General features: G+C 37.6%; 36 protein-coding genes, 3 tRNA genes and 1 pseudogene (1 of these 40 running past the window's edge). 30 read left to right on the top strand and 10 right to left on the bottom strand.

Features of this window, described 5'->3' with window-relative positions; all coding sequences use genetic code 11:
- The first annotated feature begins 82 nt into the window (after positions 1-82).
- The 3 genes from AC1Q51_RS11660 (at position 83) to AC1Q51_RS11650 (ending at position 332) form a co-directional block, all read left to right on the top strand.
- Positions 83-157 (top strand) — tRNA-Asn (locus tag AC1Q51_RS11660).
- A gap of 7 nt (positions 158-164) precedes the next feature.
- Positions 165-255: transfer RNA gene (locus AC1Q51_RS11655), tRNA-Ser, on the top strand.
- 5 nt (positions 256-260) lie between these two features.
- Positions 261-332, top strand: a tRNA-Glu gene (locus tag AC1Q51_RS11650).
- A gap of 166 nt (positions 333-498) precedes the next feature.
- On the opposite strand, the gene AC1Q51_RS11645 is transcribed toward AC1Q51_RS11650, so the two are convergent.
- Positions 499-1,722 (bottom strand): MFS transporter, encoded by a 1,224-nt coding sequence (locus AC1Q51_RS11645; RefSeq protein ID WP_075720466.1) that lies wholly within the window; start codon positions 1,720-1,722, stop codon positions 499-501.
- 323 nt (positions 1,723-2,045) lie between these two features.
- Between AC1Q51_RS11645 and AC1Q51_RS11640 the strand changes: the two genes are divergently transcribed.
- Positions 2,046-2,645 (top strand): TetR/AcrR family transcriptional regulator, encoded by a 600-nt coding sequence (locus tag AC1Q51_RS11640; RefSeq protein WP_075717044.1) that lies wholly within the window; start codon positions 2,046-2,048, stop codon positions 2,643-2,645.
- 416 nt (positions 2,646-3,061) lie between these two features.
- Entirely contained in the window at positions 3,062-4,006 is a 945-nt protein-coding gene (locus AC1Q51_RS11635) for an L-lactate dehydrogenase (protein ID WP_000715346.1), read from the top strand.
- A 322-nt stretch (positions 4,007-4,328) separates the two neighbouring features.
- On the opposite strand, the gene AC1Q51_RS11630 is transcribed toward AC1Q51_RS11635, so the two are convergent.
- On the bottom strand, positions 4,329-8,552 hold the full coding sequence (locus tag AC1Q51_RS11630) for a S8 family serine peptidase (RefSeq protein WP_492331515.1): 4,224 nt from the start codon (positions 8,550-8,552) through the stop codon (positions 4,329-4,331).
- 33 nt (positions 8,553-8,585) lie between these two features.
- Positions 8,586-9,191: a CalY family protein gene (locus AC1Q51_RS11625; protein ID WP_090976753.1), complete on the bottom strand. Its 606-nt coding sequence runs from the start codon at positions 9,189-9,191 to the stop codon at positions 8,586-8,588.
- A 470-nt stretch (positions 9,192-9,661) separates the two neighbouring features.
- Between AC1Q51_RS11625 and glgB the strand changes: the two genes are divergently transcribed.
- The 5 genes from glgB to glgP all read left to right on the top strand — a co-directional run bounded on the left by glgB (position 9,662) and on the right by glgP (position 17,701).
- Positions 9,662-11,599 carry a 1,4-alpha-glucan branching protein GlgB gene (gene glgB, locus AC1Q51_RS11620; RefSeq protein WP_075717046.1) on the top strand — a complete coding sequence of 646 codons (1,938 nt, stop codon included), beginning with the start codon at positions 9,662-9,664 and terminating at the stop codon, positions 11,597-11,599.
- Positions 11,547-12,677, top strand: coding sequence for a glucose-1-phosphate adenylyltransferase (gene glgC / locus AC1Q51_RS11615; RefSeq protein WP_000057604.1), 1,131 nt, complete (start codon positions 11,547-11,549; stop codon positions 12,675-12,677). Before glgB ends, glgC begins: the two co-directional genes overlap by 53 nt.
- 18 nt (positions 12,678-12,695) lie before the next feature.
- Positions 12,696-13,730 (top strand): glucose-1-phosphate adenylyltransferase subunit GlgD, encoded by a 1,035-nt coding sequence (glgD, locus tag AC1Q51_RS11610; RefSeq protein WP_000504162.1) that lies wholly within the window; start codon positions 12,696-12,698, stop codon positions 13,728-13,730.
- A gap of 113 nt (positions 13,731-13,843) precedes the next feature.
- Complete coding sequence (glgA, locus tag AC1Q51_RS11605) at positions 13,844-15,274, top strand: glycogen synthase GlgA (protein ID WP_029948456.1); 1,431 nt, start codon at positions 13,844-13,846, stop codon at positions 15,272-15,274.
- 18 nt (positions 15,275-15,292) lie between these two features.
- On the top strand, positions 15,293-17,701 hold the full coding sequence (gene glgP, locus AC1Q51_RS11600) for a glycogen phosphorylase (protein ID WP_492331514.1): 2,409 nt from the start codon (positions 15,293-15,295) through the stop codon (positions 17,699-17,701).
- Between the two features lie 103 nt (positions 17,702-17,804).
- Here the strand turns inward: glgP and AC1Q51_RS11595 are convergent, their stop codons facing one another.
- Positions 17,805-17,939, bottom strand: a complete 135-nt coding sequence (locus AC1Q51_RS11595) for a hypothetical protein (protein ID WP_016079902.1) — start codon at positions 17,937-17,939, stop codon at positions 17,805-17,807.
- 76 nt (positions 17,940-18,015) lie between these two features.
- Entirely contained in the window at positions 18,016-18,738 is a 723-nt protein-coding gene (locus tag AC1Q51_RS11590) for a lipase family protein (protein WP_492331513.1), read from the bottom strand.
- A gap of 141 nt (positions 18,739-18,879) precedes the next feature.
- On the opposite strand from AC1Q51_RS11590, the gene AC1Q51_RS11585 reads away from it, so the two are divergent.
- The gene (locus tag AC1Q51_RS11585) at positions 18,880-19,650 is read left to right on the top strand and encodes a MerR family transcriptional regulator (RefSeq protein WP_000043962.1); all 771 of its coding nucleotides are present in this window, start codon (positions 18,880-18,882) and stop codon (positions 19,648-19,650) included.
- 247 nt (positions 19,651-19,897) lie between these two features.
- Here the strand turns inward: AC1Q51_RS11585 and AC1Q51_RS11580 are convergent, their stop codons facing one another.
- Positions 19,898-20,047, bottom strand: coding sequence for a hypothetical protein (locus AC1Q51_RS11580; RefSeq protein WP_000521642.1), 150 nt, complete (start codon positions 20,045-20,047; stop codon positions 19,898-19,900).
- Between the two features lie 213 nt (positions 20,048-20,260).
- Positions 20,261-21,043, bottom strand: a complete 783-nt coding sequence (locus tag AC1Q51_RS11575; protein WP_492331512.1) for a TIGR00266 family protein — start codon at positions 21,041-21,043, stop codon at positions 20,261-20,263.
- A gap of 322 nt (positions 21,044-21,365) precedes the next feature.
- On the opposite strand from AC1Q51_RS11575, the gene cspD reads away from it, so the two are divergent.
- A complete protein-coding gene (gene cspD, locus AC1Q51_RS11570) occupies positions 21,366-21,566 on the top strand; it encodes a cold-shock protein CspD (RefSeq protein WP_001193052.1) in 201 nt (66 codons plus the stop codon).
- Between the two features lie 44 nt (positions 21,567-21,610).
- On the opposite strand, the gene AC1Q51_RS11565 is transcribed toward cspD, so the two are convergent.
- Together AC1Q51_RS11565 and AC1Q51_RS11560 are read right to left on the bottom strand one after the other, a co-directional pair.
- On the bottom strand, positions 21,611-22,342 hold the full coding sequence (locus AC1Q51_RS11565; protein WP_000957398.1) for a yteA family sporulation protein: 732 nt from the start codon (positions 22,340-22,342) through the stop codon (positions 21,611-21,613).
- Between the two features lie 109 nt (positions 22,343-22,451).
- Entirely contained in the window at positions 22,452-23,405 is a 954-nt protein-coding gene (locus AC1Q51_RS11560; protein WP_075717049.1) for a 1,4-dihydroxy-2-naphthoate polyprenyltransferase, read from the bottom strand.
- Positions 23,406-23,599: 194 nt separating this feature from the next.
- Here AC1Q51_RS11560 and AC1Q51_RS11555 point away from each other — a divergent pair, with 194 nt between their 5' ends.
- The 18 genes and pseudogenes from AC1Q51_RS11555 (at position 23,600) to AC1Q51_RS11470 (ending at position 43,046) form a co-directional block, all read left to right on the top strand.
- Positions 23,600-24,994 (top strand): isochorismate synthase, encoded by a 1,395-nt coding sequence (locus AC1Q51_RS11555; RefSeq protein WP_075717050.1) that lies wholly within the window; start codon positions 23,600-23,602, stop codon positions 24,992-24,994.
- Complete coding sequence (gene menD / locus AC1Q51_RS11550; protein ID WP_075717051.1) at positions 24,991-26,745, top strand: 2-succinyl-5-enolpyruvyl-6-hydroxy-3-cyclohexene-1-carboxylic-acid synthase; 1,755 nt, start codon at positions 24,991-24,993, stop codon at positions 26,743-26,745. Before AC1Q51_RS11555 ends, menD begins: the two co-directional genes overlap by 4 nt.
- Positions 26,742-27,554: a 2-succinyl-6-hydroxy-2,4-cyclohexadiene-1-carboxylate synthase gene (gene menH / locus AC1Q51_RS11545; RefSeq protein WP_075717052.1), complete on the top strand. Its 813-nt coding sequence runs from the start codon at positions 26,742-26,744 to the stop codon at positions 27,552-27,554. The genes menD and menH overlap by 4 nt, the downstream gene beginning before the upstream one ends.
- 68 nt (positions 27,555-27,622) lie before the next feature.
- The gene (menB, locus tag AC1Q51_RS11540; RefSeq protein ID WP_000963892.1) at positions 27,623-28,441 is read left to right on the top strand and encodes a 1,4-dihydroxy-2-naphthoyl-CoA synthase; all 819 of its coding nucleotides are present in this window, start codon (positions 27,623-27,625) and stop codon (positions 28,439-28,441) included.
- A gap of 318 nt (positions 28,442-28,759) precedes the next feature.
- Entirely contained in the window at positions 28,760-30,244 is a 1,485-nt protein-coding gene (locus AC1Q51_RS11535) for an o-succinylbenzoate--CoA ligase (RefSeq protein WP_492331511.1), read from the top strand.
- 12 nt (positions 30,245-30,256) lie between these two features.
- Positions 30,257-30,856, top strand: a pseudogene (locus AC1Q51_RS11530) (IS607 family transposase).
- Positions 30,853-32,010 (top strand): RNA-guided endonuclease InsQ/TnpB family protein, encoded by a 1,158-nt coding sequence (locus AC1Q51_RS11525; RefSeq protein WP_492331510.1) that lies wholly within the window; start codon positions 30,853-30,855, stop codon positions 32,008-32,010. The pseudogene AC1Q51_RS11530 and the gene AC1Q51_RS11525 overlap by 4 nt, the downstream one beginning before the upstream one ends.
- Positions 32,011-32,165: 155 nt before the next feature.
- Positions 32,166-33,272, top strand: coding sequence for an o-succinylbenzoate synthase (gene menC / locus AC1Q51_RS11520; RefSeq protein WP_492331509.1), 1,107 nt, complete (start codon positions 32,166-32,168; stop codon positions 33,270-33,272).
- 199 nt (positions 33,273-33,471) lie between these two features.
- Positions 33,472-34,170 carry a response regulator transcription factor gene (locus tag AC1Q51_RS11515; RefSeq protein WP_000822508.1) on the top strand — a complete coding sequence of 233 codons (699 nt, stop codon included), beginning with the start codon at positions 33,472-33,474 and terminating at the stop codon, positions 34,168-34,170.
- Entirely contained in the window at positions 34,163-35,269 is a 1,107-nt protein-coding gene (locus AC1Q51_RS11510) for a sensor histidine kinase (RefSeq protein WP_000002599.1), read from the top strand. Before AC1Q51_RS11515 ends, AC1Q51_RS11510 begins: the two co-directional genes overlap by 8 nt.
- Positions 35,270-35,351: 82 nt before the next feature.
- A complete protein-coding gene (locus AC1Q51_RS11505; protein WP_000759402.1) occupies positions 35,352-36,212 on the top strand; it encodes a D-Ala-D-Ala carboxypeptidase VanY in 861 nt (286 codons plus the stop codon).
- 358 nt (positions 36,213-36,570) lie between these two features.
- Positions 36,571-37,671, top strand: coding sequence for an amidohydrolase/deacetylase family metallohydrolase (locus AC1Q51_RS11500; protein WP_090976778.1), 1,101 nt, complete (start codon positions 36,571-36,573; stop codon positions 37,669-37,671).
- Positions 37,649-38,752, top strand: coding sequence for a DgaE family pyridoxal phosphate-dependent ammonia lyase (locus AC1Q51_RS11495; RefSeq protein WP_060632690.1), 1,104 nt, complete (start codon positions 37,649-37,651; stop codon positions 38,750-38,752). Before AC1Q51_RS11500 ends, AC1Q51_RS11495 begins: the two co-directional genes overlap by 23 nt.
- Position 38,753: 1 nt before the next feature.
- A complete protein-coding gene (dagF, locus tag AC1Q51_RS11490) occupies positions 38,754-39,509 on the top strand; it encodes a 2-dehydro-3-deoxy-phosphogluconate aldolase (protein ID WP_090976780.1) in 756 nt (251 codons plus the stop codon).
- Entirely contained in the window at positions 39,502-40,518 is a 1,017-nt protein-coding gene (locus AC1Q51_RS11485; protein WP_090976782.1) for a sugar kinase, read from the top strand. The genes dagF and AC1Q51_RS11485 overlap by 8 nt, the downstream gene beginning before the upstream one ends.
- Positions 40,518-41,243: a GntR family transcriptional regulator gene (locus AC1Q51_RS11480; RefSeq protein ID WP_000539288.1), complete on the top strand. Its 726-nt coding sequence runs from the start codon at positions 40,518-40,520 to the stop codon at positions 41,241-41,243. The genes AC1Q51_RS11485 and AC1Q51_RS11480 overlap by 1 nt, the downstream gene beginning before the upstream one ends.
- Positions 41,244-41,358: 115 nt before the next feature.
- Positions 41,359-42,684 carry a gluconate permease GntP gene (gntP, locus tag AC1Q51_RS11475; protein ID WP_000356187.1) on the top strand — a complete coding sequence of 442 codons (1,326 nt, stop codon included), beginning with the start codon at positions 41,359-41,361 and terminating at the stop codon, positions 42,682-42,684.
- Positions 42,685-42,854: 170 nt separating this feature from the next.
- Entirely contained in the window at positions 42,855-43,046 is a 192-nt protein-coding gene (locus AC1Q51_RS11470) for a YjcZ family sporulation protein (RefSeq protein WP_001290392.1), read from the top strand.
- 53 nt (positions 43,047-43,099) lie between these two features.
- Here the strand turns inward: AC1Q51_RS11470 and AC1Q51_RS11465 are convergent, their stop codons facing one another.
- Positions 43,100-43,656: the end of an FtsX-like permease family protein gene (locus tag AC1Q51_RS11465; protein WP_492331508.1), read on the bottom strand. The gene runs 1,420 nt beyond the window's last position; the window shows 557 of its 1,977 coding nt (coding positions 1,421-1,977); the start codon falls outside the window, past its right edge; its stop codon occupies positions 43,100-43,102.

Below are 43,656 nucleotides of genomic sequence, written 5' to 3'. Positions count from 1 at the left end.
GCCTATAGCTCAGCTGGTTAGAGCGCACGCCTGATAAGCGTGAGGTCGATGGTTCGAGTCCATTTAGGCCCACCATAATTGTTCCGCAGTAGCTCAGTGGTAGAGCTATCGGCTGTTAACCGATCGGTCGTAGGTTCGAGTCCTACCTGCGGAGCCATATTTATAGAGAAGTACCCAAGTGGCTCAAGGGGCTCCCCTGCTAAGGGAGTAGATCGCGAACGCGGTGCGAGGGTTCGAATCCCTTCTTCTCTGCCAGAACTGGCCCGTTGGTCAAGTGGTTAAGACACCGCCCTTTCACGGCGGTAACACGGGTTCGAATCCCGTACGGGTCATACTAAAAGAGATAGCATAATCTGCTATCTCTTTTTTGTTGTGTATAAATATAAAAGAAGCTATAACAGATTATAAATAATCAATTTAAAAAAGTTATATTAATTTAAATAGGATTACCTCTTCTTATACATAAGAAAAGAGGTAATCCTATTTTTTGAATATGTTTTAACTCTCTGCTGAGCGGCCATCCGGTTTCATAACAGCATGACTATATGCGGAGTGAAGAGTTTTGTATCCTAAAAGTGCAATAGTTAAGGCAAGGCCTCCTGCTATAATAGCCACACTAAATCCTGCCCGAGCTCCAAAGTTATCAATAACTAAACCAGCTATCGCCGATCCTAGGGAGACTCCAATACCAAGTCCTGTAATTGCCCAAGTCATTCCTTCAGTTATTTTTGATTCAGGTACGATTTTTTCCACAAGTCCCATAGTAATAATCATTGTAGGAGCGACAGATAACCCTGCAAAGAAAACAATAACTACTAGCCAAGGAATAGTGTTTACGAAAACTAGTGGCAGCATTGTTATCATGGACAGTGTGACTGCTATTAAAAACTGATTATAGGGTGGAGTATTGAGTTTAAGAGTACCGAAAATTAGACCTGCAAGGCATGAACCGATTGCATAGACAGAAAGCACAAAGCTAGCAGCTACCGTGTTTTCTTGATGTTCAGCAAAAGCTACACTAACGACATCTATTGTGCCAAATATAGTCCCTATGGCGATGAGTGTGAATACTAGTACTCGTAAAGAACCAATTTTAAACACTGTTCCTTTGTTTGTAATGTCGTGAGGGTGTACAGGCGGTTCTGTGCTTTTTTGCATGGTGAATAGGCATACCCCAATTGTAAGAAAAACAGATGATAAAAGTGGGCCTGCTTCTGGGAAGAACATAACACTTAAACTGACAGATAATACAGGCCCAATTATGAAGCAAATTTCGTCGACAACCGACTCGAAGGAAAATGCTGTATGCAATTTATGGGATCCACGGTATAGTTTAGTCCAACGTGCACGCACCATGGCTGACATGTTGGGCATACAACCTGCACATAAGGCGGATAGAAATAGCGTCCAATAAGGAGCTTCATATTTCGTGCATAGAAGTAAGAGGATCGTAAAGAAAACACTGATACCTGTAGTCGGAAGAAGTATGCGAGATTGCCCTAATTGATCGGCCATCCGAGAAATATGAGGAGCTAGTAAAGCTGATGATAATGTAAAGGTGGCTGCAACAGCTCCAGCAAGCCAATAGTCACCACGTAACTGAGATAACATTGTAACAATACCAATGCCCATCATTGATATGGGCATCCGAGCTATAAATCCTGCTAATGAGAATCCTTTTGTACCAGGAGCACTGAAAATTTCACGGTAGGAATTAAACATAATAATCACCAAAGTATTTGACGTTTACATATACATTCTTCATTCTTTTAACTCCTCCTCTGTTTCATTAATACCTTCTATAAAAAGGGACAGTGAGTCAATGTAGGGGATGGGTAAGAAGTTATATTATCTTGTAAGCTAGAAATAATTGACATACGCACCGTATGCCAATATCATATTAACATACGGTGCGTATGTCAATTGAAATGTTTTATCTCTGGATAGAGAGCTGACGTTCAAAGGAGTTATTCTTTTACATAGAGAACGATACTATAATGCGATTTATTTTGAATAAAGAGAATGAATAGAAATAGGAGGAAAAGATGGTTAAAAAAACGAGAGCAGAAATGATTACTGAAACACGTGCTAAATTGCTGAGTGCAGCAAGAGAGGCTTTTGGTACAGTTGGATATGTAAACACGTCTATGGATGATTTTACAGCATCTGTCGGTTTAACACGTGGTGCAATTTATCATCATTTTGGTGATAAAAAAGGGTTGTTAGAAGCAGTTGTAAAAGAAATTGACATGGAAATGGATAATAAATTAGGGGAAGTATCAAATGAGGCGGAAGGAAAATGGGAAGGATTTGTTGGGCGTTGTCGTGCGTATTTAACAATGGCACTTAATCCAGAAATTCAGCGAATCGTACTTCGAGATGCACCAGCAGTATTAGGAAATAGTTATTATCAATCATCACAGTCGCAATGTTTAACGACGATGGCGGAGATACTTCAACAATTAATGAAGGACTCTATTATTGAAAAAACGGACTGTGAAGCCTTAGCAAGATTCATAAATGGCGGACTAGTGGACCTTGCTTGTTGGATTGCGAATTCTGAAGATGCAGAGATGCAGTTGTCTAAAGCTTTGCATGGCCTATCACTTATATTGGATGGTTTATTACTAGAAAAGAACGCTTAATTTTAACGGATATTTTTTAATATACAGTAATGGTTAAAAGGGAGGTGATAAAGTATAGGCTAATTCATTTATTTCACCGTAGTCTATATAGGCCAACTGACGTCCAGCTTATAAGGGGATAATGTGTTAGTTTGATTATAGAAATTGAATTTAGTTATAGGGAATAATCGAATCACATTCTTTTTGTTCACAATCTAAAGAAAACGCCTCCATTGAAATGGATTCCACACCTATTCTAATAACTTTACACTCTATGTGAAAAAGTTCACAAATAGGTCATAATTTGTGAAGTAATTCACAATAATACGTGCTACAATATGAGTGTAAAGAAGTTAAACAACATTAAATTAGTATTTTAATTAATTACTTAAACAATCATAAAAAATAGATGTGAACAATAGAGAGGGGAAATTACCATGAAAAAAGGTATCAATCGTGTAGTATTAGTAGGAACAGGAGCTGTAGGTTGTAGTTACGCTTACTCAATGATCAACCAAGGTGTAGCTGAAGAGTTCGTATTAGTAGATGTTAATGAAGCAAAAGCAGAAGGGGAAGCAATGGACTTAAGCCATGCGGTACCATTCTCTCCATCACCAACAAAAGTTTGGAGCGGTAGCTATGCAGATTGTAAAGATGCAGATTTAGTAGTTATCACTGCTGGATTACCACAAAAGCCAGGTGAAACTCGTTTAGACTTAGTTGAGAAAAATACAAAGATCTTTAAACAAATCGTTCGCGGTATTATGGATAGTGGATTCGATGGAATCTTCTTAATCGCAACTAACCCAGTTGACATTTTAACTTACGTAACTTGGAAAGAATCTGGTTTACCAAAAGAGCGCGTAATCGGTTCTGGTACTACTTTAGACTCTGCTCGTTTCCGTTACATGTTAGGTGACTACTTAGATGTAGATCCACGTAACGTTCATGCTTATATCGTTGGTGAACACGGTGACACTGAACTTCCAGTATGGAGCCACGCTACTATCGGTGTACAAAAACTAGAAACAATCTTAGCTAACAACGAACAGTACAATCAAGAAGACTTAGATAAAATCTTCGAAAACGTACGTGATGCAGCTTACCATATTATCGAGCGTAAAGGTGCAACTTACTACGGAATCGGTATGTCACTACTTCGTGTAACTAAAGCAATCTTAAACAACGAGAACAGCGTATTAACTGTATCTGCATACCTTGAAGGTCAATACGGAGAGAAAGATGCTTATGTAGGTGTTCCAGCTGTAATTAACCGCGAAGGTGTACGTGAAATCGTAGAACTTGAGCTAAATGAAGATGAAAAAGCGAAATTCGCTCATTCTGTAAAAGTATTAAAAGAAACAATGGCACCAGTACTATAATAATTGCTAAATAATTCAGAGGTGGGAAACTGCTTCTTACCTCTGAACTTATATAATTTAATATAAATTCCTTTTCCGGTTTCCCTTGTATATCCCCAATATACCCCTTTTGCTGGATAAGGGTCGTTTATAGAAAAGAGCACTCTACTTTACGTAGAGTGCTCTTTATTATCCCGCATTAACGGGCAGTAAGATCCCCACCTCAAAATGCAGCGAAAGCAAAGAAGTTAGTTTGGTGATCAACTGCCCGTAAAAGCCCGATTGGTGAGGGCTGATAATCAGTGGGGGATGAACACCCCCCACTGATTAAAGTTTCACTTTATCATTTTTTAGGCGTTAATCCCAATTTCTTTAAAATATCTGTCAGTGTACCGCTTTTTGATTTTTCTACAGGTGTTTGTGATTTAGATGCATCTGGCCCTTTTTTCAAGAAGTTCTTTTCAACGAAGCGAATATCTTTTTCGTCGACAATCCCATCTTTATTAAGGTCTCCGTCTTTTACAGTTAGTCCTTTTTTACCATAGTTGCTAGCGATAATTTCAGCATCTTTAATATCGATTACTTTATCAGCATTTACATCGCCGGCAAGGTTTTCGTCAGGTCTTGCATAATAATATTGGCCAAGCAGCTTACCGTCTTTTTCAGTACCAAGTTTCGTTGTTAGGCGGCTTGTTAAATGTCCTGGCACTTCTACATATAGGTTATAGTCGCGTTTATTAACTGGAAGTCCATTTAGTTTGAAGTACCCATATTTATCTAGTGAACCTTCAAACTTATGACGGTAAGAATCAGTTGCGTATACTTTTACGCCAAGCTTTGCATAATCAAACTTTTCATCTAAATATCCACGTTCATTTAAGAATGCACCAGGTTTAATATTTCCTTCTACTAGTGAATTTAAGGACATAACTGAGAATGTTTGATCTTGAAGTACACGCATTCTATTTGGTTCTGATTCACCTTGTTTCCAGTAAACAAAAATTGGTGACTCTAATTGAGCGTTTGCTTCATAAAATTCATCATTTTCTACTTTGAAAGTTACATCAATGAACGGGAAATCACCATCTAATCCAGCAAAGTTTTTGTCATCGATAGCGCCACCAACTGTAACCGAACCTGCCTCTAGTTTCGGTTCATTTACTTTTGCGGTTACTCCTTTTTCGGAAAGTAGCTTTTCAAAAGCAGGATTAAATTTCGCATTTGCAAATTTGAAGTTCTTCTCTAGGAAGTTTACATTAAATTGCCCAGCAACAAATTGTTTTACGTGTTTTGCATTTAGTGTTACTGTGAACTCGTCATTTTTATATAATTCTTTTTTATCGTAACTAGCTTTCGCATATTGAGCACCTTGCGGGATAAACCAGTAGTTATTTACACCGCTTGGATAGTCAGCTCCTGTAGTTGCATAATCGAAAATATATACGCCTGTGTTCATTGGACCTTCCGTTCTGAAGGAGTCAGGTGTAATGCCAACTTTAAAGTCGCCATTTGCATTAATCGGTAAAAACTTATGCAAGTATGGAGAATAGTCATAGTACATAATGCCATTCGCTTCTTGCGTAATGTTTAATCCTTTTCCTTTTAAGTAGTCAACGTTTGAATCGTATACATTTCCTTTAATCCATAGTGCTTTTTTGCCATCTTCTACTGTATAATTTTCTTCATTTAACTCGTAAATACCAGGTTTTAATCCAGTTAGTTTCACTTCTGGTGGTGTATTATCAATTACAACATAATCACCTTTTACACGTGCTTTCCCAGCCTTATCATAACCGACAAACTCAATTGTGTAGTCTCCTTCTGGTAAGTTGATTTTCTCATCACCAATTGGTTTTGCAGGATCATTTGTAAAAGGATACACTTTTCCATTAAAGAATGAGTCTAAGTAGTAATACACATCAGTTTTTAGTCCACTTGTGTTTAATGTTCCAATGAAGCCAAGAGCTTTATTTGTTTTGGAATCTTTTACGATAAGATCTAACGTTTCAAGTTCGCTGTTTAATTGGAATGCCCCGTGAACATACGATTCACCGTATGGATTAAATTTAGATGTATCAGTTGAAATCGCTTTTCTTGATAGTATTGCATTTTCAATACCAGGCTCTGATACACGAATAGAGAATGGGATTTGATATGTTTCTTCTTTATTTTTCGTGTTCGTAATATGAATATATCCTTCATATCGGCCTTGTTTTACACCGGCTGGAACATTAATTTTTGCTTCAATTTCATCTGCTTTGCCAGCATCAAGAGTAATTGTTTCTGGAGCTGAGATTTTTACACCGTTTGCGACAGCATCGTTAATAGTAGAAGAAGCCGGTGTATAAGAAATTTCTGTTTTAAATTCTTTTTTCTCTTGTTTATTATGATTAGTTACTTTTATATTTCGTTTTTGTTCAAGAGCTTCACCGTCTTTTTGATAAAACTTACCGAATGCAATAGATCCAGTTTCTTCGGGCACTTCAATTACTTCATCATTTACAACAGTTTGTGTCGTATCTAATACTTTAAAGCTTGTTTCTGTACGAACGGCGTTGTAAGCATCTACTCGCCCAGCTCCAACTTCATACACCGAATATTTTTCTTTTAAATCATCAGCTGTGTTCATAAGAGACGCTTTTACATCGAACGGAGAGTAGTCTGGGTGTTCTTGTAAAATTAGAGCAGCAACGCCAGCAATATGAGGGGAAGCCATAGATGTTCCTTGCATACGCTCATAGGAAACAGCGTAGTTTTCACCCTCTTGCGGGTCGTTAATATATTCAGGAACTGTTGAAAAGACAGCGACACCAGGCGCTGTAATATCAGGCTTAATATCATCATTTGCTGTAACAGGACCGCGTGAGCTAAAGTCTGCAAGATGATCGCCTTCTGTTTGAATGTAATTAATTTCATCGAAAGTTAAGGATGTGCTACCTTGTTCAATTTGAGCTTTTAGTTTTTCACCGTCTTCTTTCGTTAGGCGGAATGCTGGAATGTATTTTGTGCTTTCACCAACGTAGAAAGGAATTTCTCCATCCACGTTGTTATAAATAATAACGGCTTTTGCACCTGCTTGTTTTGCGTTAGCAATTTTTTCATCAAATGAGGTTGTACCACGTGCAACGAGAGCGATTTTTCCTTTCACATCTTTTTTACTAAACTCGTCAGGCGTACCGATTCCTACAGATTCAATAGGTAAAGTTTGTCCCTTAAAATCTTCTATTTTATCAGTGAAGTTTTTGCCGAACAAAATTAGGTTAGGGAATTGTAATTGTCCAGCATGACCTGATAGTTTCGGTAAGGAAATAGAGCTATCACTGGCTCCAACCGTAATAGCAAATGGCGAAGCACCTGGTGATCCGAGTGTTGATGGATTCGGTCCAGAGTTACCAGCAGCAACGACTGTAACAACGCCTGAAAGCATCGCGTTATTAACAGCGATAGATGTTGGATCAAGAGGATTGTTGCTATCATCACCTAACGATAAGTTAATAACGTTCATACCGTCAGAAATAGATTTATCAATTGCAGCGATAATACCTGAACTATCTCCACTTCCGTATGGACCGAGTACACGATAGTTATACAGTTCAATGTCAGGTGCAACACCTTTTACTGCTGAATCAGATTGGTTCTTCTTTTGAGCAGAAACGATACCTGCTACGTGAGTGCCGTGGGCTGTGTAGAAGGCAGAACCACGGTTATCAAATTCAGGAGCACCAGATTGTTGCCATTCTGAATAAGTAGTTTCCATTGGATCTGCATCATTATTAATAAAGTCCCAACCCTTTACTGAATTTGGATCTACTTTGCTAGAGTCCTCGCCAGGTTTTGCGCGATAGCCTTTATATACGTCTTTTAAGTCAGGATGATTGTAATCAATACCTGTATCTAATACGCCAACTTTAATTCCTTTTCCAGTAATGCCCTCACTATGTAACTTATCTACTCCAATTTGCGGGATGCTATCTGTTAGTTTTTGAGGTGCTTTTTGCTCAGCTTGTTTTGGTAAATTTAATTTCACTTCGTAATCTTTCCAAATGCGTTTTACAACACCAATTCGTAACAACTCTTCAACTGTATTTGCTGGTAATGTCATTGCAACACCATTTAGCGCATGCTTATAAGAACGTTTAATTTGTACAGATTGGAAGTTTCCTGATTTTACTGATGGGCTGAATTGATAAAGACGTTTTAGTCCTTTTTCGAATTCTTCATGTTCTTGATCAATACGTACTTTTATATTTTCAGGAGCAGATTGTAATCCTTTTTCTTTTTGTTTTAATTCATTAATCTTTACTGGAGCAGTTTGAAATTCTACAATGATATTTACAGGCTCAGAACTACTCGTATTAATATCTGGTGAAATTGTAAAACCAGGGTTGGCATCTACCGTTTGTAATGCCAGGCTTTGTTCTTTAGAAAGCTTCGATAATATAGAATGAGCATTTGAAGATTCAATTTGGTTAATAGGACTTTCAGCAAGTACATTGAACGGAATGGCAGTTGAAAACAGAACGCCAGCCGTTACAATTCCAGTAACAAAACGGTTTTTCTTTTTCATTTATAGGCCTCCGGTAATATATATTTTTAAAAATTATTTCTCCACACCTGCTGTTTGCTCAGCATGGAATGTCCAGTTTAGCTGCAGGGAATCACCTTGAAATTTATTTTGATCTTGGTCGTTATCTTCAAATGAGAAGAGGACATGTAAGTAATCTGTTTCACCAGATTTAATACCATCTATTAAGTTATGACGTTCTAGAGACGTAGCGACATCTTCAGGTTTCATAGTTTTTAATTTTGATAGTTTTGTTTCCCACAAAATCTCATGATCATCGTTTGAATTAGATGGCTGTCCATCATTCACTAGAAACTTGACGATAATGTGATCACCTAAATCTTCACCGTCATTATTTTGCTTTGCATCTGTAACTTCATATGATGTTTCAAGTGCTACTTTTGCAATATCCAATGTACCTTTATTTTCAAGCTTGAAGTTCCTTTCAATAAAATCACCTGGTTTTAAATCTTTCACATTAACGATTACACTTGGATTAATAGAAAGATCTAGTGTTCCAGCTTGAAATGAGTTACTCGATGTTTCTGAATCACTGAAATAGGCGAATACACCTCCGAATGTAAGGGATAAACCAAGTGAAGCGGTGACAACTCCCATTCCTACTTTTTGTTTTAATGACATAAGAAAGCCCCCTAGTTAAATTTTTATAGAAATCGTTCGCAACAAGGATAAATAAGTAAACATAGTAGTCCGCTATGAATTATAGTTACGAAAGATAACGGTTCTTTATTGAGAACAAGTATATGCTTATGAATTTCGCGTTTCAATAAAAATATGACGAAAAATGTTGAGAAACATTTTTTTATGACAGATTATTTTATGGTTATTTTAAGTGGAAAATAGCGTGAAAGATAGAATAAACCTAATAAAATAAAGGTTGAGAAAAAAATAATAGGAGGAAATATAGAAGTAGAATGAAGCGTTTACAATGAATATTCGTCAAAATTCGATATTTTACACGGAAATGTGAATAAAAACTAACATTTTTAAGAAAAAAACGAATGTTTTTTATAAATTAACAAGGATATTGCAGTTTTTCGCAGAAATAGTTAAAGTATAAAAAATTCTGTCATCTAAGTGAGGTGAGCATATTGAGTGTAATAAATTGTGAAGAAGTGAAACGAGATGAGTTTCATACAGAAAAGTACTATGAAAGTTATAACATCTTTGGCGCACATGTTGTGACGGAAGATGAGATTCAAGGGGTACGATTTACAGTGTGGGCTCCTCATGCGAAAGCAATGAGTGTTGTTGGGGATTTTAATGAGTGGGATTATGAGCAACATAAGATGCTACAAGTGACAGAAGAAGGCATTTGGTCCTTATTTATACCGCATATTGAAGAAGGAGAAATATATAAATATGCGATTGAAACGTTGGCTGGTGACGTCATTTTAAAGGCAGATCCGTATGCTGTATATGCAGAAGTAAGACCGAATACGGCATCTGTAGTTTTTGATATAAAAGGATATGAATGGAATGATAAAAACTGGAATCGTAAGAAAAAGAAAAAATCGATTTATAAAGAAGCGATGACAGTTTATGAATTACATTTTGGTTCTTGGAAAAAGAAAGAAGATGGAACGCTGTACTCTTACAGGGAAATGGTTGAAGAGCTCATCCCGTATGTGGTGGAACATCAATTTACACATATTGAAATTATGCCGCTTGTTGAGCATCCATATGATCGTTCTTGGGGATACCAAGGAACGGGATATTATGCAGCGACGAGTAGATTTGGTACGCCGCATGATTTAATGCATTTTGTCGACGAATGTCATAAATATGGAATCGGTGTCATTTTAGATTGGGTGCCGGGGCATTTTTGTAAAGATGCTCACGGTTTATATTTGTTTGATGGCACACCGACCTATGAATATAAAGATAAAGATGTACAAGAAAATCCAGTATGGGGAACTGTCAATTTTGATTTAGGGAAGAGAGAGGTACGTAATTTCTTAATTTCAAATGCGTTATTTTGGATGAGATATTTCCATATTGATGGTTTCAGAGTAGATGCAGTTGCGAATATGTTGTACTGGAATAAAGAAGGACAAGAGCAAAGTAATGAGCATGCTGTTTCATTTTTAAGAGAGTTAAATGAAGCAGTGTTTGCAGAGGATGAAGATTTTCTTATGACGGCAGAAGATTCAACAGCTTGGCCACTTGTAACAACTCCAACGTATGAAGGTGGGCTTGGATTCAATTACAAATGGAACATGGGCTGGATGAATGACGTGCTGAAATATATGGAGTGTGCGCCTGAATATAGGAAACACATTCATGAGAAAATGACGTTTTCTTTACTATATGCGTACTCTGAAAACTTCATATTACCGCTTTCTCATGATGAAGTCGTTCATGGGAAAAAGTCGTTATTAAATAAAATGCCAGGTGATTACTGGGATAAGTTTGCTCAACTTCGTTTATTATATGGATATTTCTTTACTCACCCAGGAAAGAAGTTACTTTTCATGGGAGGAGAATTCGGACAGTTTGATGAGTGGAAAGACCTTGAAGATTTAGATTGGAATTTACATGATTTTGAAATGCATCGTTATATGCATGATTACTTTAATGAGCTCATAGCATTGTATAAGCGCTCAAAACCACTTTGGCAGCTTGACCATTCACCTGAAGGTTTTCAGTGGATTGATGCTAATAATAATGAGCAAAGTATTTTCTCTTTTATCCGCCAAGGGGATAAACAAGAAGATGCGTTAGTTGTCGTATGTAATTTTACGAAAGCTACATATGAAAACTATAAAGTAGGTGTACCAGATTTCGAGTATTATAACGAGATTTTAAACAGTGATGCACAGCAATATGGCGGTTCGGGGCAAGTGAATAAGAAACGTCTTAAGACAATTCTAGAACCGTACCATAATCAAGCGGCACATGTAGAGATTACAATTCCACCATTCGGCGTATCCATATTACGACCAGTGAAGACGAGAAAGGGGAGCAAAAAACAAGATGGCTCAAAAACAAAAGTGCGTAGCAATGTTACTAGCAGGGGGAAAAGGTAGTCGTTTAAGTGCATTAACAAAAAATTTAGCCAAGCCAGCTGTTCCATTTGGTGGTAAATATCGCATTATTGATTTTACGCTAAGTAACTGTGCGAATTCTGGTATTGAAACGGTTGGGATTTTAACACAATATCAACCACTTGAACTTCATAATTATATCGGAATCGGAAATGCGTGGGATTTAGACCGAGTAAACGGTGGGGTCACAGTATTACCTCCTTATGCGGAGTCTTCAGGGGTTAAGTGGTATACAGGTACGGCAAGTGCCATTTATCAAAATTTAAACTATTTAAGTCAGTATGAACCGGAGTATGTTCTTATTTTATCAGGTGACCATATTTATAAAATGGATTACAGTAAGATGCTAGATTACCATATTGAGAAAGAATCGGACGTATCCATTTCTGTTATTGAAGTACCTTGGGATGAAGCGAGTCGCTTTGGCATTATGAATACAAATGAAGAAATGGAGATTGTTGAGTTTGAAGAGAAACCACAATTTCCAAGAAGTAATCTTGCATCAATGGGAATCTATATTTTTAATTGGTCAATTTTGAAAGAGTATTTAGAGATGGATGCGAGAAACCCTGAATCTAGTAACGATTTTGGAAAAGATGTACTTCCGCTTTTATTGGATGAAGGGAAGAAGTTAATGGCGTATCCGTTTGAAGGATATTGGAAAGATGTTGGAACGGTGAAGAGCTTATGGGAAGCGAATATGGATTTGCTTCGCGATGAAACATCACTGAATTTAAACGATCGTAATTGGCGTATTTACTCTGTCAATCCAAACGAACCGCCTCAATATATTGCTGAAAAGGCGAAAGTAGAAGAATCGCTTATTAACGAAGGGTGCGTCATTGAAGGGGACGTGAAGCATTCTGTGTTATTCCAAGGAGTGACGGTGGAAGAAGGAAGTATGGTGATTGATTCTGTCGTTATGCCAGGGGCTAAGATTGGTAAAAATGTTGTGATTGAAAGAGCGATTGTTGGATCAGAAATGGTTATTGAAGATGGAACAATCATTCGTCCAGAAAAGAATGTTGACGATGTAGTATTAATTGCTGAAGGGAAATAGAAAAGGGGGATGAAATGAATGGGAGAAAAAATGTTAGGAATTATTAATGCAACGGGAAGTTTTCCTTCCTTAAAGAAAGTAACAGGGCATCGTTCACTAGCGGCGTTACCGTTTGGGGGCCGTTATCGACTCATTGATTTCATGCTTTCAAATATGGTGAATTCTAGTATTCATAGTGTAGCAGTTTTTACAAGCCATAAAAATCGTTCGTTAATGGACCATGTTGGTTCAGGAAAACAGTGGGATTTAGATAGAAAACGAGACGGACTATTTTTATTCCCGCCAAACTGCCAATGTGACCAAGATGAATTTGGGTCTTTTGCACACTTTAGAAGACATATTGATTATTTTCTAAGAAGCAGAGAAGAGTACGTTGTTATTACGAATAGCCATCTCGTAACAGCATTAAATTTTCAAGCGGTGTTAGAGCGACATATACATACGGCAGCTGATATTACAGAAGTTTGCCATGAAGGGGTTTCGCTTCAAACATACGTGTTAAAGAAACAATTATTGTTAGACTTATTTGAGTCATATAAAGATGTGGAGCAATACAGTTTATTTGATGTAGTGAGAGAAAAACGCGGGAAATCATTACATATTGCTACATATGAGCATACTGGATATGTAGCAATTATTGACTCGATCGAAAGTTACTATAAGCATAGCCTAGAAATTTTGCAACCTGCTATTTGGAAGCAATTATTTAAGAAAGAAGCGCCGATCTTTACGAAAGTAAAAGATGAGCCACCAACTCGTTATCTAAAGGGTGCAGTCGTGAAAAATACAATGATTGCAAATGGCAGTATTATTGAGGGGGAGGTAGAAAACAGTGTTATTTCCCGTTCAGTTAAAATTGGAAAAGGATCAATTATTCGTAACAGTATTATTATGCAAAAGAGCCAAATTGGAGATAACTGTATAATAGACGGTGTTATTATTGATAAAGACGTGAAAATTGGCGACGGTGTCGTATTAAAAGGAAACATCGATGAGCCGTATGTTGTAGAAAAAGGAAGCGTACAAAACAGTACGATTAATAGTTATTCCTAAAGAATCAGTGGGGGCTTTTTCCCCCACTGATTAAAGTTTTAATTTAAATGAAAACTCGAAGGGAGGAAGCTGCAAGAGGAGTAATAAAAACTTTTCGCGCAGTGGGACAACAAGTGAATATTTTATTTGCAGTATCAGAATGTGTACCGTTTGTGAAATCGGGAGGATTAGCTGATGTAGCGGGTGCGCTCCCAAAAGAGCTGAAAAAATTAGGAGTGGACGTTCGTATTATACTTCCGAATTATAGTCTCATTCCACAAAAGTTAAGAGATGGATGTACGTTACATAAAGTAATTAACGTCCCGCTCGGGTGGAGGAATCAATATTGTGGAATTTTAAAAGGTGAGCAAGACGGAATTACGTATTACTTAATAGATAATGAATATTATTTTAAGAGAGATTCTCTGTATGGTCATTATGATGACGGGGAGCGTTTTTCTTATTTCTCAAAAGCAGTGTTAGAGTGTATTCCGCACCTTGACTTTGAAGTGGATGTTCTTCATAGCCACGATTGGCATACGGCTATGGTTAATTTCTTACTTCGTGAAAAGTATCAAGATAACCCGTTATATGAGCGTATTAAAACGGTATATACGATTCACAACTTGCAGTTCCAAGGAGTATTTCCTCCTGAAGTGATGTACGACTTGTTAGAGCTTGGTGATGAATATTTTCATAGTGAGCAGCTAGAGTTTTATGGAAACATAAACTTTATGAAAGGCGGTATTATCGCTTCGGATCAAATTACAGCGGTGAGCCCGACGTATAAAGAAGAAATTCAATATGAATTTTTCGGTGAGAAGCTAGATGGATTACTGCGAAAATATAATGATAAGCTTAGCGGCATTGTAAATGGTATTGATACGAGCGTATATAATCCAGAAACGGATTCGTATATTAAGGCTCAGTATGATGCAGAGTCATTATATGAAAAGAGTGAAAATAAACGCGCTTTGCAGCGTTATTTTGGTTTGCCAGAAAAAGAGGATACACCAATTATTTCAATGGTAACGAGATTAACGAAGCAAAAAGGTCTTGATTTAGTACGCACTGTATTCCGCGAAATAATGGAAGAAGATGTACAATGTATTATTTTAGGTTCAGGTGATTCGGAATATGAGCAATTCTTTGAGTGGATGGCATATGAGTATCCGGAGAAGGTAAAAGTTTATATCGGATTTAATGAAGAATTAGCGCACCAAGTGTATGCGGGAAGCGATTTGTTTTTAATGCCATCGCTGTTTGAACCGTGTGGACTTGGACAACTTATCGCATTAGCGTACGGTACGATTCCAATTGTAAGAGAAACAGGTGGATTAAACGATACGGTACATTCTTATGATGAAGAAACAGGCGAAGGAAATGGTTTCAGTTTCACGAACTTTAATGCACATGACATGCTGCATACGGTTCACCGTGCAATTGAATTTTATCACGATAAACCAGTGTGGGAGCAGCTTGTAAAACAAGCGATGACTGAAGATTATAGCTGGGAGCAATCGGCTCTTGCTTATAAGGAATTGTATAAAAGTCTCATGGAATAACATGTAGGTGGTGAAAAAATGTTTACTCATGTTGAAAGTTTTAAATCAACTTTTCTAGAAAAGTTAGAGACGATGTATGGGAAAAGTTTCAAAGATTCTACAACTCGTGATCAATATAATACACTCGGTCATATGGTACGTGAGTATATGAATAGTCAATGGATTGCAACGAATGAGAGTTATCGATTCGGAGAGCAAAAGCAAATGTATTACTTGTCTATTGAGTTTTTGCTTGGACGTTTGCTTGGAAGTAACATCTTGAATTTAGGTATTAGAGATGTATGCGAGCAGGGGTTATCTGAACTAGGGATTTCGTTGCAAGAGTTAGAAGAAGTGGAAGCAGATGCAGGCCTTGGTAATGGTGGGCTTGGACGCTTAGCAGCCTGTTTTCTCGATTCACTTGCATCTTTAAACTTGCCAGGACACGGCTGTGGAATTCGTTATAAACATGGTTTGTTTGATCAGAAAATTGTTGATGGTTATCAAGTTGAATTTCCAGAACAGTGGCTTCTTCATGAAAATGTATGGGAAGTAAGAAGGCATGATCAAGCTGTGGAAGTAAGTTATTTCGGCAGTGTTGAACCGCTAGAAATTGACGGGCGTTTAGAGTTTAGGCATACAAATGCAGAAGTCATTATGGCAGTGCCATATGATGTGCCGGTAGTAGGCTATGAGACGAGTACTGTAAACACACTTAGACTTTGGAATGCTGAACCAGTTCCGTTCCCGCAAAACTGCAAAGATATTTTGAAATATAAGCGCGAAACAGAGGCTGTATCGGAGTTTTTATATCCAGATGATACGCATGATGAGGGGAAAATACTTCGGTTAAAACAACAGTATTTCCTCGTATCAGCAAGTTTACAAAATATCGTTCGAATGCATAGAGAAAGATATGGTGACCTTCGTCAATTACATGAAAAAATTGCGATTCACATTAACGATACACATCCGGTTTTAGCAATTCCAGAACTGATGCGTATTTTACTAGACGAAGAAAAGTTAACATGGGAAGAAGCTTGGCACATAACGACGCAGACGATTTCTTATACGAATCATACGACGTTATCAGAAGCGCTCGAAAAGTGGCCAATTCACATTTTTAAACCGTTATTACCGAGAATTTATATGATTATTGAAGAGATTAATGAACGTTTCTGTCATGAACTTTGGGAACGTTATCCTTATGAATGGCATCGCATCGAAGACATGGCAATTATTGCGCATGATCTTGTGAAAATGGCTCATTTAGCAATTGTCGGTAGCCATAGCGTAAACGGTGTAGCAAAAATTCATACGGAAATATTAAAGCAGCGGGAAATGCGATTGTTTTATGAATTTTATCCAGATAAGTTTAATAATAAGACGAATGGAATTGCTCATAGGCGCTGGCTTATGAAAGCAAATCCACAGTTAACAAATCTCATTTCAGAGGCGATTGGAACAGAGTGGAAGAAAGAACCGATTAAGCTTCAATCGTTGCAAACAGTTCAATACGATGCGAGTTTCCAAGAGAAATTTGCAGAAGTAAAACAAGAACGTAAAGAGATTTTAGCGGAGCGCATTCATAATACAATGGGGCTTACGATTGATCCAAATTCTATTTTTGATGTGCAAGTGAAAAGATTACATGCTTACAAACGACAATTATTAAATGTTCTTCATATTTTATATTTGTATAACCGTTTGAAAGAGGATGCTAGTTTTACATTTTATCCGCGTACTTTTATTTTTGGAGCGAAAGCATCACCTGGATATTATTACGCGAAAAAAATTATTAAATTAATAAATGAACTCGCAAGAAAAGTAAATAATGACCCGTATGTCAGTCAATATATGAAAGTTATCTTTCTAGAAAACTATCGAGTTTCTTTAGCGGAAGATATATTCCCGGCAGCGGATGTAAGTGAACAAATTTCAACGGCGAGTAAAGAAGCATCGGGAACAGGTAATATGAAATTTATGATGAATGGTGCGATTACACTCGGAACGCTAGACGGAGCTAACGTTGAAATAAAAGACCGGGTCGGTCATGATAACTGTTTCATTTTCGGCTTAACAGCGGAAGAGGTTCTTCATTACTATCAAAATGGTGGATATCGTGCAAGTGATTATTATCACCACAATAGGCACATTAAAAAAGTAGTTGATCAATTAACAAATGGTTTCTTTGCACAATCGGGAGCAGAATTTGAAGCGATTTATGATTCTCTCGTTATTCAAAATGATGAATATTTCGTTCTGCGAGATTTTGGCCCATATGCTGAAAAACAAGAAGCTGTCGGTAGAGCTTATGAGAACCGAACGAAGTGGCTAGAAATGTCGATTTTAAATATTGCACAGTCTGGTCATTTTGCGAGTGATCGAACGATTTTGCAGTACAGCAATGAAATTTGGGGTATTGGTAATGTAGTTAAACAGTTTTAAAGAGGATGCTATATTGGGAGATATATTATCGATTTACCAACAAAAATGGATATTAATAAATAAAACGGGCTTAATAAAATTAAGCTCGTTTTATTTATTTTGCTTAAGAAAGAAATGGAACAGTGGTATATATGATACCTGCCCCATCATACTCTCCTGTCGCAAAGTATGAAAATGTAAAGAAACCTGTGACCGTAAAAATTACAATAAGAAAAAGTGTGAAGATAAATTTTAACATGTAAGGTCCCCTCATCCAAAAATAACTTCATAGAGTATTATAGTATACGAATATTTTATTTCCAATTGTTTACTGGTTAAAAATGAGAAGTCAGACATGTTTTGTATGTTGTAATGGAATGATTATTTGTAATGGATTTTGTATTTTTTGTAAATGTCATATTGTGATGGACGTGTGCATACTCCCAATCATGATCATTAAAATTTATGTTTCGGGGAGGGAGAAGTGGAACGACATCGAACAAGTTGACGAAACGAAAGCTACTAGCTACTTGTAGTTTATAATAATTTCGAAAAGCGATATCTCCTACTTTTGGAGAAGCGAATGTATAAAGTCCATACTGTGCGAAGGCAGTATTTATACGTGCATCTAATATGTGTAATGTGGCAAGCGCAGCACCTAGACTATGCCCAGTAGCTAGCAGTTTTTTATGTGCTGGCAATGATACGAGCATATCCATAATAGAATCACGACAAGACTCATAAATAGAGAGAAAGCCGTTATGGACATTTCCGCTATTTAAAGCATAAGGATAAGGTTTTTGATTGACGAGAGAGTCAATAATCCAATCAGGGTCTGTTTGAGTGCCCCTGAAGGCAACGATAATTGTATCCTCAGATTCTAATATAAACCCGAACCATTCTGTTGTTTGAATGGCTTTTCCTTGAAACCCTTGTACATATTGAAAACCATCTGGTATTTCGAAAATACCATTTTGTTTATATTGTTCATACGTTAACTCACAACAAGAAGCTAACAGTATGGCAGTGTCTTTATCAAAGGATAAAGGAGTACGCATTAAGGAAGCCCTCCTTAAGAAAAGGTATAGTTTAATATATGCGGTGAGGAACTTGATTCATGCTTTTGGAAAAAAGACTTGAACCTACAGTTACGTGAGGGAGTATGATTTTTGTAAACATATTGTTAGGAGGAGTGTAAGATGAGCAAAAGGGAAGGCTGTTCAATTGGTGAGTTTGCAAAGAGGACAGGCACATCAATACGGACACTACAATATTACGATGAAATTGGACTACTTAAACCTGGAAAGAATGTTAGCTCTGGTCACCGTGTGTACAAAGGAAAAGATATATTAGAACTACAGAAAATAGTGAGTCTTAAAGTATTAGGATATAGTTTAGAAGAAATACGCGTTATGCTGAAAATGCCAAGTTTGAATGTAAATTTAAAAGAAACGTTGGAACAACAAAGAAAAGCCTTTGAAGAAAAGAGAAGACACATTGAAGTTTCGATAAAGGCGCTTGAACGAACAATGGTATGTCTTGAGGAAGATGAAGAGTTGGATAGTGACATATTAATGAGTCTAATTAACAGCATTCAAAAAGAAAACGAACAACGTTTATGGCTTGAAGGATATGTATCAAAAGACTTGGCTGATGGATTATATAATAAGTCGGAAGAAGAGGGCATAGCACTTGATAAAGAGTTTGTGCGTTTAGCAAAAGAAGTGAAAAGATTATTCGGAAGACAAATTGAGGATTCAGAAGTGCAAAAATTGGTTGATGAACATATGAAGGCGACTCTTAAGTATGTTGGTGAAGAGACAATGTATTCTTTAGGTAAATTAGAGAATGTAGAAGAACAATATAATAATATGATGCCATCTCCTTACACGGAAGAAGAAGAGACATGGCTTAATGAAGCGATGGAGTATTATATGATTCGAAATGGTATGTATAGCCCTCCGCAGTAAAAATAAAGTGCCATAGTCATAAACTTTAGAGAAATGCCTCCGATGTTTTTTTGCATTGGAGGCATTTTTTACTCTTTTCCATCTAAAAGGTGAACAAGGCCACCTAATATACTACTTTCACCAGTACTTTATAATGCTGGGCTTGTAAGAGGTTTGAAAAAATAGTCTGTATATATTTGAACGATGATTACCTATTTACTTGTGTTTGTTCGCACTATATACCGAAAATTTCGGGAAACGAAACATATTATTTATCTGTTTGTTTTTGCTTTTTTTTCAAATACTCCGCACGTAATTGTTCAAGTTGCTGCTTTTTATCAAATTTGGCAGGCTTCTGTTTTTCATGAAACTTTGCCACAGCTACCTGACTTTTGGAATCCAATTGATATTTTCCCACTTTGTTCACCTACTTTTCTTGTCTTGAAAGAGAATCTATTCAACAAATATAATATACCTTATTTTACTGAAGTAAACCTTATTACTTTATTTCATCTGCTTTTTCTCGTTTGTAGACGTAAATTAAAACACCCTTTCACTGCATTACTGCAAGCAAGGGTGTTTAATTTTAGTATTATATTAGTCGATGGACAAGCCTGCATAAGGGCCCTTTTTACTCTTTCCCATCCAATAAACGACCAAGGCCACCTAATACACTACCTTCGCCAGTACTTTGCGCTGCTGGGCTTGTAAGGCGTGCTGCTAATCGGCTAAGTGTTAAGGACTGAATCCAAACTGTTCCAGGACCTTCTAATGTTGCGAAGAATAAACCCTCGCCGCCAAATAGAGCTGTTTTTACTTTACCAACGAATTCGATATCATAGTTAATATCTTTTGTCATAGCAACGAGACAACCTGTATCAATGCGAAGTTTCTCACCAGGTTTTAATTCACGTTTATATACAGTTCCACCTGCGTGCATGAAAACAAGGCCGTCACCTTCAAGTTTCTGCATGATAAACCCTTCACCACCGAAGAAACCAGTTCCTATTTTTTTCGTAAATTCAATTCCGATAGAAACACCTTTTGCGGCACAAAGAAAGGCATCTTTTTGACAAACTACTTTTCCTTGATATTCTGTTAAATCTACAGGAATAATTTTACCAGGATAAGGAGCAGCAAATGAGACGTGGCGTTTGCCGTGACCTGTATTTGTAAATACAGTCATAAACATACTTTCGCCTGTAACGAGACGTTTACCAGCGCCCATTAATTTGCCGAATAAACCGTTAGATGGGCCAGAACCGTCACCAAAGATTGTTTCCATTTCAATGTAATCTTCCATCATCATCATTGCGCCAGCTTCTGCGATAACGCTTTCTTTTGGATCTAATTCAATTTCAACAAACTGCATATCATCGCCATATAGCTTATACTCGATTTCATGTGCTTGCATTTTTTCACCTCATAAATATGTAGTAATTATATTGTACAGAAGTTAAAAGAATTAGAGTACTGTATTTTTGTTAATTTTTGAATAAAAATAGAATGAAAATTTAAGGTTATACTAGGATTATAAAAAATGATGGAATGAAAGTGTTCTCATTTGACGTTTTCGATATAGCATGATATAGTGAAAGCACTATTGAGCTACATAATGTGGTACGGAAATAAAGCACGTTGTATTAAAGGCTGTAAGCTTGTTATACATTCATGTCCTTTATATCCACCTTTTCATGTGGATTCATAGTTTCATTTTTATTTAGGAGGTACATGACATGCAAACAGGTAAAGTTAAATGGTTTAACGGCGAAAAAGGTTTTGGTTTCATCGAAGTTGAAGGCGGAGAAGACGTATTCGTACATTTCTCAGCTATCCAAGGCGACGGCTTCAAAACTTTAGAAGAAGGTCAAGAAGTTTCTTTCGAAATCGTTGAAGGAAACCGCGGACCACAAGCAGCTAACGTTACAAAAAACTAATTAGCTAGCGATAAAAAGCATTCCGATTTTCGGAATGCTTTTTTTTATTCTTTGGAACTAGATTCATTTGAAGATAATTCACCTTTGAAGGTACGTTCTTCAAAATCATCAAGCATTTGTTCATATTCTTCATGCTCTTCTGTAGCGAAAACTTGTGGGTTTTTCCCGTACATATCCGTACCGATAAAGTTTTCAAAATCCTCCACGTAGCCTACGTTTTCTTCACTATTTACATACATGCCATTATAGTTTTTTGAATCTTGTCTTTCTAAATCAGACGGCGTTTCAGATGTTCCGTAATTTGCGACATCTTGCCACGCATCTTCCGCATCGTACTCAACAGAATGGTCCTCATCATGCTTGTGGAAAGAAGGAGACAACACTTCTTCTTCAACTGGCCGTGTATTCATATTTAACTTATTTGTCGCGTGCTGTATGCATGTTGTAGCAGTCGGCATTGCTTCCAATCTTTCAAATGGAATTTCTTCGCCAGACACTTCACAAATGCCGTACGTACCCGCTTCTATTTTTTGTAGGGCATGTTTCGTCTCCTCAAGCTGTTTATGCCAAAGTTCAATAAGCCCGAAGTCTTTTTCCCGTTCATATAGCTCTGTAGCCATATCACCTGGATGGTTGTCATAGCTAGACAGTTCTCCTACTGAATCGCGTTCAGAAGCACGATCTGTATTTTCATGAGTTTGTATCGTTTGTTCCAGTTCTTGTTTTTGTTTTTCTAAAATGGATTTAAATTGACCTACTTGTTGTGGAGTTAACATAGTCGTCCACCTTCCTACAATTCAGTTTCTTTACATAGTATGAGCGTTGAGAGTAGGAATTATGAGATGAATTTCAGATATGAAAAAGGAGCCGCATAAGCAGCTCCTTTTATAGAAAGTATCCAAGTAATAATCCGATTCCCATTAGGAAACCGAAGATTGTATTTGTTTTTGCTGTTGCAATCATCGCAGGTACCATTTCCATTGGAATGCTTTTGCCGATAAAGCCTTTCGTCGCTTTAAATGCTTTCGGCGCACTTAAAAATACGATAAGCATCCATGGTGATACGATGCCCACGATAATTAAAGCAATTGTCCAAATGTAGGAAACGATGAACATCGAAGCAAGTACACCAACAGCTCTTTCACGTCCAACGAGAATTGCTAACGTTTTACGACCGTTTTCTTTATCGCCATCCAAGTCACGAATATTATTAGCTAGTAAAATGGCACCAATTAAAATGGAGCTTGGAATAGATAGTAAAATGACTTCTGATGTTACAGTGCCAGTTTGAATAAAGAATGAAATCCCAATAATAATGACACCCATAAATAATCCGGCTGTCAACTCTCCAAATGGTGTATATGCAATTGGAAGTGGGCCACCTGTATAAAGGTAAGCAACGGCCATACAAACAAGACCGATTGCAGCAAGCCACCAACTAGAATTTATACAAATATAAATACCTAATAGTATTGCGATGCCGAAAAATCCAAATGCTAAGTTAAGCACTGTTTTTGGCTGAATGCCATCGCGAACGATAGCGCCGCCGATACCAACTGAACCTTCGTGATCAAGTCCTCTTTTATAATCAAAATATTCATTAAACATGTTTGTTGCTGCTTGAATGAGAAGACAAGCAAGAAGCATCATAAGGAAAAGAGGAAGATGTATTTGATTTATACCTCCGACCTGCATCGAATATGCTGTTCCGATGAAAACAGGTACGAAAGCGGCTGTTAATGTATGGGGACGTAGTAAACTCCACCAGATGCGCCAGCCTGTTTGCTTACTTGGCTTTGGCGCCGTAGGAGAGGAATTCGTTTTGACGTTCATTTCCATGGTGAATCCTCCTTTGGTCACATATTGTACACAACTAAGTGTAGAAAAAGCATCATTTAGTGTCAACGTTTATTTTCTAGGAAGAGAAGGTGAATTTCTCAGAAATGCTAAACGTTGACAGGCCTTTCGTTTGAGGTGTATCTTAAAATCAAGCGTAATTATGACTATTTTTCGCCCATAGGGGGGAGACAATTGTGATTCAAACGAAACAAAAAGGTTTGCAAGAAGTTCTTATTGCAGCTATCAAGCGTGCAACTAACGAAAAAACATTGGTTAGTTTTGTAAAACAAATAGACTGGGTGGATCCACTTCTGTTCTATGCAGCAGGAAAAAGGATTTCATTCGAAAATAGATGTTATTTTGCAGACCCGGCTCAGCATGTAATATTTGCAGGAATTGGCTCTGTTTTCACTATAGCAAATTCTTCTCATAAGCGCTTTCAAACCGCTCGCGACGAGTGGGAGAAAGTAAAAGAGAATGCATTTGTCCAAAGAGATGAATATGAATTTGGAACGGGTCCACTTTTATTTGGTGGTTTTTCCTTTGATCCAGAAAAAGAGAAAACGGACCTATGGAAAGAGTTTAAAGATACGACATTTTCACTACCAGCATTTTTATTAACTGTAAAAAATGAAAAAGCATGGTTAACGATGAATATATTTGTTTCAGCAACAGATTGTGCAGAAACTCTTTATAACGAAATGATTTCTTTAGAAGAGAAAATTTTGGGAGAGAGTAAATGTGCGCTAAACGGATCGAAATTAGCTGTTATTTCTAAAGTAGAAGTGGATCCGAAAGGCTGGATGAAAGCAATTGAAAAAGTACAAGATGAGATGAAGCAGGGTAACGTGCAGAAGGTTGTATTGGCGAGGGAACTTAAATTAGAGATGAATCATTCGATTGATTCTGCTCTCGTTTTAGAAGCACTTCGCATTGGTCAACCGGATTGTTACGTATTTTCTTTTGATTATAAAGGAGCATGCTTCTTAGGAGCGACGCCTGAGAGATTAATTCGCAAAGAAGATGAGAAATTTACATCGATGTGTCTTGCGGGTTCAATCGGTCATGGTCATTCTATAGAAGAAAGTGAACGAAATAGTAATGCGCTTCTTCATGATGAAAAGAATTTAGCTGAACATGGGTATGTTGTTAACATGATTCGCTCGGTACTAAATGAACATTGCGAATACGTTAATATTCCGGAAAGCCCAGGCTTATTAACAACGAAAAACTTAATTCACTTATATACGCCTGTAGAAGCAAAAGGCGATGCGAGTCTTTTAACAATGGTAGAAGAATTACATCCAACACCAGCTCTTGGCGGGACACCTCGTTTGGAAGCGATGAAACTGATTCGTGATGTTGAATTGTTAGACAGAGGATTGTATGGTGCACCGATTGGCTGGATAGATGATGAAGGAAATGGTGAATTTGCGGTTGCACTGCGCTGCGGATTATTAAACGGCGAGAAAGCATCCTTATTTGCCGGTTGTGGTATTGTAATTGATTCAATCCCGCAGCTTGAATATGAAGAAACAAGTTTGAAGTTTAGACCGATGCTTGGTGCTTTGGAGGAATTAATGAAATGAACAATCATATAGAAGCATTATCATATTATTTAGGCGCGTTCGTGGATGAACTGACGCGTCTAGATGTATGTGATGTTGTCATTAGTCCAGGCTCACGGTCAACGCCGATTGCTTTACTAATGGAACAACACGAAGGAATGAACACATATTTACATGTAGATGAAAGATCAGCAGGATTTTTCGCGCTCGGTATTGCGAAAGCGAAAAAACGCCCAGTAGCATTATTATGTACGTCAGGAACAGCAGCAGCTAATTACTATCCAGCTGTATGTGAAGCTTTTCATTCAAGGGTCCCGCTTATCGTCTTAACAGCGGATAGACCGCATGAATTAAGAGATGTGGGTGCACCACAAGCAATGAATCAATTTAATTTATACGGTACTTTTGTGAAACAATTTACAGAGATGGCACTGCCAGAAGCGAGTGAAGCGATGTATCATTACGCTCGTATGACGACGCAGCGCATAGTAGCAAGTGCTTGTTTAGCGCCGCAGGGTCCTGTTCATCTTAATTTTCCAGTTCGCGAGCCACTTATCCCCGATTTCTCACTAGAAAGCTTATGGGATAAAGGACGTAGTGAATATACAGGAGTAGTTCAGCAAGGAAACGTGACGATGCCGAGTGAATATGTAGATTCTCTTGTAGGGCGCCTTTCACATATGGAAAAGGGGCTTATTATTTGTGGTGATGATAGTCATTCGGAAATTGCAATGTTTGCCACAGAACTAGCTGAAAAAACTGGCTATCCTATATTAGCAGACCCACTTTCTAATATTCGTAGCGGACACCACGATAAAACGATGGTAATTGACTGTTACGATACATTTTTACGAAATGAACAGTTAAAAAAAACGTGGAAACCGGACGTTTTAATTCGCTTTGGTGGTATGCCTGTTTCTAAATCATTAACGCAGTTCATAAAAAAACAAACGAAAGCAGTTCATATCGTTGTCGATGAATCAGGACAATGGAGAGATCCAGCTCTTGTTGCGACAGAAGTTGTGCAAGCAAGTGACATTGAATTTTGCAAGGAAGTAATAGAAAAAATGCCAGTTATGAAGAAGAATGATTGGTTCGTAATGTGGCAACATATAAACGAAAAAACGAAGGAAACGCTTCGTGAAATAGAAACATATGATACTGCATTTGAAGGAAAGGTTATTACAGATATTGTACGCGTATTACCAGAAGGAGCAACATTATTTGCGAGCAATAGTATGCCAATTCGTGATACAGACTCATTCTTCTTCACATCGGATAAAAATATTCAAGTGATGGCAAACCGCGGTGTAAATGGGATTGATGGAATCATTTCGACAGCTTTAGGAGCGAGCATTATTTGCGATCCGCTCGTATTAGTGATTGGTGATTTATCATTTTATCACGATTTAAATGGGCTATTAGCAGCGAAATTACATGAATTAAACATAACAATTGTCGTTGTAAATAATGATGGCGGGGGTATTTTCTCATTCTTACCACAATATGAGAAAAAGGAACATTTTGAATCATTATTTGGAACTCCAATTGGGCTTGATTATGAGCACGTTGTCAAAATGTACGGTGGTTCATTTAGCCGTGTAAATGGTTGGGAGCAATTCCGTGAAGAAGTACAAAAGGGAGCAACGACAAAAGGTTTACACGTTGTGGAAATTTGTACGAACCGTGATGAAAACTTAACATTGCACCGTACGTTATGGGCAAAAACACAGGACGTAATTACTACATCATTGCAAGGTGAATCAAAATGAACGTAACACTGCAAGGTGTATCGTATGAATATGAAGTAGTCGGGAGCGGGGAACCACTTCTACTTCTTCATGGTTTTACGGGAAGCATGGAAACGTGGCGTTCTTTTATCCCTTCATGGAGCGAGCAGTTTCAAGTTATTGTAGTAGATCTTGTTGGACACGGAAAGACCGAGAGTCCTGAAGATGTTGCACATTATGATATCCGAAATGTGGCATTGCAAATGAAAGAACTATTAGATTACCTTCAGATTGAAAAAGCACATATACTTGGCTATTCAATGGGCGGTAGATTAGCGATTACGATGGCATGTCTATATCCAGATTATGTACACTCTCTTTTATTAGAAAATTGTACAGCTGGGCTCGAAAACGAAGAGGATAGAAAAGAACGTCGTGAAAAAGATGATCGACTTGCTAATAAAATTGAGCGAGAAGGCGTTCAAAGTTTTGTTTCTATGTGGGAAAATATTCCGCTTTTTGAAACGCAAAAACGTTTAGCAGAAAACGTACAAGAAGCGGTGCGAAAAGAACGGCTTGCTAACAACCCAAAAGGGCTCGCGAATAGCTTGCGCGGCATGGGAACAGGGGCTCAGCCTTCATGGTGGGATGAGCTGAAAAACTTAAAAATACCTGTTCTTTTAATGAACGGAGAATATGATGAAAAGTTCTTTCGCATATTAAAAAACATCGAAAAATGCGTTTCTGATGCGAAAATTGTCAAAATTGATGGTGCTGGCCATGCAATTCATGTGGAACAACCGGAAAAGTTTGATACAATAGTAAAGGGATTTCTAAAAACTATGCAGTGATGCTTTTTTCAGCAAGAAGGAAGTCACACTTATAGAGGAGATCAGAAATATACAAGGAGGTAGTTGTAATGGCTATTGAATGGGTAACAGAAGGCAATTACGAAGATATTATTTATTCAACATACAATGGTATCGCAAAGATTTCGATTAACCGCCCTGAAGTACATAACGCATTCCGTCCAAAAACGGTAATGGAGTTAATCAATGCATTTGCACACGCTCGTGATGATGCAAATGTTGGCGTTATCATTTTAACAGGAGAAGGTGGACGTGCATTCTGTTCTGGCGGCGACCAAAAAGTTCGCGGTCATGGTGGATATGTAGGTGACGACCAAATCCCACGTCTAAACGTATTAGACTTACAACGTCTAATTCGCGCAATTCCTAAACCAGTTATCGCAATGGTAGCAGGTTATGCAATCGGTGGAGGACACGTACTTCATATCGTATGTGACTTAACAATCGCTGCAGACAACGCTGTATTCGGACAAACAGGTCCTAAAGTAGGAAGCTTTGACGGTGGATACGGAGCTGGTTACCTAGCTCGTATGGTAGGCCACAAGAAAGCTCGTGAAATTTGGTACCTATGCCGTCAATACAATGCACAAGAAGCGCTTGATATGGGCTTAGTAAACACAGTAGTACCATTAGAAGAGCTTGAAGCAGAAACAGTACAATGGGCACAAGAAATTTTAGCAAACAGCCCAATGGCACTTCGTTTCCTAAAAGCTGCATTCAACGCAGACACGGACGGTCTAGCTGGTATTCAACAACTAGCTGGAGATGCAACGTTATTGTACTACACAACTGACGAAGCAAAAGAAGGTCGCGACGCATTCAAAGAAAAACGCAGTCCGGACTTCGGTCAATTCCCTCGTTTCCCTTGATCAAAAGCGGAAGCGGCTCGCTTAGAATGTGAGGGGGATGGAGCTTCTGACGTAGAGGCGCTTTTTGCCTCGTAGGAAGAAGTGAAGCCACCGAACATTCTAGCTGCTGTAGCTGGATGTTTTAAAAGCGGAAGCGGCTCGCTTAGAACAAGAGGGCGTTGGAACTCCTGACGTAGAGGCGCTTTTTGCCTCGTAGGAAGGCGTGAAACGACCGACTGTTCTAGCCGCTGTAGCTGGATAAGGTCAAACCGGAAACAAAACAACTAAGAGACTTGATATCATATCAAGTCTCTTTCTTTCATGAAAGGAGAATGAATGATGGAGACGATGCCAAATTGGTTAATGCAACGTGCATTTTTAACACCAGATCGAACTGCAATTGAAATAGAGGAAGAGAAAGTTACTTTTATGCAGCTGCATGAAAAGGTAGTATCTGTTTGTGAACACCTCACGCATGTAGGAGTGAAGCGAGGACAAAAGGTGGCTGTTCTGATGAAAAATGGTATGGAGATGATTACAGTTATTCACGCCCTATCGTACGTAGGGGCAGTAGCTGTGCTTTTAAATACGCGTCTTTCAAGAGAAGAGCTACTTTGGCAAATGGATGATGCTGAAGTTATTTGTTTAGTGACCGATCAAGAATTTGATGCTAAAGATGTTCCTGTCTATTCATTCGCCGAAGTGATGAATGGACCAAAAGAGGAAGCCTCTATACAAGAAGAATTCTCTTTAGAAGAAGCGATGACGATTATTTATACGTCAGGGACGACAGGGAAACCGAAAGGCGTTATTTTAACATATGGAAATCACTGGGCCAGCGCGGTTGGCTCTTCGCTTAATTTAGGACTTCGTGATGATGATTGCTGGTTAGCGTGTATGCCGATGTTCCATGTTGGCGGGTTATCTCTTCTAATGAAAAATATTATGTACGGCATGCGCATTTTACTCGTTCCGAAATATGATGCTGATTTTATTAATACAGCACTTCAAACGAGAGGCGTAACGATTATTTCAGTCGTATCAAAAATGTTAACTGATTTATTAGAGAGACTTGGAGAAGAAACATATCCTTCTTCTTTACGATGTATGTTACTTGGTGGAGGACCAGCGCCAAAACCGTTACTCGAAACATGTGTAGATAAAGGAATTCCTGTGTATCAAACGTACGGTATGACAGAAACGTCTTCGCAAATTTGTACGTTGTCCGCAGATTACATGTTAACGAAAGTAGGATCAGCTGGAAAGCCACTATTTCAGTGCCAACTTCGTATTGAAAAAGACGGCGTAGTAGTGCCGCCACATGCGGAAGGTGAAATCGTAGTAAAAGGACCGAACGTAACAGGTGGTTACTTTAACCGTGAAGATGCGACGCGTGAGACTATTCAAAACGGATGGCTTCATACTGGTGACCTCGGTTATTTAGATGAAGAAGGATTTTTATACGTATTAGATCGCCGCAGTGATTTAATTATTTCTGGCGGAGAGAATATATATCCGGCTCAAATTGAAGAAGTGTTGCTGTCCCATCCAGCGATAGCGGAAGCTGGTGTTGTAGGTATGACTGATGATAAATGGGGACAAGTACCCGCTGCTTTTGTTGTGAAAAGCGGGGCGGTAACAGAAGAAGAAATTCTTCACTTTTGCGAGGAGAAATTAGCGAAATATAAAGTGCCGAAGAAAGCATGTTTCTTAGAGGAATTACCACGTAACGCTTCGAAAAAATTGTTAAGACGAGAGTTAAGAGAATTAGTGGAGGAGAAAGAAACAGTAAACAAAAACATAGACAAAAGTAGGCATATATAATAAAAAGTAATTATGAAACAATATAAACCAAAAGAATTTTCAGAAATGCTTAATGTCTCTGTTAAGACATTGCAAAGGTGGGACAATCAAGGTGTTTTAACTGCTTACCGAAACCAAAAAGGAAGATGATACTATACAGAAGAACAGTATAAGGAATATATGGGTATTCAAGAAGAAAATAAAGTAGGCAAAGTAGTTATTTACACAAGAGTATCAAATCCAGGTCAGAAAGATGATTTAGAAAATCAGGTTGAGTTTTTAAAAACATTCGCAAATGCACGAGGGATGATTGTAGATGAAGTTATCAAAGATATTGGTAGCGGATTAAACTACAAAAGAAAACAGTGGAATAACCTGATTGACAGTTGTATGGAAAGAAATATTTCGACTATCATCATTGCACACAAAGATAGATTTGTACGTTTTGGATATGAGTGGTTTGAAAAGTTTCTTCGTAAAATGGGAGTGGAAATTATGATTGTTAACAATGAAAAACTATCTCCTCAAGAAGAACTTGTGCAGGATTTAATATCTATCATTCATGTATTTAGCGGTAGAATATATGGGTTGAGAAAATACAAAAAGAAAATGTCGGAGGATGAAGATTTATGAAAAGAGCATATTTAATAGAAATCAAACCGACAACTGAACAAGTTAGTAAAATCCGTCAAACTATTGGGGTGTGTCGATATGTATATAACCTGTATATCTCTAAAAATAAAGAGGCATATGAGTCGGATGGGAAATTTCTTAGTGGCTATGACTTTTCTAAATGGTTAAACAACATTCATACAAAAGAGTGTGACCAGTGGATTAAAGAAGTGTCGAGCAAAGCGGTAAAACAAGCGATTATGAATGGAGATAAAGCTTTTAAGCGATTTTTTAAAGGTTTATCTAAGTTTCCACGATATAAAAAAAAGAAGAAGCAAGATGTGAAGTGCTACTTTCCGAAAAACAACAAAACAGATTGGACAGTAGAAAGACATAGAGTAAAAGTCCCTACAATTGGTTGGATAAGGTTAAAAGAGTATGGATATATTTCAAAAAATACAACTGTAAAAAGTGGTACAGTATATCAAAGAGCAGGAAGATACTATGTGTCTATACTCTGTGAAGTGAAAGAGGTAAAACCAAATTCAATTCTCAATGCAGTAGGTATAGGAATTGATTTGGGAATTAAAGACTTCGCTGTACGTAGCGATGGAAAAACTCACAAAAATATAAATAAAACAGTACAAGTAAAAAAGATAGAAAAACGGTTAAAACGTGAACAACGCTCTTTATCACGCAAATTTGAAAATATAAGAAAGAGAGGTGAACAACCTGTTACTAATAAAAGAGCGAATATAAACAAAAATATTCTTAGGGTGCAACAGCTACATGCTAGGCTAGCAAATATTCGATTAGCGTATGTAAAGTCTATTGTAAATGATGTGGTGAAAATCAAGCCAATGTTTATTACAGTAGAAGATTTGAATGTGAAAGGTATGATGAAGAACAAACATCTATCTAAAGCTGTAGCGCAACAATGTTTTTATGCTTTTAAAACATGGTTATCAACGAAATGTAGGGAATATGGAATTGAACTACGGCAAGTGGACAGATTCTATCCATCTTCTAAAATATGTTCATGTTGCGGTCAAAAAAAGTCGGATTTAAAGCTGTCTGACCGAGTATATACATGTGATTGTGGAAATGTAATGGATAGAGATTTAAATGCATCTATCAACCTTTTACAAGCAAAAAAATATACAATACTAACGTAAATAGATTGTATATATGTACGGTGGGCTACATCGGAATTTACGCCTGTGGAGTGTCACAGCAAACTGTAGTAGCAAGTGATTAGCGAGGCAGGGCACGTAGAAGCAGGAATACTCTAAGAATATACATTTGTCTATATTTTTAGTAGCAGATGTAGGTGGAAATAAAAAAAGCGACACTTCATATAACAGAAATGCCACTCGTAATCCCGTTTGCTGCAAGCTACGGGACTTACGAAAAGCGTGAGAGTATCGTTATTGAATTAGAGGATACGGACGGGTACATCGGATTTGGGGAAGTCGTTGCATTCTCTGAACCGTGGTATACGGAAGAAACGGTGAAGACAGCGCTGCATGTACTGCAAGACTTTTTAATACCTGATTTATTAAAGGCTGAAATTTCTCATCCGAATGAGGTACCGGGTCTATTTCAACATATAAAAAGAAACCGAATGGCAAAAGCCGGAATAGAGGGGGCTGTTTGGGATTTATATGCGAAGCGTCAAAAGAAATCGCTAGCAACAGTACTTGGCGGAACTAGTCATGAAATTGAAGTCGGCGTTGTAATTGGGATCAATACAATTCCGGTTATGTTAAAACAAATCGAGAAGTACGCCGAAGAAGGATACGAGCGTTTTAAAGTGAAAATAAAGCCAGAGCATGATTATGAGTTATTAAAAGAAATTCGAAAAGAGTTTCCGCATATCCCGCTAATGGCAGATGCGAATTCAGCGTATACATTAGCGGATACGGAGAGGCTGAAACAACTAGATGAATTCCAATTAATGATGATTGAACAACCGTTAGCGGATTACGATTTTCTTGATCACGCGGAGTTGCAAAAGAAAATTGAAACGCCGATTTGTTTAGATGAAAGTATCCATAGTTTAGAAGATGCGCGCGTTGCGATTACGCTTGGTAGTTGCCGCATCGTTAACATTAAGCCAGGGCGAGTAGGCGGATTAACAGAGTCGGTTCAAATTCATAATTATTGCATGGAGCATAACATACCAGTTTGGTGCGGTGGTATGGTAGAAATGGGGATTTCACGAGCGCAAAATGTTGCTCTTGCCTCATTGCCGAACTTTACGATTCCTGGTGATATATCCGCTTCTAGTAGACATTGGCAGAGGGATATTATTTCACCGGAAGTGACGCTTGAGGGCGGGAAAGTGATTGTACCGCAAAGTGTTGAAGCTGAGTATAAAGTTGACCGCGAAAGATTGGAAGAACTTACGAAGCAGCGGATTTTTTTTGAGCGGTAAATGGAAGTTTCATTAGGATGCCCGCAAATAGCGAGAGGATTTTGTCGTTCATTGTCGGTAAGTCAATATAATTGGAAAATCGCTGATATAATTTTATTTACCAAGGTTACTTTAACGAGTAGCCTTTTCGTATTGTACAAATTGGATAGACTAGTTTACAATCGAGCGTATAAAAATGGAATGAAAAAGGGGGAGTAAAATGAAACGCATTTCAATTTTAATCGCTGATGATGAGGCGGAAATTGCTGATTTAATTGAGATACATTTAGAAAAAGAAGGGTACCATGTTGTGAAAGCAGCGGATGGGGAAGAGGCAGTTCATATTATTGAAACGAAGCCAATCGACTTGGTAGTTTTAGATATTATGATGCCGAAAATGGATGGTTATGAGGTGACGCGTCAAATTCGCGCGAAACATCATATGCCGATTATTTTTTTAAGCGCGAAAACTTCGGACTTTGATAAGGTGACAGGTCTTGTACTAGGTGCGGATGATTATATGACGAAGCCTTTCACACCAATAGAATTAGTTGCACGTGTAAATGCACAACTGCGTAGGTTTTTTACGTTAAATCACCCGAAAGTAGTGGAGAGTAAATCTGCTTTAGAAATAGGCGGAGTCGTAATTAATCCTGAGCGCAGGACGGTTGATGTGTATGGTGAACAAATTGAATTAACGCCGAAAGAGTTCGATATTTTATATTTATTAGCGAGTCATCCGAAGAAAGTATACAATGTGGAAAATATTTTTCAGCACGTATGGGCAGATGATTATTATGAAGGTGGAAATACAGTAATGGTACATATTCGTACTTTGCGGAAGAAACTTGGAGAAGATAAAAGAAAGGATAAATTAATAAAAACAGTGTGGGGAGTAGGTTATACTTTCAATGGCTAATATGATGAAAAGCTTTCGATTTAAAATGATTGCCTTATTTGCGTTAAGTATGGTGCTTGCAGCAACTGTAACTTATATAATTTATAAAGGATTGCAGTTGTATTATAAAACGATGGTTCGCTACGAAGAGCCTTTAGCACAATTTAGGTCAATGGTAAGGGAATTTGGAGACATTAACTTCTTTTTAATTTTCTTTATTCCGTTATCTATTATCTTTTTCTTCTTTTTGACAAAACCGTATTTAAAATACTTTGATGAAATTTCTAATGGGATTCATCATCTTGCGAACGGTAACTTTACGAATAAAGTTCAAGTTTCATCAAATGATGAGTTTGGAAATATCGCGCGTGAAATAAATGTTGCAAGTGAAAAGTTAAAAGAAGCTGTTGAAAGAGGAGATTTTGCTGAAAGTAGTAAAGATCAGCTCGTTGTGAATTTAGCTCATGATTTAAGAACACCGTTAACATCCGTGTTAGGATATTTAGATTTAATTCTTAAAGATGAAAATTTAACAAAAGAACAAATTAAACATTTCTCCACAATTGCATATACAAAATCGCAAAGACTGGAAAGTTTAATTGATGAGCTATTTGAAATTACACGTATGAATTATGGCATGCTAAAGCTGGATAAAAAGCCGATCGATATAAGTGAGTTACTTATACAGTTAGAGGAGGAATTGTATCCGTTATTAGAAAAACATCATTTAGAAGCTAGATTGAACGTGGCTCCTCATTTACCGATGCACGGTGATGGAAAATTGTTAGCTAGAGTATTTGAAAACTTGTTAACAAATGCCGTTCGTTACGGGTATGATGGGCAATTTGTTGATATGAATGGATATGTTGATAATGGAGAAGTTGTCGTACAAATTATGAATTATGGAGATAGCATTCCAGAAGAAGATTTACCGTATCTTTTTGATATGTTTTATACAGGTGATAAAGCGAGAACTGAGAACCGTGGCGGGACTGGCCTAGGACTATTCATTGCGAAAAATATTGTCGAGCAGCATAATGGTACGATTTCTGCTGAGAGCAATGTAGTTAGAACGCTATTTGAAGTACGATTGCCAAAAGACGAGAATGTAACAATTTAATAAAAATTTAAACTTTACCCCACTTTTTATTTTAATAGTTTTTTCTATTCTATACGTAAGTTACGTTAAGGAGGAACTAGAAATGAAAAAGTGGGTATTTATTTCTTTTTTTATAGCATTCACAGTATGTGTAGGCGTTTATATATCACCGTTATTTCAAAAGGAAATCGATGTTAAAATTGTCGGGAAAGATGAGCTAGTAAAGGCGGCAAACACCGAGGGGAAAGAGATTACGAAGGAACAAATTTATAAGGGCGATTTATTATTAGTTAACAGGGATTATCCAGTAAAAAAAGATAGTATTAGGTCTGATATTATAAATGTAAATCATAATAGTGAATTAGTAAGAGGTTATGTAATATTTGATAGAAATCTTCGTTTATCAAAGGATGTTGTGAAAAAGTTTTTGAACGTTGTCGATGCGGCTGGAAAAGAAAGTGTTAACCATTTTTTGATTAGTAGTGGTTATAGAGATTTCCAAGAGCAAAAACAGCTATATGAAAAAATGGGATCTGATTATGCACTTCCAGCAGGATACAGTGAACATAATTTAGGATTATCACTGGACATTGGGTCTACTCAAAAGAAAATGGAGAAAGCGCCTGAAGGAAAATGGATTGAAGAGAACGTATGGAAGCATGGCTTTGTATTACGTTATCCGAAAAATAAAAGTAACATTACTGGAATTCAATATGAGCCATGGCATATCCGTTATGTCGGCCTACCTCATAGCGCAATTATGCAAAAAAAGAATTTTACACTAGAGGAATATTTAGAGTTTTTAAAAGAGGAAAAAGAGGTTTCAACTGAAGTAGAAGGTAAGAAATATACTGTTTCTTATTATAAAGTTTCTGAGAATACGAAAGTGAACGTTCCAGCAAACAAGCAGTATGAAATTTCCGGGAACAATATGGATGGGGTTATTGTGACGGTTCAGGAATAGAGAAAAAGGCTGTGCCATTTGGGACAGCCTTTTCTTATATAAGAAAGGAAGTGACGTTTTTTGTCGGTAAATCGATATTCTTTGTCGAATCGTTAATATATTATAAGTTATGATAGATATAATTGAAAAATCGTTGATATATTGTAAGTTATGATAGATATATTCAAAAAATCGTTGATATAATTTCCTATACTATTAGCATTTTGGAGGAGCATCTTTTTATGTATTTTTAAACATTATAACGTTATATTTACTTCTCCCTTTTTTTGTGTTACGCTAAACGTGTGAAAGAGATATAAAATGAAACTTTAATGTAAGCGTATTCTTATGGCTTCTTATAGAAAAGGGTGGAAATACAATGACAGAACGATTCGTACTACGTAATGTGAAACGTGTGAACGGGGAAGAGATTGACATTGTAATTGAAAATAATAAAATCGCACAGGTGACGAAAGCTGGTGCTGGCGAGGGTGGAAAGGTTCTTGATTACTCTGGTACTTACGTATCGAGTGGCTGGATTGATTTGCACGTTCACGCTTTTCCAGAGTTTGATCCGTATGGCGATGAGGTAGATGAAATTGGCGTTAAGCAAGGGGTAACGACAATTGTTGATGCGGGTAGTTGCGGTGCTGATCGCATTGCAGATTTAGTAAAAAGTAGAGAGCAGGCAAAGACAAATTTATTTGCCTTTTTAAATATTTCTCGCATCGGTTTGAAACGAATTGATGAATTATCCAATATGGAATGGATAGATAAAGAGAAAGCGATAGAAGCAGTAGAAAAGTATAAAGATGTAATCGTTGGGTTAAAGGCGAGAATGAGTAAAAGTGTCGTTTGTGATAGTGGAATTGAACCGCTGCATGTAGCGCGCGCTTTATCTCGAGAAACATCATTACCGATTATGGTACATATCGGTTCAGCGCCTCCCCGTATAGAGGAAGTTGTACCTCTTTTAGAAAAAGATGATGTGATTACACATTATTTAAACGGGAAAGAAAATAATTTATTTGATGAAGAAGGGAAACCGCTACCTGTGTTGTTAGATGCGGTGAATCGCGGCGTGCATTTAGATGTTGGTCACGGTAATGCTAGCTTTTCTTTTAAAGTAGCAGAAGCGGCGAAGCGTCACGATATTGCCTTTAATACAATTAGTACGGATATTTACCGGAAGAATCGTATACATGGTCCAGTGTATAGTATGGCTCACGTTCTTTCGAAATTCCTTTACTTAGGTTATCCGCTAGAAGAAGTAATTGGTGCGGTTACGAAAAATGCGGCAGAGTGGCTTAAGAAACCAGAGCTTGGCCGTATTCAAGAAGGGGATATTGCAAACTTAACTTTATTTACGGTTAAAGATGAGAAGGTTACGTTAATTGATTCAGAAGGGGATCAGCGCATTGCTGAAAAAAGAATTGATACGAAAGGGGTTGTAACTAATGGGTCATTCATTGAATGCTAAGTACGGATTAAAAAGAGTGATTAATGCGAGCGGTAGAATGAGTATTTTAGGTGTATCTGCTCCTACAGATACAGTAATGGATGCGATGAAACATGGTGGACAAAATTATGTGGAAATTGCTGATTTAGTAGATAAAGCAGGAGACCATATTGCGAGAATTCTAGATTCAGAGGCAGCGGTCGTTGTGAATTCAGCATCGAGCGGAATTGCGCTTTCTATCGCTGGTATCGTTACAGAAGGAAATCGCCGTAAAAGTGAAAGACTTCATCAAGAAGTAATCGCGAAAAACGAAGTGATTATGTTAAAAGGTCATAACGTTCAATACGGTGCTCCTGTTGAAACGATGATTTACTTAGGTGGAGGAAAACTCGTTGAAGTTGGCTACGCAAATGAAGGGAAAGCAGAACATATTGAAGATGCGATTGGCGAAAATACAGCAGCAATTCTTTATGTGAAATCACATCATGCAGTGCAAAAAAATATGATTTCTGTTGAAGAAGCATGGGAAGTAGCGCAGCGAAATAACGTACCACTTATCGTTGATGCGGCAGCTGAAGAAGACATTCAAAAATATGTGAAGTATTCAGACCTTGCCATTTATAGTGGTTCAAAGGCAATTGAAGGACCTACTTCTGGTATTGTTGGCGGTAAACGAAAATATATCGAATGGCTGAAAGTGCAATTACATTGCATCGGAAGAAGTATGAAAGTCGGGAAAGAGACAACTTTTGGCTTACTTCAAGCGCTTGATGAGTACGGAGTAAAAGAAGATAAGAGCGAGCAAGAAAAAGAATTGCTACAAGTACTTATGCCGCTAAAAGAATTAAATGGTGTAAATGTAACGATCGTTCAAGATGAAGCTGGAAGAGCAATCTTTAGAGCACGTATTCATATTAACGAAAAAGAGTTAAACAAATCAGCAAGAGATGTTGTGACTGCATTACGCGAAGGGGAAATCGCAATTTATACACGTGATTATGGAGTAAGACAAGGATTCTTTGATATCGATCCACGTCCACTTCAAGGTGATGATATACATGTGATTGAAGAAAAAATGAGAGAAATTGTAGGGGGAAACTAAAATGACAAACATTCAAAAACGTTTTTATAAAGGTCGCGTAGCATTAAATGTATTGGCAAACAATATAGAAAACGCAAAAGATATTTTTGAAGCAGCAGAAGGTTATGTAGTAGTGGGAGTGTTATCAAAAGACTACCCAACAGTAGAAGAAGCTGTTACAGCTATGAAAGCATACGGAAAAGAAATTGATGACGCTGTATCAATTGGACTAGGCGCAGGAGATAATCGCCAAGCAGCAGTTGTGGCTGAAATTGCGAAGCATTATCCTGGTAGCCATATTAACCAAGTGTTCCCTTCAGTTGGAGCAACGCGTGCAAATCTCGGCGAAAAAGATAGCTGGATTAATAGTTTAGTATCACCAACAGGAAAAGTAGGTTACGTAAATATTTCTACTGGCCCAATTAGTGCGGCTGGAGAAGAAAAAGCAATCGTTCCAATTAAAACAGCAATCGCACTTGTGCGTGATATGGGCGGAAATTCATTGAAATACTTCCCGATGAAAGGGCTAGCTCACGAAGAAGAATATCGCGCAGTTGCGAAAGCTTGTGCGGAAGAAGGATTCGCATTAGAGCCAACAGGTGGAATTGATAAAGAAAACTTTGAAACAATTGTACGTATTGCGCTTGAGGCAAATATAGAGCAAGTTATCCCGCACGTATACTCTTCTATTATTGATAAAGAAACTGGTAATACGAAAGTAGAAGATGTTCGTGAATTATTAGCAGTCGTGAAAAAGCTAGTTGATCAATATGCGTAAGAAAATTGCAGCGTTCGGCGAAGTAATGATGCGCCTGCAAGTACCTGGATATGAATTGTTGTCGCAAGCTAACACGTTAAATTACTCATTTTCAGGTACAGGTGTGAACGTAGTAGCGGCACTTTCTCACTTAGGGCATGAAGGGCTTCTTATTTCAACTTTACCGGAAAATTCGGTTGGAGATGCAGCTGTATCTTACATTCAAAAGTTAGGGATTCAAACTTCTCTTGTTTCAAGAGGTGGTAAATATGTAGGTATGTATTTTTTAGAAAATGGATTCGGTGCACGTGCAAGCCGCGTTACATATTCGAATCGATTAGAAAGTAGCTTCAATACGGCATGTGAAGAAATGTATCAATTTGAAGAAATCGCAAAGGAAATTGATATCGTTCATTTTTGCGGTATTACACTTGCGATGAATGATACGGTGCGTCATCATATGAAATCTTTAGCGAGAGCAGTTAAAGAAAACGGAGGAACCGTCGTTTTTGATTGTAATTATCGTCCCTCACTTTGGGGAGAAGACGGATATGAACAGGCAAAACCGCATTATGAAGAAATGCTAGGACTTGCTAATATCGTTATGATGAATGAAAAAGATGCGATGTTCGTTCTTGGGATGAAAACAGAAGAGACGGAGCGTGAGGCGCAGCTGCTGGATCTCATTCCAAAGGTAGCTGAAACGTATCATATCGCTACAATCGCTGGTACTCATCGCTCTATTAACAGTGATAATACACATTGGCTTCGCGGGTTTATATGTAAAGATGGTTCGTTCACTTTTGCAAAAACACTTACGTTTTCTGTATATGATAGAATAGGTGCTGGAGATGCTTATACGAGCGGGATTATTCATGGCGAGATAGAAGAGTTTGCACCAGAGAAAGCTGTTTCATTTGCGTCAGCAGCTGGAATGCTAGCACATACAATCGTCGGTGATACGCCAATGTCATCAGAGAAAGATATACTTCGGGCGATGACGGCATCAGTAGGTGATGTAGAAAGGTAGTGGGTGTAACAGTGAACGTAACGAGGAAAAAAGGACCATTATATTTACAAATAAAAAATATTATTCGTGATCGAATATTGCATGGCGTATATGCGATTCATACGAATATTCCTTCAGAACCGCAATTAGAAGAAGAGTTCAAAGTTAGTAAGATTACAGTGCGTAATGCCATTAAAGAACTCGCTCAAGAAGGATACTTGGAAAAGAAAAGTGGTAAAGGAACGAAAGTGATTCGTAATACTTCTGCGACAAAACTGTCAAAGGGTAAGAAATTTACAGAAGTATTAGTGGAAGAAGGATATAAAGTACAGAAGAAATTGCTAAAAGCAGAAGTCGTGCATAATGAAGAAGGAACAGTGCCATTTCGATTATTCGGGAAAGAGAGTTTCCGTATCGAACGTTTATATACGTTAAATGATGCACCGTACATTCATTATACGCACTATTTCTCAGCAGGAATGGCAAGTACAGATTTATCGGACTTTGATTTACAATCGCTTTATGATTTAGTTGAAGACCGAGGTATACATTTAGAAAACTTCAGAGATGAATTCGCGGTTGGGCTTGCACCTAATTTCGTTGCAGAAGCGCTAGGTGAAAAAGAGGGAACAGCGTTATTAAAACGTATGCGCTATTCTTATGATGAAGTTGGCGAAGTAATTGAATATAGCGAAGGCTACTACAATACAGAAATGCAGCATTATGTAGTGAATTATGACGTATAAAAAAGAGGGGATGTTCCCTCTTTTTTTATAAAGTAAAACTTTAATTAGTGGAGGAGGGCATCACCCACTAATTATTAGCCCACACCAATCGGGATAAAAGTAAGGAGAATGAGAGATGGATATATACTTATTAATCGTCACGTTACTTGCGATCACAATTGTTATTTTAGGGGTATCATGGTGGAAATGGCATGCATTTATTAGTTTAACAGTTGCGAGTTTATTTTTAGCTATTATGTCTGGACTGAACTTAACGAAAATAGTGGCTGCCTATGAAACTGGTGTTGGTAGTGTACTAGGACATTTAGTTGGTATTTTGGCACTTGGAACTATATTAGGGAAAATGATGTCTGATTCAGGGGCAGGCATGCAAGTTGCAGATTTCTTTATTCGATTTTTCGGCGTAAAAAAATTACCTTGGGCTATGTTATTTGCAGGGTTTGTTATAGGGATTCCCGTCTTTTTTGAAGTAGGTATTGTCATTTTATTACCACTTGTTATTTCAATTCGAAAAACGACGAAGCAAAACATATTATTAATTGCTTTACCTGTTATTGCGGGATTATCTATCGTACATGGGCTAGTACCTCCGCATCCAGGTGCCATGACTGCAATCGGTATTTATAACGCGAACTTAGGAAAGGTGCTTTTATATTCATTAATTATCGCGTTACCAACGGCTATTATAGCAGGTCCAATATTTGCAAAGTGGGTACATAAGAGGGTTATACCTGAAAATGAACCGGAGCTTGTTCGAGTTACGACAGTATCAACTGATTTGCCAAGTCGTAAAGTTTCATTCTTTATTATTTTATTACCAGTTGTATTGATGATTTTATCAGTAGTTGCACCATATATTTCATTACCGAAAAAATTGACTGAATTTTTCGTATTTATAGGAAGTCCAGTAATCGCCTTACTTATTTCATGTTTCGCAGCATTTTATTTACTTGGTATCAAACAAGGTATTAATAAAAAGATGATTAAAAAATTAACAGATGAAAGTTTATTGCCTGTCGGTTCTATTATTTTAATAATTGGTGCAGGCGGTGGATTTAAACAAATATTAATTGAAAGCGGCGTTGGAACAGCTATTGCACAAATGGCAGAACATATTTCGTTATCACCAATCGTATTAGCTTTCATGGTAGCTGGTTTAATTCGAATTGCAACAGGTTCAGCTACAGTAGCATTAACGACAGCAGCAGGGATTGTTTCACCAGTTATTCAGCACATGTCTGGTGTGAATTTAGAGCTTCTCGTTATTGCAACCGGTGCAGGTTCATTAATGTTTTCTCACGTAAATGATGCAGGGTTCTGGCTTGTAAAAGAGTATTTAGGTTTGACGGTGAAGGAAACATTTAAAACGTGGACGGTGCTGGAAACATTGTTATCATTTATTGCATTTGGTTTTGCTCTTTTGTTGAATATGTTTCTTTAAAGGATACCTGAATAGGTATCTTTTTTTTTGATTAAGCCCAATTCCTAAAACAAGCCCGTTTTTAGGTAAGCCAAGCTTCCTATTCGCCCTGAAAACATAATATAAATGGAATCCCCTCATTTAGAGCAAGGTGAACTTGTTATGAATGATACTAAAGGAGGAATAGGGTAATGAGCGAAAAGTGTGAACACAGACATGATGATTGTAACCGCAGACATGGTTGCGGAGGCGGTTTTGCGCTTCTAATCGTATTGTTTATTTTATTAATTATCATCGGTGCTAGCTGCTTCGGCGGAGGCGGCGGTTGTGGCTATGGTGGTTACGGCGGTTACGCAGGCGGCTACGGTGGATATTGCTGCTAATTATTAAAAACTATTGAAAATAGCCTTGTGCATATTGCACAAGGCTATTTTATTCATATTTTTATATGCTGTGATAATTTATTAATGTACAGAGAACGGATTAAGAAGAAGAAAATGATCTCGATAACCCCGAAAAAGGTGAGTACGATACATGTCTCTTTTAGTAAGGAGAAAGAAAACATGCTTTGTAAAAACTTAACCGCAAATAATGTGTGAACACCAGCAACGATGTAAGGAACGAAAAATAAAATTCCTAATTGAATCGTTGCAGAGCGAAACATTTCTGATTCAGTTAAGCCAAGCTTTGTAATCGTAATATACTTTTGTCTTTCAGTTGTTAAGTCATTATACATACGGAAATATAAAACACTAGCTGCTCCGATAAAGAAAATAAAGCCGAGAAATGCCCAAATAAAGAATTGAGCGACTGCATTTCCTTTACTATGAACGAGTTCATCCGTAGCTGTATAAATATAAAATGGTTTAATGAAATTTTCTTCATTTTTATGTGCTTCATACAAAATTTCTGCATCATGATCTAAGCTTTTTAATATATTTTTTGTTGGGACAATTGCATTTTCCCAATTTTCCACGAAGTAGTTATAGACTG

This window comes from Bacillus sp. MT94, from assembly GCF_058792475.1.
The sequence above is the reverse complement of the archived record's forward strand: the minus strand, read 5'-3'. Positions and strand labels throughout refer to the sequence as shown.

Excerpts from the sequence above, each read along its gene's own strand:
- AC1Q51_RS11645 (WP_075720466.1), bottom strand. The coding sequence starts at position 1,722 with ATGTTTAATTCCTACCGTGAAATTTTCAGTGCTCCTGGTACAAAAGGA.
- AC1Q51_RS11640 (WP_075717044.1), top strand. The coding sequence starts at position 2,046 with ATGGTTAAAAAAACGAGAGCAGAAATGATTACTGAAACACGTGCTAAA.
- AC1Q51_RS11635 (WP_000715346.1), top strand. The coding sequence starts at position 3,062 with ATGAAAAAAGGTATCAATCGTGTAGTATTAGTAGGAACAGGAGCTGTA.
- AC1Q51_RS11630 (WP_492331515.1), bottom strand. The coding sequence starts at position 8,552 with ATGAAAAAGAAAAACCGTTTTGTTACTGGAATTGTAACGGCTGGCGTT.
- AC1Q51_RS11625 (WP_090976753.1), bottom strand. The coding sequence starts at position 9,191 with ATGTCATTAAAACAAAAAGTAGGAATGGGAGTTGTCACCGCTTCACTT.
- glgC (WP_000057604.1), top strand. The coding sequence starts at position 11,547 with ATGGCTCAAAAACAAAAGTGCGTAGCAATGTTACTAGCAGGGGGAAAA.
- glgD (WP_000504162.1), top strand. The coding sequence starts at position 12,696 with ATGGGAGAAAAAATGTTAGGAATTATTAATGCAACGGGAAGTTTTCCT.
- glgP (WP_492331514.1), top strand. The coding sequence starts at position 15,293 with ATGTTTACTCATGTTGAAAGTTTTAAATCAACTTTTCTAGAAAAGTTA.
- AC1Q51_RS11595 (WP_016079902.1), bottom strand. The coding sequence starts at position 17,939 with ATGTTAAAATTTATCTTCACACTTTTTCTTATTGTAATTTTTACGGTC.
- AC1Q51_RS11590 (WP_492331513.1), bottom strand. The coding sequence starts at position 18,738 with ATGCGTACTCCTTTATCCTTTGATAAAGACACTGCCATACTGTTAGCT.
- AC1Q51_RS11585 (WP_000043962.1), top strand. The coding sequence starts at position 18,880 with ATGAGCAAAAGGGAAGGCTGTTCAATTGGTGAGTTTGCAAAGAGGACA.
- AC1Q51_RS11575 (WP_492331512.1), bottom strand. The coding sequence starts at position 21,043 with ATGCAAGCACATGAAATCGAGTATAAGCTATATGGCGATGATATGCAG.
- cspD (WP_001193052.1), top strand. The coding sequence starts at position 21,366 with ATGCAAACAGGTAAAGTTAAATGGTTTAACGGCGAAAAAGGTTTTGGT.
- AC1Q51_RS11565 (WP_000957398.1), bottom strand. The coding sequence starts at position 22,342 with ATGTTAACTCCACAACAAGTAGGTCAATTTAAATCCATTTTAGAAAAA.
- AC1Q51_RS11560 (WP_075717049.1), bottom strand. The coding sequence starts at position 23,405 with ATGGAAATGAACGTCAAAACGAATTCCTCTCCTACGGCGCCAAAGCCA.
- menD (WP_075717051.1), top strand. The coding sequence starts at position 24,991 with ATGAACAATCATATAGAAGCATTATCATATTATTTAGGCGCGTTCGTG.
- menH (WP_075717052.1), top strand. The coding sequence starts at position 26,742 with ATGAACGTAACACTGCAAGGTGTATCGTATGAATATGAAGTAGTCGGG.
- menB (WP_000963892.1), top strand. The coding sequence starts at position 27,623 with ATGGCTATTGAATGGGTAACAGAAGGCAATTACGAAGATATTATTTAT.
- AC1Q51_RS11535 (WP_492331511.1), top strand. The coding sequence starts at position 28,760 with ATGGAGACGATGCCAAATTGGTTAATGCAACGTGCATTTTTAACACCA.
- AC1Q51_RS11525 (WP_492331510.1), top strand. The coding sequence starts at position 30,853 with ATGAAAAGAGCATATTTAATAGAAATCAAACCGACAACTGAACAAGTT.
- AC1Q51_RS11515 (WP_000822508.1), top strand. The coding sequence starts at position 33,472 with ATGAAACGCATTTCAATTTTAATCGCTGATGATGAGGCGGAAATTGCT.
- AC1Q51_RS11510 (WP_000002599.1), top strand. The coding sequence starts at position 34,163 with ATGGCTAATATGATGAAAAGCTTTCGATTTAAAATGATTGCCTTATTT.
- AC1Q51_RS11505 (WP_000759402.1), top strand. The coding sequence starts at position 35,352 with ATGAAAAAGTGGGTATTTATTTCTTTTTTTATAGCATTCACAGTATGT.
- AC1Q51_RS11500 (WP_090976778.1), top strand. The coding sequence starts at position 36,571 with ATGACAGAACGATTCGTACTACGTAATGTGAAACGTGTGAACGGGGAA.
- AC1Q51_RS11495 (WP_060632690.1), top strand. The coding sequence starts at position 37,649 with ATGGGTCATTCATTGAATGCTAAGTACGGATTAAAAAGAGTGATTAAT.
- dagF (WP_090976780.1), top strand. The coding sequence starts at position 38,754 with ATGACAAACATTCAAAAACGTTTTTATAAAGGTCGCGTAGCATTAAAT.
- AC1Q51_RS11485 (WP_090976782.1), top strand. The coding sequence starts at position 39,502 with ATGCGTAAGAAAATTGCAGCGTTCGGCGAAGTAATGATGCGCCTGCAA.
- gntP (WP_000356187.1), top strand. The coding sequence starts at position 41,359 with ATGGATATATACTTATTAATCGTCACGTTACTTGCGATCACAATTGTT.
- AC1Q51_RS11470 (WP_001290392.1), top strand. The coding sequence starts at position 42,855 with ATGAGCGAAAAGTGTGAACACAGACATGATGATTGTAACCGCAGACAT.